This window comes from Desertibaculum subflavum, from assembly GCA_003576705.1.
In the GTDB taxonomy this organism is placed as follows: Bacteria; Pseudomonadota; Alphaproteobacteria; order Ferrovibrionales; family Ferrovibrionaceae; genus Desertibaculum; species Desertibaculum subflavum.
Genome location: QOZS01000015.1, coordinates 57,672 through 108,839 on the forward strand (window position 1 = coordinate 57,672; position 51,168 = coordinate 108,839).

The 51,168-nt window shown below is 65.5% G+C and carries 60 protein-coding genes and 1 pseudogene (1 of these 61 cut by a window edge); 24 read left to right on the plus strand and 37 right to left on the minus strand.

The window, feature by feature from the left end:
- From DT074_RS10020 to DT074_RS28005, 7 genes are all read left to right on the plus strand, one after another.
- On the plus strand, positions 1–402 hold the 3' end of the coding sequence (locus DT074_RS10020) for a nitrous oxide reductase family maturation protein NosD (protein WP_119419703.1). Its footprint begins 981 nt before the window's first position; only the last 402 of its 1,383 coding nucleotides appear in the window; its start codon lies off the left edge, out of view; the stop codon is at positions 400–402.
- On the plus strand, positions 399–1,313 hold the full coding sequence (locus DT074_RS10025) for an ABC transporter ATP-binding protein (RefSeq protein ID WP_119419704.1): 915 nt from the start codon (positions 399–401) through the stop codon (positions 1,311–1,313). The genes DT074_RS10020 and DT074_RS10025 overlap by 4 nt, the downstream gene beginning before the upstream one ends.
- The gene (locus DT074_RS10030) at positions 1,310–2,140 is read left to right on the plus strand and encodes an ABC transporter permease (protein WP_119419705.1); all 831 of its coding nucleotides are present in this window, start codon (positions 1,310–1,312) and stop codon (positions 2,138–2,140) included. Before DT074_RS10025 ends, DT074_RS10030 begins: the two co-directional genes overlap by 4 nt.
- Positions 2,140–2,697: a nitrous oxide reductase accessory protein NosL gene (locus DT074_RS10035; protein WP_119419706.1), complete on the plus strand. Its 558-nt coding sequence runs from the start codon at positions 2,140–2,142 to the stop codon at positions 2,695–2,697. The genes DT074_RS10030 and DT074_RS10035 overlap by 1 nt, the downstream gene beginning before the upstream one ends.
- Positions 2,698–2,706: 9 nt before the next feature.
- Positions 2,707–3,708 (plus strand): FAD:protein FMN transferase, encoded by a 1,002-nt coding sequence (locus tag DT074_RS10040; RefSeq protein ID WP_119419707.1) that lies wholly within the window; start codon positions 2,707–2,709, stop codon positions 3,706–3,708.
- A gap of 31 nt (positions 3,709–3,739) precedes the next feature.
- Positions 3,740–4,921, plus strand: coding sequence for an NnrS family protein (locus tag DT074_RS10045; protein ID WP_368744577.1), 1,182 nt, complete (start codon positions 3,740–3,742; stop codon positions 4,919–4,921).
- A gap of 368 nt (positions 4,922–5,289) precedes the next feature.
- Positions 5,290–5,622 (plus strand): DUF4286 family protein, encoded by a 333-nt coding sequence (locus tag DT074_RS28005; protein WP_162914786.1) that lies wholly within the window; start codon positions 5,290–5,292, stop codon positions 5,620–5,622.
- A 123-nt stretch (positions 5,623–5,745) separates the two neighbouring features.
- Here DT074_RS28005 and DT074_RS10050 read toward each other — a convergent pair whose 3' ends face one another.
- The 11 genes from DT074_RS10050 to DT074_RS10105 form a co-directional block, all read right to left on the minus strand.
- A complete protein-coding gene (locus tag DT074_RS10050; RefSeq protein WP_119419709.1) occupies positions 5,746–7,344 on the minus strand; it encodes a relaxase/mobilization nuclease domain-containing protein in 1,599 nt (532 codons plus the stop codon).
- 2 nt (positions 7,345–7,346) lie between these two features.
- Positions 7,347–7,667, minus strand: coding sequence for a hypothetical protein (locus tag DT074_RS10055; RefSeq protein WP_119419710.1), 321 nt, complete (start codon positions 7,665–7,667; stop codon positions 7,347–7,349).
- 668 nt (positions 7,668–8,335) lie between these two features.
- Positions 8,336–8,668 (minus strand): hypothetical protein, encoded by a 333-nt coding sequence (locus DT074_RS10060; RefSeq protein ID WP_162914787.1) that lies wholly within the window; start codon positions 8,666–8,668, stop codon positions 8,336–8,338.
- 445 nt (positions 8,669–9,113) lie between these two features.
- Positions 9,114–10,301, minus strand: coding sequence for a DUF932 domain-containing protein (locus DT074_RS10065; RefSeq protein ID WP_119419712.1), 1,188 nt, complete (start codon positions 10,299–10,301; stop codon positions 9,114–9,116).
- A gap of 404 nt (positions 10,302–10,705) precedes the next feature.
- Entirely contained in the window at positions 10,706–11,017 is a 312-nt protein-coding gene (locus DT074_RS10070; RefSeq protein ID WP_119419713.1) for a DUF736 domain-containing protein, read from the minus strand.
- 695 nt (positions 11,018–11,712) lie between these two features.
- Positions 11,713–13,668, minus strand: a complete 1,956-nt coding sequence (locus DT074_RS10075) for a ParB/RepB/Spo0J family partition protein (protein ID WP_119419714.1) — start codon at positions 13,666–13,668, stop codon at positions 11,713–11,715.
- 762 nt (positions 13,669–14,430) lie between these two features.
- Positions 14,431–14,913 (minus strand): RcnB family protein, encoded by a 483-nt coding sequence (locus tag DT074_RS10080; RefSeq protein WP_119419715.1) that lies wholly within the window; start codon positions 14,911–14,913, stop codon positions 14,431–14,433.
- Positions 14,914–14,989: 76 nt separating this feature from the next.
- Positions 14,990–15,460 carry a peptidoglycan-binding domain-containing protein gene (locus tag DT074_RS10085; protein ID WP_368744579.1) on the minus strand — a complete coding sequence of 157 codons (471 nt, stop codon included), beginning with the start codon at positions 15,458–15,460 and terminating at the stop codon, positions 14,990–14,992.
- A 778-nt stretch (positions 15,461–16,238) separates the two neighbouring features.
- Entirely contained in the window at positions 16,239–16,904 is a 666-nt protein-coding gene (locus DT074_RS10095; RefSeq protein ID WP_119419717.1) for a transmembrane anchor protein, read from the minus strand.
- A gap of 50 nt (positions 16,905–16,954) precedes the next feature.
- Positions 16,955–17,503, minus strand: a complete 549-nt coding sequence (locus DT074_RS10100) for a hypothetical protein (protein WP_119419718.1) — start codon at positions 17,501–17,503, stop codon at positions 16,955–16,957.
- A 13-nt stretch (positions 17,504–17,516) separates the two neighbouring features.
- A complete protein-coding gene (locus tag DT074_RS10105; protein WP_368744580.1) occupies positions 17,517–18,170 on the minus strand; it encodes a HupE/UreJ family protein in 654 nt (217 codons plus the stop codon).
- 221 nt (positions 18,171–18,391) lie between these two features.
- On the opposite strand from DT074_RS10105, the gene DT074_RS10110 reads away from it, so the two are divergent.
- The 4 genes and pseudogenes from DT074_RS10110 to DT074_RS10125 all read left to right on the plus strand — a co-directional run bounded on the left by DT074_RS10110 (position 18,392) and on the right by DT074_RS10125 (position 19,863).
- On the plus strand, positions 18,392–18,670 hold the full coding sequence (locus DT074_RS10110) for a metal-sensing transcriptional repressor (RefSeq protein WP_119419720.1): 279 nt from the start codon (positions 18,392–18,394) through the stop codon (positions 18,668–18,670).
- 7 nt (positions 18,671–18,677) lie between these two features.
- Positions 18,678–18,773, plus strand: a pseudogene (locus DT074_RS28690) (nickel/cobalt efflux protein RcnA); the annotation flags it as partial.
- A gap of 224 nt (positions 18,774–18,997) precedes the next feature.
- On the plus strand, positions 18,998–19,411 hold the full coding sequence (locus DT074_RS10120) for a four-helix bundle copper-binding protein (RefSeq protein WP_119419721.1): 414 nt from the start codon (positions 18,998–19,000) through the stop codon (positions 19,409–19,411).
- A gap of 140 nt (positions 19,412–19,551) precedes the next feature.
- Positions 19,552–19,863, plus strand: coding sequence for a DUF1330 domain-containing protein (locus DT074_RS10125; protein ID WP_119419722.1), 312 nt, complete (start codon positions 19,552–19,554; stop codon positions 19,861–19,863).
- 105 nt (positions 19,864–19,968) lie between these two features.
- On the opposite strand, the gene DT074_RS10130 is transcribed toward DT074_RS10125, so the two are convergent.
- From DT074_RS10130 to DT074_RS10220, 19 genes are all read right to left on the minus strand, one after another.
- Entirely contained in the window at positions 19,969–20,172 is a 204-nt protein-coding gene (locus DT074_RS10130; RefSeq protein WP_162914788.1) for a hypothetical protein, read from the minus strand.
- A gap of 162 nt (positions 20,173–20,334) precedes the next feature.
- Positions 20,335–20,571, minus strand: coding sequence for a GDCCVxC domain-containing (seleno)protein (locus tag DT074_RS28485; RefSeq protein WP_119419724.1), 237 nt, complete (start codon positions 20,569–20,571; stop codon positions 20,335–20,337).
- Between the two features lie 255 nt (positions 20,572–20,826).
- Entirely contained in the window at positions 20,827–21,255 is a 429-nt protein-coding gene (locus DT074_RS10140; RefSeq protein ID WP_119419725.1) for a hypothetical protein, read from the minus strand.
- Positions 21,252–21,686, minus strand: a complete 435-nt coding sequence (locus DT074_RS10145; RefSeq protein ID WP_119419726.1) for a heavy metal-responsive transcriptional regulator — start codon at positions 21,684–21,686, stop codon at positions 21,252–21,254. Before DT074_RS10145 ends, DT074_RS10140 begins: the two co-directional genes overlap by 4 nt.
- A 371-nt stretch (positions 21,687–22,057) precedes the next feature.
- Complete coding sequence (locus DT074_RS10150; protein WP_119419727.1) at positions 22,058–22,705, minus strand: carboxymuconolactone decarboxylase family protein; 648 nt, start codon at positions 22,703–22,705, stop codon at positions 22,058–22,060.
- 35 nt (positions 22,706–22,740) lie between these two features.
- A complete protein-coding gene (locus DT074_RS10155; RefSeq protein WP_368744581.1) occupies positions 22,741–23,157 on the minus strand; it encodes a c-type cytochrome in 417 nt (138 codons plus the stop codon).
- A 78-nt stretch (positions 23,158–23,235) separates the two neighbouring features.
- Positions 23,236–23,934: a CBS domain-containing protein gene (locus DT074_RS10160; RefSeq protein ID WP_119419729.1), complete on the minus strand. Its 699-nt coding sequence runs from the start codon at positions 23,932–23,934 to the stop codon at positions 23,236–23,238.
- Between the two features lie 71 nt (positions 23,935–24,005).
- Positions 24,006–24,539, minus strand: coding sequence for a ubiquinol-cytochrome c reductase iron-sulfur subunit (gene petA / locus DT074_RS10165; protein WP_119419730.1), 534 nt, complete (start codon positions 24,537–24,539; stop codon positions 24,006–24,008).
- Between the two features lie 157 nt (positions 24,540–24,696).
- On the minus strand, positions 24,697–25,353 hold the full coding sequence (locus tag DT074_RS10170; protein ID WP_119419731.1) for a methyltransferase family protein: 657 nt from the start codon (positions 25,351–25,353) through the stop codon (positions 24,697–24,699).
- Complete coding sequence (locus DT074_RS10175; RefSeq protein WP_119419732.1) at positions 25,350–25,604, minus strand: DUF2933 domain-containing protein; 255 nt, start codon at positions 25,602–25,604, stop codon at positions 25,350–25,352. The genes DT074_RS10170 and DT074_RS10175 overlap by 4 nt, the downstream gene beginning before the upstream one ends.
- A gap of 91 nt (positions 25,605–25,695) precedes the next feature.
- Positions 25,696–26,073 carry a cupredoxin domain-containing protein gene (locus tag DT074_RS10180; RefSeq protein WP_119419733.1) on the minus strand — a complete coding sequence of 126 codons (378 nt, stop codon included), beginning with the start codon at positions 26,071–26,073 and terminating at the stop codon, positions 25,696–25,698.
- A complete protein-coding gene (locus DT074_RS10185) occupies positions 26,070–28,631 on the minus strand; it encodes a heavy metal translocating P-type ATPase (protein WP_368744582.1) in 2,562 nt (853 codons plus the stop codon). The genes DT074_RS10180 and DT074_RS10185 overlap by 4 nt, the downstream gene beginning before the upstream one ends.
- A 118-nt stretch (positions 28,632–28,749) precedes the next feature.
- Positions 28,750–30,507 carry a PHA/PHB synthase family protein gene (locus tag DT074_RS10190; RefSeq protein WP_368744588.1) on the minus strand — a complete coding sequence of 586 codons (1,758 nt, stop codon included), beginning with the start codon at positions 30,505–30,507 and terminating at the stop codon, positions 28,750–28,752.
- 192 nt (positions 30,508–30,699) lie between these two features.
- On the minus strand, positions 30,700–31,020 hold the full coding sequence (locus DT074_RS10195; RefSeq protein WP_368744583.1) for a DUF5676 family membrane protein: 321 nt from the start codon (positions 31,018–31,020) through the stop codon (positions 30,700–30,702).
- Positions 31,013–31,360 carry a YHS domain-containing protein gene (locus tag DT074_RS10200; RefSeq protein ID WP_119419735.1) on the minus strand — a complete coding sequence of 116 codons (348 nt, stop codon included), beginning with the start codon at positions 31,358–31,360 and terminating at the stop codon, positions 31,013–31,015. Before DT074_RS10200 ends, DT074_RS10195 begins: the two co-directional genes overlap by 8 nt.
- An 18-nt stretch (positions 31,361–31,378) precedes the next feature.
- Positions 31,379–31,855, minus strand: coding sequence for a phasin family protein (locus DT074_RS10205; protein WP_119419736.1), 477 nt, complete (start codon positions 31,853–31,855; stop codon positions 31,379–31,381).
- Positions 31,856–32,048: 193 nt separating this feature from the next.
- A complete protein-coding gene (locus DT074_RS10210; protein WP_119419737.1) occupies positions 32,049–32,699 on the minus strand; it encodes a Spy/CpxP family protein refolding chaperone in 651 nt (216 codons plus the stop codon).
- A 313-nt stretch (positions 32,700–33,012) separates the two neighbouring features.
- Positions 33,013–33,369, minus strand: coding sequence for a hypothetical protein (locus DT074_RS10215; protein ID WP_119419738.1), 357 nt, complete (start codon positions 33,367–33,369; stop codon positions 33,013–33,015).
- 309 nt (positions 33,370–33,678) lie between these two features.
- Positions 33,679–34,293, minus strand: a complete 615-nt coding sequence (locus DT074_RS10220; RefSeq protein ID WP_162914789.1) for an RNA polymerase sigma factor — start codon at positions 34,291–34,293, stop codon at positions 33,679–33,681.
- Positions 34,294–34,724: 431 nt separating this feature from the next.
- On the opposite strand from DT074_RS10220, the gene DT074_RS10225 reads away from it, so the two are divergent.
- From DT074_RS10225 to hypE, 11 genes are read left to right on the plus strand one after another with little or no spacing between them, the layout of a single operon-like run.
- Entirely contained in the window at positions 34,725–35,870 is a 1,146-nt protein-coding gene (locus DT074_RS10225; protein ID WP_368744584.1) for a 4Fe-4S dicluster domain-containing protein, read from the plus strand.
- Positions 35,871–35,881: 11 nt separating this feature from the next.
- On the plus strand, positions 35,882–36,349 hold the full coding sequence (locus DT074_RS10230) for a Crp/Fnr family transcriptional regulator (protein ID WP_119419740.1): 468 nt from the start codon (positions 35,882–35,884) through the stop codon (positions 36,347–36,349).
- Positions 36,350–36,380: 31 nt separating this feature from the next.
- The gene (locus DT074_RS10235; protein ID WP_368744585.1) at positions 36,381–37,193 is read left to right on the plus strand and encodes an FAD/NAD(P)-binding protein; all 813 of its coding nucleotides are present in this window, start codon (positions 36,381–36,383) and stop codon (positions 37,191–37,193) included.
- Position 37,194: 1 nt separating this feature from the next.
- Positions 37,195–37,971 (plus strand): NADH-quinone oxidoreductase subunit B family protein, encoded by a 777-nt coding sequence (locus DT074_RS10240; protein ID WP_119419742.1) that lies wholly within the window; start codon positions 37,195–37,197, stop codon positions 37,969–37,971.
- On the plus strand, positions 37,961–39,250 hold the full coding sequence (locus tag DT074_RS10245) for a Ni/Fe hydrogenase subunit alpha (protein ID WP_119419743.1): 1,290 nt from the start codon (positions 37,961–37,963) through the stop codon (positions 39,248–39,250). The genes DT074_RS10240 and DT074_RS10245 overlap by 11 nt, the downstream gene beginning before the upstream one ends.
- A gap of 4 nt (positions 39,251–39,254) precedes the next feature.
- The gene (locus tag DT074_RS10250) at positions 39,255–39,728 is read left to right on the plus strand and encodes a hydrogenase maturation protease (protein ID WP_368744586.1); all 474 of its coding nucleotides are present in this window, start codon (positions 39,255–39,257) and stop codon (positions 39,726–39,728) included.
- Between the two features lie 7 nt (positions 39,729–39,735).
- Positions 39,736–39,999: a hydrogenase/urease maturation nickel metallochaperone HypA gene (locus DT074_RS10255; RefSeq protein WP_119419745.1), complete on the plus strand. Its 264-nt coding sequence runs from the start codon at positions 39,736–39,738 to the stop codon at positions 39,997–39,999.
- Between the two features lie 4 nt (positions 40,000–40,003).
- The gene (hypF, locus tag DT074_RS10260; RefSeq protein WP_119419746.1) at positions 40,004–42,289 is read left to right on the plus strand and encodes a carbamoyltransferase HypF; all 2,286 of its coding nucleotides are present in this window, start codon (positions 40,004–40,006) and stop codon (positions 42,287–42,289) included.
- A gap of 4 nt (positions 42,290–42,293) precedes the next feature.
- On the plus strand, positions 42,294–42,548 hold the full coding sequence (locus tag DT074_RS10265; RefSeq protein ID WP_119419747.1) for a HypC/HybG/HupF family hydrogenase formation chaperone: 255 nt from the start codon (positions 42,294–42,296) through the stop codon (positions 42,546–42,548).
- Positions 42,545–43,651 (plus strand): hydrogenase formation protein HypD, encoded by a 1,107-nt coding sequence (hypD, locus tag DT074_RS10270; RefSeq protein ID WP_119419748.1) that lies wholly within the window; start codon positions 42,545–42,547, stop codon positions 43,649–43,651. Before DT074_RS10265 ends, hypD begins: the two co-directional genes overlap by 4 nt.
- Complete coding sequence (gene hypE, locus DT074_RS10275; protein WP_119419749.1) at positions 43,648–44,700, plus strand: hydrogenase expression/formation protein HypE; 1,053 nt, start codon at positions 43,648–43,650, stop codon at positions 44,698–44,700. Before hypD ends, hypE begins: the two co-directional genes overlap by 4 nt.
- A gap of 145 nt (positions 44,701–44,845) precedes the next feature.
- Here the strand turns inward: hypE and DT074_RS10280 are convergent, their stop codons facing one another.
- Positions 44,846–45,208, minus strand: coding sequence for a hypothetical protein (locus DT074_RS10280; RefSeq protein ID WP_119419750.1), 363 nt, complete (start codon positions 45,206–45,208; stop codon positions 44,846–44,848).
- An 888-nt stretch (positions 45,209–46,096) separates the two neighbouring features.
- Here DT074_RS10280 and DT074_RS28010 point away from each other — a divergent pair.
- On the plus strand, positions 46,097–46,258 hold the full coding sequence (locus tag DT074_RS28010) for a hypothetical protein (RefSeq protein WP_162914791.1): 162 nt from the start codon (positions 46,097–46,099) through the stop codon (positions 46,256–46,258).
- Positions 46,259–46,656: 398 nt separating this feature from the next.
- On the plus strand, positions 46,657–46,938 hold the full coding sequence (locus DT074_RS28015; protein WP_368744589.1) for a Rieske 2Fe-2S domain-containing protein: 282 nt from the start codon (positions 46,657–46,659) through the stop codon (positions 46,936–46,938).
- Here the strand turns inward: DT074_RS28015 and DT074_RS28020 are convergent.
- From DT074_RS28020 to DT074_RS10315, 6 genes are all read right to left on the minus strand, one after another.
- Positions 46,906–47,118 (minus strand): hypothetical protein, encoded by a 213-nt coding sequence (locus DT074_RS28020; RefSeq protein WP_162914768.1) that lies wholly within the window; start codon positions 47,116–47,118, stop codon positions 46,906–46,908. The genes DT074_RS28015 and DT074_RS28020 overlap by 33 nt on opposite strands.
- Positions 47,119–47,147: 29 nt before the next feature.
- A complete protein-coding gene (locus DT074_RS10295) occupies positions 47,148–48,584 on the minus strand; it encodes a multicopper oxidase domain-containing protein (protein ID WP_119419753.1) in 1,437 nt (478 codons plus the stop codon).
- Between the two features lie 106 nt (positions 48,585–48,690).
- A complete protein-coding gene (locus tag DT074_RS10300) occupies positions 48,691–49,008 on the minus strand; it encodes a DUF411 domain-containing protein (RefSeq protein ID WP_119419754.1) in 318 nt (105 codons plus the stop codon).
- 156 nt (positions 49,009–49,164) lie between these two features.
- Positions 49,165–49,458, minus strand: coding sequence for a copper-binding protein (locus tag DT074_RS10305; protein ID WP_119419765.1), 294 nt, complete (start codon positions 49,456–49,458; stop codon positions 49,165–49,167).
- A 28-nt stretch (positions 49,459–49,486) separates the two neighbouring features.
- Positions 49,487–49,981, minus strand: a complete 495-nt coding sequence (locus DT074_RS10310; RefSeq protein WP_368744587.1) for a cupredoxin domain-containing protein — start codon at positions 49,979–49,981, stop codon at positions 49,487–49,489.
- A gap of 69 nt (positions 49,982–50,050) precedes the next feature.
- On the minus strand, positions 50,051–51,168 hold a 1,118-nt coding region (locus DT074_RS10315), incomplete at its 5' end, for a multicopper oxidase family protein (protein WP_119419767.1).

The window sequence follows — 51,168 nt, forward strand, 5'->3', positions numbered from 1 at the left end:
TGGTTCGAGAATTGCGAGATCGGCATCCACTTCACTGCCGGTTCGGAGCGGAACGAGATCACGGGCAACGCCTTCCTGAGCAACCGCAACCAAGTGAAGTATGTCGGTACCCGGCACCTCGACTGGTCCGCATCTGGGCGCGGAAACTATTGGAGCGACAACCCGGCCTTCGACCTCAACGGCGACGGCATCGCCGACACGGCCTATCGGCCGAACGACCTGATCGATCGCGTCCTGTGGACGGCGCCTCAGGCGAAGATCCTTGTCAACAGCCCCGCTGTGCAGGTCATCCGGTGGGCACAGGCGCAGTTCCCGGCGCTGCTGCCCGGCGGTGTCGTCGACAGCCGCCCCCTGATCTCACCTCCGCCGCGACCTGATCGAGCGAAGGCGGGGCCCGAATGACCGCCACGGTCACGCTCGAGGGCGTCGTGAAGCGCTACGGCCCGGTGGAGGCGGTGCGCGGCGTCACCTTCACCCTTCCCGCGGGCGAGATCGTCGCGCTGGTCGGGCACAACGGCGCGGGCAAGACCACGCTGCTCAAGCTGATGCTCGGCCTGATCAGGCCGACATCCGGTGACGTTCGCGTGCTGGATGAGAACCCGTCGGCAGGCGAGTTCGCCGCGCGGAAGCGGCTCGGCTACCTGCCGGAGAATGTGGCCTTCAACGCCAGCCTCACCGGTCGAGAAGTGCTCGCCTTCTATGCCCGCCTAAAGCGGCAGCCCGTCAGCGGTATCGCGTCGCTGCTCGACCGCGTAGGCCTCAGCGGCGCCTCCGGCCGCCGTATCGGCACCTACTCCAAAGGCATGCGCCAGCGCCTCGGACTCGCACAAGCACTCCTCGGCGCACCGCGCATCCTGCTGCTCGACGAGCCGACCACCGGCCTCGACCCCGCCCTCCGGCTGACCTTTTACGAGATCGTGCGCGAGCTGCGCGACCAGGGTGCGACGGTGGTGCTCTGCTCGCACGCCCTGACCGAGCTCGAGGAGCGTGCTGAGCGCGTCATCATCATGAACCGCGGCCTGATGGTGGCGAACGGGACCCTAGACGAGCTTCGGCATCTGACGCAGCTGCCGACGCGGATACGTCTGCACCTGGCCGCGAAACCGACGGCCCTGCCGGATTGGCTCCGGTCGATGAACTACCGCCGCTTCAACGGCCACGTCGTCGAATTGGACGCTTCGCCGGGGAAAAAAATGGAACTGCTGCGATGGGCCGCGGCAAGCGCCGACACGGTCGACGACATAGATGTTGTCCCGCCGACGCTCGACGAGCTCTACGTGCACTTCCTGCGCAGCCAGGAGGCCGCGCCGTGACCAATGCGCTCGTCATTGCGGGAAAGGAAATCCAGGAAGGCGTGCGGAATCGCTGGGTCCTGGCAACGACGCTCCTGCTTGCCGCCTTGGCGCTGACGCTCACCTTCCTCGGCAGCGCACCGACGGGGAGCGTCGGCGTCCGCGCTTTGGACGTTGTGATCGTCAGCCTGTCGAGCCTGACGATATTCCTGCTGCCCCTGATTGGGCTGCTGATCGCGCATGACGCGATTGTGGGCGAGATGGAGCGCGGCACCATGCTGCTGCTCCTGAGCTATCCCGTCGGCCGCTGGCAGGTGCTCATCGGCAAGTTCGTCGGCCACCTGGCGATCCTCGCCTTCGCGACCGTGATCGGCTATGGCGCGGCGGCGGCGGCCCTGGCGGCGACCGGCGTCAGTATCGACGCCGAAAGCTGGGTTGCCTTCGCCTCGATGATCGGATCTTCCGTCCTGCTCGGTGCCGCTTTTGTGTCTGTCGGCTATCTGATCAGCGCGCTGGTTCGCGATCGTGGCACGGCGGCGGGCATTGCCATCGGGATCTGGCTGCTGCTCGTGCTGATCTTCGATATGGCGCTGCTTGGCCTGCTCGCGGTCGATCAGGGTCGCGTCATCACCGCACCCGTCGTCGAGGCGCTGCTGCTGCTGAACCCGGCCGACATCTACCGGCTGCTGAACCTCACCGCCTCGGACAATGTCAGCATGTTTGCTGGCATGGCGGGGCTCGCCGACAACCTGTCGCTCGGCCGGAATGTACTTTTGCTCGCCCTCGGCACTTGGGTCGCTGTCCCGCTCGGCCTTGCCGCGGTTGCTTTCTCTCGGAGGGAACTCTGATGCGTATCCTCTTGGCCGCCGTTATCGTGTCGCTCGCCACCTTGCTGTCGGCCTGCGGTGAAGAGAAGAAAGCAGAGATCCCGCCGCCGCAGGCGCTCCCGGCGACTGCGGTTGGCCACTATTGCGGCATGCTCGTAGCTGAGCACTCAGGGCCGAAAGGCCAGATCATCCTGAAGAGCCGGGAGGCGCCGATCTGGTTCTCGTCCGCGCGCGACGCCTTCGCCTTCACCATGCTGCCGGAGGAGGCCAAAGACGTCCGTGCCATCTATGTCTCCGACATGGCCAAAGCTACGAGCTGGGACGAGCCCGGCGCGACGAACTGGGTCGAGGCGCGCAACGCCTACTACGTGATCGGCAGCAGCATGAAAGGCGGCATGGGCGCCGAGGAGACAGTGCCGTTCTCCGATCCGGAAGCGGCGGCGCGGTTTGCCCGCGAGCATGGTGGAAGGGTGGCCCGCTTTCAGGAAGTCCCGATCGATTATGTCCTCGGCGGCGGGGAAGCCGATGCGCCGTCCGAGGGCGGTCCGCCGCACCAATCCGGCCAACAGCAGGGTTAGGAGATCGGAATGGACTCGGCTACTTCGCATCCCAGCCGTCGACGCGCCATCGGCATCCTGGCCGCGGCGGCCGGTCTGCCGCTGTTGCCGCTCGGTGCCGCGGCCGAACGCGGCGCCACGCTCGTCGAGTGGCGTGGCACCGCGATGGGCGCAGTGGCGAGCCTCCTGATCCATCATCACGATCGTGCCGAAGCGCAGCGGTTCATCGGCCGAGCCGTCGCCGAGGTCGCGCGGCTGGAAGCCATATTCAGCTTGTACCGGCGTGATTCCGCCTTGGTGCGACTGAACGAGCGCGGTGTTCTGGAGGCACCGCCGCCCGAGCTTGTGGCGCTTCTCCAGGCATGCGGCGCGTGGCACCAGATCACGGGTGGCGCTTTCGATCCCACCGTGCAACCGCTTTGGCGGCTCTACGCGGAACACTTCTCCAGGGGAGCGGGTGGCGTGCCGGGCCAGCAGCAAATCGATCGCATGCTTGGGCGCATCGGCTTCCAGCATGTTCTGGCGAATCGCGACCGCATCGTCTTTGCCCGCCGCGGCATGGCACTGACGCTGAACGGGATTGCCCAAGGCTACATCACCGACCGCGTCGTCGAGCTGCTGCGTGTTGGGGGGATCACACAGAGCTTCGTCGATATAGGGGAAGGACGCGCCATCGGCGCAAGGCCCGACGGCGCGCCCTGGCAGGTCGCCATCGCTGACCCGGTCGCACCGGGACAGACAATCGGCCGGTTGCCCATCGTCAACCGCGCTGTTGCCACTTCCTCGGCCAGCGGCTTTCGGTTCGACATGGAGGGCCGCTTCAACCACCTGCTCGACCCGCGCTCCGGCGCGTGCGCCACTCGCTACCGAAGCGTCACGGTTGTCGCGTCAACCGCCACGGACGCCGATGCTTTTTCCACCGGTTGCAGTCTGATCAGTCGGGCGGAGATCGAAGCGGTGGTCAGGGAGCGACCGGAACTGGAGGTCCGGCTTGTGACCGGTGAAGGCCACATGCTGACCATCACCGCATAGGCCTGCGCACGCCTTGCCTCCGATTCCCCGCATGCCTGGCGGATACCAGGGCCCCGCCCTGTTCAGCTACGGATTCCGTCCGTTTTTCCTATTCGGGGCCGTCTGGGCCGCTCTCGCGGTCGCCCTCTGGCTGCCACTGTACTTTGGCGTGTTCATCCTGCCGACCGGGCTGGCACCGCTCGACTGGCACGTACACGAGTTGCTCTACGGCTACGTGCCAGCCATCGTCGCGGGCTTCCTGCTGACATCGATCCCGAACTGGACGGGGCGCTTTCCTCTGGCCGGATGGCCACTCATTGCACTCGCATTGCTTTGGCTCGCAGGACGCCTGGCCACGGCCGCTTCTGGAATTCTTGGGCTCGTTGCGGCGGCTGTCGTGGACTCCGCCTTCCTGCTCGTCTTCACTGGCGTCTGTCTGCGCGAGATCATGGCTGGTCGAAATTGGCGCAACCTGCGCGTCCTGCTGGGGCTGAGCACCCTGACGCTGGGAAATCTCGTGTTCCACGTCGAGGCTGCCCTGGATACCGCCACAGGTTACGGTCAGCGTATCGGTATCGCAGCCGCTATCGCGATGATCATGCTTGTCGGCGGCCGAATCGTCCCGAGCTTCACGCGCAACTGGTTGCATCGCGAGAACCCCGGTCGGCTGCCAGCGCCGCTCGACGGGTTCGACGCTGTCGCCATGGCGGCAGCGATCGCCGCGCTCGCAGCGTGGGTCTTCTGGCCCCTTGCCGCGCTTTCCGGCGTCCTCCTCGGTGGGGCAGGAGTGCTACAGGCCATTCGTCTCGCTCGATGGGCCGGTGACCGGACGACGCGGGAACCGATGGTCCTGATCCTGCATGTGGGATACGCCTTCGTGCCGCTCGGGTTCGTCCTGGTAGCGCTCGCGCTCCTTTCAGAGCACGTGCCTGTCACGGCGGGCATTCATGCATGGACGGCTGGAGCCGTCGGCGTCATGACTCTGGCAGTAATGACCCGTGCGACCCTCGGCCATACCGGTGGTCAGCTGATGACGAACCGGGCCACAACCACGATCTATGCTCTCATTTGTTTGGCGGCATTGGCGCGAATCGGTGCGGGTCTCGGAGCGCCGGTGGCTTGGCTGCAGGTTGCCGCAGCGGCTTGGGTTGCCGCGTTCCTTGGTTTCGCCATGACCTATGGCCCAATGGTCATCAAGCCATCAAGGAATCCGCAGCAGCGCCGAGCCGTTTGAGTTTCAGCAGCTCTTGAGCGCAGGCAGCTGTTCGCCGACATATGCGATGTTCACGGCGGCGGTCTCTCCCGAACCGGATCGGCTGTCGGGCCGGCGATGATCTGGCATGGCGACACTTCGCGGGCTGCAATCAGCTTGTGACCGCCAGGCTTTGCTCCTGCCCCGCCAATTCGAGTATCGCGCCGGATGTTGCGTTCCATTGCCGCAGTATATCCACGAGATGGCTTCCGCTCGGAGCACTTGGAGCCAGGCTCGCTCATGAAGGCGCGTTCGGGGCGGATTGATGTGGGGGAGCGTCACCCCGGCGGCTGCCGGACCTCGTTATATTGCATACAGGCGGGGAGGTGGTGCCGATGGATGGGAACTGCTTGCTGATCGTCACAGCGGAAGTCGACCCGGAGGTCGAGGCTGACTGGAACCGCTGGTACGACGACGTGCATCTGCCGGATGCGCTTCTCTGTCCCGGCGTGTTGAGCCGCCGGCGATTTGTCTCGAAGGGACCCATCAGCGAATCCGACCGCGGAGCGCGCTGCGCGCTCGGCAAGACGCTCTGTACGACGATCTATCAGTTGGCATCGCCTGCGGCTGTTTCGACACCGGAGTTCACTGCGATGCGAGGCTGGGGTCGCTTCACCCCGAACGTGCGATCGCAGACCCGAGTGATCGTGGCTTTGGCTCAAGATGGGTCAGGTGGGGGTTGAATGAACCCCGTTGGTAAGTGCCTTGCTTTCAGCTGCCGCGCGCGCGCCCTCGAGCTGACCTGAGCCCCAGGGCTCATCGACCGACGGTCCAGGCTCCGTTAGCACAGAATCGAGCCGCGCCACCTAACGCTCGAAGGCGCCGTCACGGTCTCTCCCGCGCCTGTTCTGCCGAATGCGTGCATCCAGCGCCCGATACTGCCCGGCTTTCGCCATCTGCTCGGGATCCTGCGTCGCGGCGGCGAGCTTACGGAGCTCCGCTACGTGCTCGTGGGGACGCTCCTGTCCTTCCAGCCGATCCGCCACCCGCATCAGAGCGTGCGGAACCGCGGCAATGTCCCGTCGCGCGCCCTCCTGCTGAAGCGCATGGTCCGCCTCGCGCCGTACCCTCATTGTGTCGTAGGCAATGATCGCCGCCTGGCGAGGATCCGGCGTGGCTGCGGGCTGCTGCTGGTCCAGCACCTCCCTCAGGCCACGGCCGGTAACCCGTCCCGTCGGGCTGACGCCGGTCGGATTCCCGAAAGCCTGAGGATGGTTGTTCGCCGCCCACACGGCGAGCCGCGGCGACTCTCTATACATCTGCAGGAACGACTCCCGTGCCGCCTCGGGGCTTCGATGCGTCTCGGCGAAATGGCGGTCGAGCCGCTGGAGACCTGGGGACGAGGGTTGCTCGACTGGTTTGGCTGGGTTTGGCGTCTTCGGGCGTCGCAAGATACCCCTGACGGCGGTTGCGAGCCGCTGGAACAACCCTGGTGGACCCGCCGCCCCTGTCGCCGCCTTTGGCTCACCTTCATGCTCCTGTAGCCGCCGCTGCTCATAGCCGAGCCCATGCTGCAGGTACCAGGTCGGCGCCTTGGCTTCGAAGATGGATCCCTGCCGGCTCTGCCGATGCAGCTTCCCCGGCCGCGTGTTCAGCCTTAACGGCTCCTTGCCGGCGAGAATCCGGCCGCGCGTCTCGGCCCGATCCACCCGCCGCGTGCAGGTGACATCGAAGCCTCGCTCACGGGCATGCTCGGTGAACCGCGCCCGGATTACCCCGAGCTCACGGGGCCCGAGCCTCAGTTGCCGGCTGCGGCCGCCGGCAATCGGCTCACTGGTCGCCTTGACGATGATGTGCGCATGCGGCCGCCGGGGCTCGTCGGTATGGATAGCGAAGAGATAGCGGTAACCAGTCTCGCCGAAGCTCTCCCGCATCGCTTCCCGGACGGCATCGCGCAGTGCTTCCGCCTGCGAGGGAGCCCCGCGGGGGACGGAGAACATCAGATGGACGGCTTGGCGCCTCGCGAGTGCATCGGCCTGGGTCATCTCCGCCCGCTCCGTCGGAGCTGCCTTGCGCCATTCGGCCGACCGGTTCTGCGCATCGGGCAGCAGATCCCATGATGCAATCCCCGCTTGGATCGCGGCCTTACCTTGCACCAGTTCACCGCGCTCGTTCTCCAAGGCAACCTGGCGCCGCGGGTCATCCTTGTCGCGGGCACGGCCGACATAGAAGGCCTGGCGCGGCGCCGCATACTTGCCCTTGGTCCAGGCGATCACTTTGAGCACGCTCTCCGTGCTGGTGGCGGCGGTCCCCGTCGGACCGCCGCCGCGCAGGCGGGCGCCGGCCGAGGGGCCGAGCGAGAGTATCTCGCGGGCTCGGCGCTTGATCGCGGCGCGATATTCATCATCGCCGACAATGCGGCCCCGCTTCTCAGAGGCCAGGTCGTCCCGACTCAGGCCAGCCATCGTCAGGCCTTGGTCTGCAGCACGGCCAGGGTCCGCGCGAGGGCTTCCTTGAGGTCCTTCTGAACCTCCTCGAACTGCTCGCGATCGGGAGGCCGGCGTCCCCTGCCCTGCTCGAAGGCATGCTCGCATCGCAGCAGCACGTTGAGGTTCACGCCGGCGCGGCGGAGCTGCTCGCGCAATCCGTCGAAGACGGCGATGTCTTCCGGCGTGAGATAGGGCCTAGCCGCCTGGGCGGTGTCGCCGGCCCGCGTCAGCCACGCGCTCAAGGTGCGGCCCTCACGCGCCGCCGCCGCTTCCCAGATCCGCTTCTTCACCGGATCCATGCGCAGCCGATACCCAACACTTTTGACCACAATCGCTTACTCAAAACAGCACCGGCGCAGACTGCGCCGGTAAGTTGCTTGGCCCAATCGGGGCAGGCCTCAGGCGTTTTGGATATCCAAAACGCGTATCCTGCTCTCCACCTTCCCTTTTGCGCACTTCCTCTTATCAACAGGTTACGTGCGCCTTCGGTCGGCGGAGCCGGGCCAAGGCACCGTTTTGCGATTGGGCGTGCTGGGCCACGCCCGGAATCGGCTGGGCCATGTCGCCGGACGGCTGGGCCAGCCTGGCGACCCGGCCGGGCCAGCGCGATTCTGGCCCGGGCCACGCTATTCGCTGGGATAGAGGTGTGTGAGTCTGGTTCGGGGCCGCCGCAGCGCGGCGGCAACGAGGCAGGGCGCTGATGGCGCTGCACCAGCGCGCGCCCATGCCACGCTTTCAGAAGTTGATCGTTGGCGGTCGGGCGCCGGGTCCATCGGACCACGGCGATAAACCCGACCTCATCTGGAGATGGTCAACAAAGAATGAGCGAGCCGGGCGTCAGCCCGGCGAGCGCAGGCCGCCCTTCGGCCTTCGCCGTTCGGCTCTACCGGGCGGCCTCAATTCTTGGACCGAGTGCCGTGCGGCCGCGACCCGGCCGCACGGTTCGACCATCGGGGCGTCTGGCTCGCTATCCGCAGCAGATTGTCTCTTCTTCGTCGCCGGGCAGAGTCAGATAGGCCACCAGCTCATCGGGCAGAAGGTCGTAGCCCGCTTGGGCCACGAATCGGATGGCCTCGTCGAAGTCCCGCTCCGGCCGGTCCAGCTCGCGCAGCAGCTCGATGACGTCGCTGTCGCCGTCCAGCAGTGCGGACCAGAGCGCGCCGAAGGCCTCGGCGCTTTCGAACGGCGTTTCTTCGCCGATGGCCCGGGTAAGCTCGCTCTCAGCCCATGAGCGGCCAAGCTCGAACAGTGCCTGCAGTGCTTCCGGGTGGTCCTGCAATCGGTCTTGCCTCTGTGTCATCTGCTACTCCTGACTGCCGCGGTTTGTAGTTCCGTTCGCCTATCGAACTGCCAACGCCTGCGATGTTCCTTGAAGCAGGGTTGCAGGCCCGTCCTGCAACCCTGCCTGGCCGGCGAGGACCGGGGGTAGCGCGGGAAAGAGCCTTCGCGGGGACCCGGCTGCAGCGAGCGGAGCGAGTGAAGCTGGGCGGAAGGCTCTTGTACGCGTGAGGGGCGGAGCCCCTTCACCTCCGGCGCGACAGCGCCCACCAAAGGATGTCGGGCGAGCTCCGCGAGCCCGACGCGATGTCGAGAGGATGTCGAATGGCGGGGCGCGGCGCCGCGCCGGGAACCGGCGCCGATGCGGTCCGGCCGGAGAATGGTGAACGGAGATCAGTCGCGCCGGCTCGGCGCGCCTTCAAGGGCGGGGTGCCGTGCAGCCCATAAGGCTGCACGGCACCGGGTCGTCAGGCGGCCCGGTCCAGAAGGGTCTTTGCCCTGCCCTCGAGTTCCAATCGGGCATCCTGATGCGGCTTGGTCCGGGCGAGCGCGGTGATGCCCTGCACGAAGTCGAACAGGCTTTCCGGCGGCCTTCCCTCCTCCTGCAGCACGGTCTCGATGATCCGCGCCGTCTCGGGCTTGGTAAACCCGCGCTTGCGCAGGAAGTCCTGCCGATCCTCATCGTCCCGGGCAACGACCCGCTCCCGTGCCGCCTTGATCCCGGCAACGAACGGTCCCGGGCTCGAATTAGCGAAGTTCGCCAGTGCCGGCGCGGCCTCGTGGGCGAAGCGCTGGGCAGCGAACTTGGAGTGGCGGATGGTGATCTCCTCGAAGCCTTCCACGCCCCAGAGGTTCCGGTTCATACAGACGGCGCGAAGATAGAAGCTCGCAACGCCAAGCGCCTTCGATCCCACTTCCGAGTTCCAGGCATAGAAGCCGCGGAAGTAGAGGTCGGGCGATCCGTCGGCCAAGCGTCCCGCCTCGATCGGATGGGTATCGTCGACCAGGAACAGGAAGACGTCGCGGTCGCTGGCATAGAGGGTCGTGGAGTCCTTCGTGACATCCACGAAGGGATTGTGGGTCATGGTCGACCAGTCGAGCACGCCCGGCACCTTCCACCGCGTGTCGCCGGTGCCGTTGCCGGCGATCCGCTGCACCGCGGCGACCAGTTCATGGTCCCAGATGCGGCCATAGTCCGGACCGGTGACGGCGCGAAGCTCGACCCGGCCATCCTCGGCCTCCAGGGTCTTGACCAGCTCGGCGCGATGGGTGAGCAGCCCGTGCTGCAGGTTGATGCCGGCCAAAGGTGCCGGCAGCTGGCGCATATAGGCGGCCGGCGTACTGACCAGACTGCAAAGCTGGCCGAAGCTCCAATGGGTCGGCGCGACCGGCTGGTCGCGGCCGGGCACCACAAGGCAGAGTTTCTCGGCATCCTCGCGGCTTGCCTCCACCCTGACGGCGCGGCTCTCCACCGTTCGGGCGGTGGCATTCTCGGCCCGCCGACGGGTCGCGTCATGCAGTGCGGTCAGGCTCAGGTAGCGCTCGTCATCGGGGCGCGAGAACCACTCCGACGACACGCGGCCGATGCGCTCACCGCGCGAGATGTCGACGCGGAAGCCGCTCATAGAGGCCGGGTTCTGGATCACAACGTTCATCGGTCTATCTCCTCTGGGTCTGGGGTGTCAGCGCAGCGCTGCGCTGCACCCCTGCCCGTCGGCGAGACCGGGGTAGCAAGGGCAAGGGCGGCCGGGGCGGAGGGGGATCTCCCGACCTGCACGACCGGAGCGAAGCGGAGGGAGGAAGGCCGGGGAGACCGCCCCGGACGAGCGAAGCGATCCCTTGGCCCGCGCGAGGGCGGCGCCCTTAGGAACTCCGCCGGCGGACGCCTCGGCGATTGCCGGCCACATGACTGGGATCGGGGTGCGCAGGCTGCAGGCCGGCGGCGTGCGCATCCCGATCACTCCGTACCGAAAGCGCTCGTTCTTCCGACACTCGGAATACCGGCAGCGAACGCCAAAGACGCCCCGCCAGGAGGCGGGGCGTCGTTGAGGTCGCGAGGTCAGTCGCTGCTGCGGCGCGACCAGATCAGGACGTAGCCCTGCCCGTCCTCGGCCTCGATCAGGGTCGCGTAGATCGGCGCGGGGAAGCTCGGATCGTCGAGCTTGACCGAGATGTATTCGCGTCCCGTCTCGCGCGCGGTCTTCTTCCAGCCCGCGCCGAACTCGGTGGCGCCGGCGAAGATGCGGAAGTCGGGGCCGCGCTCGCTCTCACCCTCGGCGGGGATGAGCTTCGCCTTGACGTTGAGCGTCAGCGTCTTGACCGCGCCGGTGAAGCCGTTCTCGGTCTTGCTGAAGGTGCCGATGGTTGCCATGTGGTGAACTCCTGTCCGGTTGCTCGGGCCGCGACCACCGCGGCCTCGATGGCGACACTGGGACCGGGCAGCGATCGGCCCGCAGGCGAAGGCCCGAAGCGAAGCGGAGGATGGCGGCTGCCGGCTTTTTTGGTTTGGCGATGCAAAGCGCTCTAAAGCGCGGCGGAAAAAAGCCGGATGCCGCCATTGCGGAAGGCGATCGAGGCGAAGCCGTCGTCCGGTCGGGTCAAGCCATGAGAGGCAGCGGGGGGCGTGCCCCGCTCCGGCAGCAGAGGTCGCGCAGCGACCACACCGAAGCGAGGCCAGGAGGCAGTGCGCGGGCAAGAGGGACCGCAAGCGACGGCAAGGCAATGAACCCCGCTCACGGCGAGCGAAGTCTGCGCCCCGTTTGCGGAGAGGTCACGGTTCGGCCGCAGGCAGTCGAAGTCCCGTACGGTCGGACGCCGTTATCGGAATGAAGGCTACGATGCCTTGCCGCCGGCCCGCTCCGGCCCGAGTGAGGCCGTGGGGCACCGCCGAACTGTCGTCCGCATTGCCGAATGGTATCCGAACGACTGTCATGCTTCGTGGAGTCGTTGGCGGAGATGCCAGACCGCGTTCATGGCAACCGGCCGCGCACCCGAAGGTGCGCGGCCGAAAAATTCTTGTACCAGGGAGGTGGCCGGAACCGCCTGAACGGTCCCGGCCAGCCTGCTCTACTCGGCAGCGACGGACATCGGCTGCTCGGCCTCGTCGCTCGCCGCCGCCGGTGTCCGCAGCAGAACGGGGACCCAACCGGTTCCGGCCAGCAGTTGCTCGGCCGCCTCCGCCATCGGCAGCTTCTTCATGTCGGCAATCCTCTCCGCCGCCGCCTCCGACACACTCTCGCGCACCGCCTCGATGATCCGCGCCTTGGTCACCCGGCCGAGATAGCTCCGCACGGTGGGAACCCAATGCGCCGTCATGTCGAAGTCGAGGGCTTGCGCCAGCCTGTCCGCTGTCGCGAGCGCGCGGGGCCGGCGCTCCCAGGGCTGGCGGACAGCGAACACAGTCAGGCCTGCGCAATGCGCGAGCAGGCTCAGGCGATCACCCTGGCCGAGCGCGGCCACAAAGTCCCAGAGCCCCGCCACATCCTGCGGCAGTCGTGCCGCCCAGCCCTGGTGGCGCTCCGCCAGAACGCTTGCCGTCACACTGTCCTCGATCCCCTCCGCGTGACCGCCAAGCGGTGTCGAGGTCGGCCGGAGCTCAAGGCAGGTGCCCGAATCGGTGCTCGGATAGAAGGTCTGCGCCGCCAGCGCATGGGTGACGGCGATCAGCGCCACCTCCGGCTGCTCGCCCAAAGCGAGGCGAAGACCGAGCGTGCGGTGCGCGGTCAGATCGCGGATCAGGGAATCCGGGAGTGGCTTGCCGTCGTCGGTTTCGTCCTCTGCCTCGGAAGCCGGAATGCCGTCGCCCGGGCCGTGACCCTGATCGTCGGCGTCGTCCCGATCATCGCCATCGCCGCTTCGGGCTTCCCGCTGCGGCTCATCTTCCGGGTGGACGAAGCCGCGTTCGATGCGGAGCGTCCCGTCATGGCCCAGCACCACGAACGCACCGCCGCGCGCGATCACGTCCGGCGCATAGACATGTTGCCGTTCGGACAACCGTTCGATTTCGACTTCCAACTCGCCGAACTTCGCATCCGCTTCGTCCGACAGCTCCTCCACCCCGTCATACTGCTCGTTCAGGGCGGCAAGCTCCGCCTGAAGTGCGGCGAGCCGCTCTCCCTCCTCCGGTGAAGGCTCGCGCGGTTGCGGGTAGTGACGGGCGAGGCCGTGGGCGTGCGGGTAGTCGATCGATGACTTCACCCATTTCCAGCCCTCTGCCGCCTGCAACTCGGCGGCCACCTCGGCAAGCCTCTCCCCTGCCAGACGGTCGAGCAGGCCGGCATCCGCGAAGTAACCGCTGCCATCCTCGGCGAACAGATCGCGGATGATCTCGCCGCCCGCCGCCTGATAGGCATCAGTGCCGACGAACACGGCGCGGCGGTCGCTGCCACGGACGTAACCTTCCATGAGGGTGCGGCGGATGATGGAAGGCTCCCGGTTCCACGGCAGGCTGTCATAGACCTGCTCCTGGCGCGCATGGTCCTCGGTGATGGCGAAGGCCATCAGCTGATCCATCGTCAGACCACCGTCGCGATAGATCTGCATCAGCTTCGGGCTGACGGCCCCGAGGCGAAGCCGCTGGCGCACCACATGCGCCGTGAGGCCAAACCGGGCGGCGATCTCTTCCGCGCCGAGGCCCTGCTCCTCGGCCAGCCGCTTGAAGGCCTCGAACTGGTCGGCCGGATGCAGGTTCACCCGCATGACGTTCTCCGCGAGGCTGACTTCCTCCTCGTCGCCATCGCTGACGATGCAGGGAACGGGGTAGTTCTTGGCGATCTCCTTGCGCTTGGCGAGCAGCTTCAAGGCTGCGAGGCGGCGCCCGCCGCCGCAGACGGCGTACTTGCCGGTTTCGGCGCCTTGCTTGTCCAGGACCGGGCGGACGCTCAGGCTCTGCAGCAGGCCATGCGCGGCAATGCTCGCTGCCAAACCTTCAATGGCGATCTCGCGGTGGGTCCGGCGGACGTTCCGTTCCGATGGCACCAGCTTCGATAGCGGCACGTCGCGGATGATGGTGGCACTCGTCATTTCCAAGTCTCCTTATGGCTGGGGTGCAGCGCAGCGCTGCGCTGCACCCCTGCCCGTCGGCGAGACCGGGGTAGCAAGGGCAAGGGCGGCCGGGGCGGAGGGGGATCGCCCGGCCTGCACAAGCGAACTGGGGTCCATCTGACAGTCGGCCTCAGGCGTCGCGCGGAAGGTCGGGGAAGCCGCCGCGGCCGGTCCCGGCGCAGCCGGGACTTTACCCTTGCCCGCGCGAGGGCGGAGCCCTTAGGCGCGGCACGCAGCGGACGCTTCAGAACGCCGGGCACAAAACCGCGGTTGCAATTGCGCGAGTGCAAGCTTGGATCAGTTTACCTACTGGTTGGGCGAACTCGGCGGCCGTCAATGGTACCGCGATTTCGTAGCTCAGAATGCTGGTGGACGCAGTCTTGAGCGAACCACGCTCCCGCGCCATTTCCCTGCTTGCAGGGAAAATAACAGGGAATTCTCCGAAATCTGGCCGTTCGGGCGCGGTATAGCGGCCCTCAAATGGCTGAAATCCCGGGCCTTGCCGGCGCAATTCCCTGCGAAGAGAACAGGGATTGTTTTTACGGTTTCAGGGAGTCGATTCCCAATTCTGCGGCCAAGCAGGGAATCGTGGTGGTTGCAGGGATTCGGCCTGTCAGGCCGTTCGCGTTTTGGCGGCGCGCCTAACGTCCACCGCAGCCCGACATCATCCCCCGGCTCGCAGATCTCACCGGGACGCGAGATCATGTCCGGACTCGTCCGGAACCAAGGATCGATCGGCGTTCACAACCGGCCCAAGTCCTCGATCGCGTCGATCACGAGACCGGTGCCGACGGCGATCATCAAGAGGTCCGCGGCGACCCGGACATAGCGATAGCCGGCGGGCGGCGGGCGCAGCTTGATCACCAGCTCGTGCGGCAGATCGTAGGAGATGACGTCGCGCGGCAGCGGGTGACCGACTGCCCACTTCTTTGCCTGGCCGGGCGGCAGGCAACCGTTGCTTTTCTTGGCGAGGCCGGGCGGGCAGCCGCGGGCGTTGAAATAGTCACGCACGGCAAGGCGATCACCGCCACCGAAGCGGATATCGACGTCGATGTTGATGTCACCGCCCTTGGGCCCGCCACCTTTGTTGCCAGCGCCGCCTTTGCCCCTGCCGCCGCCCGCCCAATCGGGCTTGTCGGCGAAGGCCGGATTGGCGGCCGGCATCAGGCCGGCCAGCGCCAGGGCGCCGGCGCAGGCCCGTCGGGCGGAAAGTCGTACTCGCATGTCGCCTCCGGGGGTGGGGTCGCGATGGCGCAGATCAACGCGCATATCCGTGCCGGTTCGTTGTGGCGCTCCGACGTCAGCTGCGCCCCTCAATGTGACGAAGAAGCGCTTCGCCCGGCTTCCCGTCCACCACAAGGGAATTTTGTCTCTGGTACAGCTCGATGGCGTTGCGAGTTCGCGGGCCAAGAATCCCATCGGCTGTTCCGACGTCGTAGCCGCGTGCAGCCAGCGCAGTCTGGGTCCGGTAGACGAGATCGTTGCCACGTGCAGTTTGCGATGGCTGAGTCGACGCGCTGTCCCTCCTCCAGGCCGGCTTGCCGAGGTTGACATCACTGGAATCAGTCACGGCGCCCGTGACGCCGCCCACGGCAGCACCCAGTGCCGCACCCTCCAGCAGGGAGAGACCCGTCACTGCACCCAGAGCCAAGCCGGCAGCCGCACCAATTCCGGCACCCGATATGGCGCGGTCGTCGGCGCGGTCGCCGCAGGCGACAACGCCTAGGATCGGGACCGCAAACAGAAGCTGACGGAACAACTCCGCACGCATGCCCTGACCTCCTCGTGCCACGCAAAGCGCTCGCCTCCGGAGCGCCTGCATCCGACGTCATGCTCGCGCAGCGAGCCGCACCCCATCGCGCCAAGTCTGGCGGTGCGGCGTTGAGCAGCCGTTAAGTTTTCTTACGTTTTTATCTAATTTCGATTTTTAGGACGGCGACAGATCCTGTACGGCACCTGAGCGGTCGGCTCCTTTGTACGGCACAGCAGTTCTGGCAGATGATCGCACTTGTCGTCGCGCCCCCAACATATGGATGGGCCGGAATACAAGAACTGCGGCACCGCATGCCTTATGCCAAGCCTCACAGCGAGTGGTGACGCGGCGGGTATCGATGTGACCTGGCGCCGAGCGCGACCCAGCGATACCGCCCATCCCTAGGACAGCCGTCTATTCTTGACTTACCGGGCCCGTCTCCGCATTCCCGCGAAATGCGGGAACCACGACGGCTCGGCGTCAAGTCACGTGGCCCAGCGGCAGCTATTCCCGCTTCGGCACCGTATACACAACGCGGTTTGCAACACCGTCCTGCTGGACCTCGCAGGTAATGAAGTACGTCGAGGCGCTCTCCTCGATCTCCACGACGGTACCGCAGGGGCTGCCGATCTCACGAAGCATCTGTGCTAGGTGATCCTTCATGTCGTCTTCGTCGTCCTCGTGGTGGGGATGAGCGTTGACGCTCGCTGATAAGCAGAGTCCCGCGGTGAAAAGCGCTACCCGAGCTGCCCTCGACACGAACGAGACCGAGCGAATATCTCCGGCTGAGGACAAACTACAGCACTCGCTTCATAGCGACGAAATCGCCTTCGGCGCGGACCGTCACCGTCACCTCCTTGCCGGAACGATTGCGCCAGAACCAGCCGTGATTTCCATCGAATTTGGCCTCAAGCACGCCCTTGTCGGCCTCCGTGAAGCGCCCCTTCTTGTAGCTGTGCGTGGAGTTGGGCGCGTTGTGCGGCTCGCCATGCATGTCGTAGTTCACGTTGCCGCCACCGGAAACGCTCCAGGCGTAACTCGCCTTGGCTCCCTTCTTCATATCCAGCTTGATCTCGGCGCCTTCATTCGGCTTCAGCGTCACCGACATCTCCTGAGCGCGTGCCGCAGGGGCTGTCTTCGCCATGGCGGGACGGATCAACAGTTCTGCGAGAACACTGCCCAGCAGGCCGGAGCGCTTGTCCGAGCCCGCGGGAGTCGGTGCCCGCCCCTGTTCCCGGTCGAGTGCACGATCGGCCGCCGCCTCCTTGGCCAGCTGGACTTTGATCTCCCCCATTTCGGTGAGGCCAACGAGACGGCCGACACCGGTCGGGTCGACGCCGTATTCCGCCGGTAGAACGACGCCGATCCCGAGGAGCACGGCGACGCCGACCGCGATGACGCTGGAGCGGAACAGCTGTGCCGGCGTGGGCAGATCGGACAGGTCGACCTTGACGTTGAACATGGACTGGTCTCCGGAGGGATTGGGGTTGGCGCCGGCTGGTGCCGCAGCCCTCACAGCATCCGCTTGAGCTCGCGATACTCGCCTTCGGTTTGGAGGGTTACGGTGACGCTGCGGTCGGTCCGGTTCTTCCAGTACCAGCCGTGCAGCCCGTCGAATGCGGCTTCAATGGTTCCGGCATCGCGCTCGGCCTGCTGGCCGCTGCCATAGCGATGCGATCCCCCCTGCGCCGGAGGCTCGGGGTCACCATGGGCGTTGAAGTTCACGCCGCCGCCTTCGGCGGACCAGGTGAAGGCGACCTTGGCGCCGGCGCGCATCGCGAGTTTCACCTCGGCGCTCTGATCGGGCGCGAGCCGGATGGTGAACTCGTCCCGGCGGCGGCCGGCGCCGAGATCGACCGACATCGTGGCTACGGTCTCCGCGCTCTTGGGCTGCCCGATGCCGTACAGCTGAGGCACCTCCGTCGGCCGAATGCCGTATTCGCTCGGCAGCACGATCACTACGAGGATGAGTGCGGCCGCTACCATGGCGAACAAGGTAGAACGCAGCAGCCGAGCGCCGCTCGGCAGCTCGATTTCCGAGGTCGATCGCGGGTCGGACATGGCCCTCACTCGATCAAGCGGAGACGACATAACCGGTGAGCTGATAGCCGATCAGCACGAAGCCTGCCGTCATCATGGCGACGTTTGCGGCGTAAGCGTGGCGCAGGAAGCTTGGCGTCCGCCGCCAATAGCCCATGGCGATCAGGATGGCGGCGAGCGCCACCAGCTGGCCGATCTCGACGCCGACATTGAAAGCGAGCAGGTTCGGCAGGAGGCCGTCGGGCGAGATCTCGTAGTCGAGAATTTTGGTGGCAAGCCCGAGGCCGTGGACGAGCCCGAACGCGACGGTGGCGAGTTTGGTATCGGGCTGCACGCCGAGCCACCGCTGGAACGCGCCGAGATTGTCGAGCGCCTTGTAGACCACCGAGAAACCGATGACGGCATCGACCAGATACGCGTTGACGTTCCAGCCGAAGAAAACGCCGAGCAGCATCGTGGTGGAGTGGCCGACGGCGAACAGGCTGACATAGACCGCGACGTGCTGCAGCCGGTACAGGAAGAAGATCACGCCGGCCAGGAACAGCAGGTGGTCGTAGCCGGTGACCATGTGCTTGGCGCCGAGATAGACGAAGGGCAGGAGATGAACGCCGGTGATCTCCTGGATGTAGCCTTTGTCACCCTCGGCGACGGCATGCGCGAAAGCGGCGCCCGCCCAGGCGGGGATCATTGCCAGTGTCAGAACGAGCGGCGCCGAGGCGGCGCGAAGCCAAAAGGCACAGCTGCGAGGGGCGAAGGTTCGCATCGGAAGATCCGGTCCCGTGGCGCAATTCAGACAGGACGAGGGAGTTGTCTACCGCCCAGGCATGGCTTGCGGGCGATCGCGGGCGGGAACTGGTGGGTCATTGCGATTGACTATATCCCCTCCAGGAGGATAGGAAAAGAGTGAGAATGTCAGAGCCGCACCTGCACGAGACTCACCCGGATATCGCCAAGCGCCTGAAGCGGGCGGAGGGGCACCTGCGCAGCATCATCGAGATGATCGCCGCCGGGCGGCCTTGCCTCGATCTGGCGCAGCAGCTGCGCGCTGTCGAGAAGGCGATTGGCCAGGCGAAGAAGACGCTGATCCAGGACCACCTGGACCATTGCCTCGAGCAGGCAGCCGGCCAGGCGCCGCGCGAGCAGCGCCGGTCCCTCGACGAGTTCAAGGAAATCACCAAGTACCTGTGACGGCCCGATGTCGTCCTTCGCCAGCCTGATCCAGCAGGGCCCTGCCCAGGGTTGGCTGTTCCTGCCGAGCGCGGTGCTGCTCGGCGCGCTGCACGGGCTCGAGCGGCCTCGCCGCCATCGGCCCGCACCTAGACCCGGAGGCATAGCGACTAGGGCGAGGGTCTCCCCGGCAAGCCGCGCATTTACCACTCGACCCAGCCTGCAGGCCTCGGGCCGCTCATGATCGTGCCACGGCTGCCGGCGCGTGGCGGATTAGCTTTCTCGGCAATGGAACCTTGCCGCTTGCACGCGCTTCCTTGATCGAATCCCACCGACGAGGAGACGCACATGCACGCCCAGGAAATGATCGCCAGCCATCCGCATGTCCGCGGCAGCACCAATGATGCGCTGATCCGCTGTATCGAGGAATGCTACGACTGCGCCCAGATCTGCACGTCCTGTGCCGACGCTTGCCTCGGTGAAAAGGAGGTGCAGCGGCTTACCCAATGCGTGCGGATGAACCTCGATTGCGCCGACGTGTGCCTCGCCACCGGCGCGCTAGCTACACGTCGCACTGGGTCTAACGAGCAGCTGATCGCCCGAATGCTGGATTCTTGTGCCGAGGCCTGCCGTCTCTGCGCCGAGGAATGCGAGAAGCACGCCTCGCAGCATAAGCATTGCCGCATCTGCGCCGATGCTTGCCGGCGCTGCGAGGCAGCCTGCCAAGGGGCTCGGAGCAGCATCCAAGCGACCCGGCATTGAAGGTGCGAGCGGCGACATATCGGGACCTCCAAAGGATCCGAAAACGCGGCTTAGCGAAAGCGATAGCGCGGAGCGCTCCGAAGGCGATGGCCACCGGGTCGCACCCGCTCTAGGCTCACAGATGACGTGGGAGGTCGAAGATGGCCAGAGGTTACTGGGTCGCGTTCGCGGACATAAGCGACCCGGAAGGGTATAAGGCCTATATCGCAGAGAACGCGAAGGCATTCCGAAAATATGGCGGACGCTTCCTAACTCGGGGCGGCAAGTATGAAGCCCCGGAGGGAAAGCCTCGGTCGCGGACGGTCGTTATCGAGTTTCCGACCTATACAGCAGCGTTGGAATGCTACCGGTCCCCAGAGTACGCGAAGGCGTTGGCGCTGCGGGAGGGCAAGTCTGTAATGGATCTCTCCATCGTAGAGGGCTACGAGGGCCCGCAGCCTACCAATCAGTGACAATCTCGAGGTTGGCGCTCCCTGGGCGTCATCCCCCCGCGAAGTCGAGTTCCCTCGTCTTTAAATCTGATCCATCGTGCACGCCTCCGGCCGCTTGTCGTCGCGCTAGCGCACCAGCCGGGCGCCGTGCCGGAAGAACTTAGACGTGATGTGGTCGGCGCTGACTTCGGCGACCAGCTTCGGCTTGAGCGGTACTGCCTTGCGCTTCTTGCCTGACCAGCGGTTCACCACGCCGGGGGCACGGCCGGTGACGCCATGTCGCCCCCGAAGAATCGCCACCGGCAAATTCCCCTCGCTCAGATCGGTCACCACCCCGAACTCGCTGCGCTGCTTAAGATCTGGCGCGCCAGCGTGGCAGGAGGCGGCCCTCCCTAACGCATCGACCCCATTTCAGTGCCGCGTCGGCTGCTGCCCTAACCAGTGGCAAGTTAAGAGGTGGAGCTCGAACAGCTGAGGACGGTTATATTTGACTTATCCGCAACAGGCTGATCGCCCCTCGCCGCCCGCGGCCTGGACAGGCGGGCATGGAATGTTGGCATAGGAGCAATAGACACAGCAATCGCCTTGCTTGGGCCGCAGCAGCGCGCCGCATCCCGGGCAATCCCAAAAGAACTGGCAGGCATCGGTCGGCATGGTCGAGGCGGCGGACTGCCCACATTGCGGGCACGTGATCGTCGCGGCGAGAGTAACTTCCGCGGCGCCGCTCATGACTGGTCGAGTCCCGCTGCGCGCCTGTTGCTTTCGACGGGCGCGCCGCTCGTGCAACAGGCGGCATGAGCGCCGTCGATCAATGCGGCAGGCAGTCGGGCCACGCCGTGCTTCCTGACGGGCGCAGACGCGCCAGGTTGGCACACGTCATGCGCCGTCATGTCGCAGGACAGACAGGACAGTCGCCGTACCGTGCAACAGTGTCTTCGCACAGTGAGCGGCCGGCGGCGAACATCTCGACCTTCCGCTTCGTTTTCATGTCCTGATCTCCTCTCGGCTCGCCGGGACACAACTTGCGCAGACGGCCTCGCTTCGGCGGCGGAACGGCAGGAACGGGGCAAGCATGAAGAGCGCAACCGCCGCATAGGTTGCCGGATCGCTCTCCAACGAAAATCTGCCGATCATCAACGCGGCGCCAGCGAGCGCTCCGACAGCGAGCGGCTGTACACTGCCCCGGACCCGCGCCGTCCAGGCAAGCGCCAAGATCGAGACGGCGACGAACGCTGCCGTTAGTGGCAGCAGATAAGGCGTGTAGTCGACGAATCCGATGCCGAGCGCACCGAGTGCGGCGGAGTAGGCCGGCCAACAGACCGGGCAGGTCAGCTTGGGCAGAAGACCGAGCGCTGCTGCTGAAACAGTTCCAAGAATGCCGACCGGGCGGCCAACTACGATCTCCTCCATCATGTCGAATTTCCTTTCGCTCCCACGTCGAGTGCCACGAGGATGGGGCATTCGCCCATCGTCGCGACACCGGTCACGCAATCCGCCGCGATCGTGGCGAGCGTTCGCTTCATCGCCCGCAAGGCGGCAATGCGCGCCTCGATATCGACGATTTTCGCCTCGGCTTGCGCCTTGACAGCGGCGCACGCATTGCCTGGCGTTGCCCGCAAGGCAAGCAGCGCTGCGACTTCCTCCAGGGTGAAGCCGAGCGCCTGCGCCCTTTTTATGAACCGGATGCGGCGGGCGTCGTCACGCGAGTAGAGGCGATAGCCGGCGGCGCTCCGTGGCGGGGGCGGCAACAGGCCGCGCTGCTCGTAGAAGCGGACGGTTTCCCGCTTGACCCCGCTTGTACGCGCGAGCCTCGTAATGGTCAGGTCACCGGTGTCGATCGGCATGTTACGCAGGCTAGACCCGGTAGTTCACCACCGGGTCAACACAAGAAAAGTTGACCGCTCAAGGTGGCCGATGGCCGCCCTTGGAACTCCGTACCAGCCAAGCCGCTGCAGAAACCCAGTTACAGCAGGCTAGACAGCCGTCTTGCCAGCTGTCCCTGCCGTCACGCCAGTCCTCGGCGGCCTGAATCATCGGTGTCAGCGGACGGCGCAATCGGCAGGGACAGGCGCCGCAAAGGGCGCTGACCGGTCGGGGCCCCGTTCAGGATCTGAACACTGCGCGGGAGAAGCGCGGCTGCACGAAGAAGTAGGCACTCGGGGCAGCAGCGTCCGGGCGCCTGACGCGAGCGGTTATCACTGACGCCGGAATTGCATCAAGATCGAGCCGATGTCGGGAACTCGCTGGCCCTGTTTTCTGATGCCATTCTTGTTGCGTCCTTGTCGGCCTCACGTCCGGCCGCGGGCAATTCGTCGATGGGAATAGGAATCCGGCAGAAACCCTGTGGCGGTACATCCAGCGCGCTGTTGAACTTGCTGGACATGTTCTGGAATGCAATGAGGCCGGTCAGTTCGACAATCGCGTCATCGTCCAAATGCCGGCGGAGCGCCGCGACGTGCCGGTCCTCGACGCGCTGGTCGGAACGGGTTACCGCTTCCGCATAGTCTAGCGTGGCGCGTTCGCGCGCCGTGAACAGCTCGCTCCGGCGCCATTCGGCCAGCCGTTCGATCTTGCCTTCGTCAACCCCGCGTTTGGCCAGCGTGGCGGCGTTCAAATCAACGCAGAACGCGCACCCGTTGATCTGCGATACGCGCACGGTTATGAGCGACCTCAGAGCCGGCTCGATCGGCGATTGCCGACGGTCGATCATGCCGTAGAGCACAGCGACGCCGAGAAACAGCCTCGGAGACCGGGCCCAGAGCAGCGCCGCGTCGAGCACCTGGCCGTATTTGCGGCGCTGGTTCCAGAAGAAGGGACGCAGATACCAGGGATATGAGGCGATCGGCTGTGCGCCTATCCGCATGGTGCATCCTCCGAAACCGTGAGCCACCTCTACCGTCACATCCGGTGCGGCCTATAGACGATTCCGTTCGCCTCCTGCAGCGCACGGACATAGCTGACGATCTCGGCCAGCTGCTTATCGGTTACCTGCGGCTGCGCCGGCATGTCTCCGAATTTCCAGTGATGCTGGCGCGATCCCATCCGCACTGCGCGCAGGAACGCATCATTCGAATGATGGCCCGGATTGTAAATGTCATGAATGAGTGGCGGACCCTGTGTTGTGCCACCGCCATTCCTCCCGTGACACGCCGCACAATTGGCATCGAAGACCGCCTTGCCCGCGGCCGCCGAGGCCGCAAGGGGCGGGACCTTGATGTTTCCCGCCGCACCACCGCCGGGATCGAGCAGCTTCCAGGCGAGCACGCCGGCGCCGCCAAGGAAGAAGATCAGAACGAAGGTCTTCGGCAGGTTCATAGAAAGCTTCATCCGGATGGATCCATTGAAAGGGAGGCATGCATCGCTGGCGCGAGTTTCCGAGCATCTGTCGCCGCTTCAATCCGCCCACAAAACCGCGCGAACGCTTGGTGGCAGAACGCCGATCTCGTCGCGCACACTCTTGACGCCTGCGACGCTCTCGGCGGCGATCCGCGCCGCCTTCTTCTCGGCGTCGGACTCGACGGCCCCCCACAGGTGCACGGCGCCGCCCAACACCACAATGCTGATAAAAGCCGTGTTCACCCCCGCCTCGGAAATCGCCGCGGTCGCGTTCTCCTTGATCACATGATCATCGGCCGTGCCCTCGGACGGGGCCTGGCGTGCGACCAGTCCGTGCAGCAAATCGGCCCGGCTCACGATCCCCACCAGCTTTCCGTCCCGGAGCACGGGAACCCGCTTAATGCGGTGTTTCTCCAGGAGCCCCGCGATCTCCTCGAGCGAGGTCTCTTCCGTGACAAACACGATGCTCCGCGTCATCACGTCGCCCGCGCACCCGCCATGCGACTTGACGTAGGCCATGGCTCTTTCCTCGGGGCTTGCCAGCAGGCTAAGCCACCATGACGGATGGCGCTCGGTGCCGCTCTCGGGCCTGCGCATCAAATCGCTCTCGCTCACCATTCCGAGCACACGGCCAGCCTCGTCCATCACCGGAACCCCGCTGACCCGACGTTCGAGCATCACCCTTGCCACTTCCCGCACTGCCGTATCCGGCCGAACGACGGCGACCGCCGTGGTCATGACGTGCTTGGCCTGCATCGCACTCTCCTTTGCTCGCTGTCTTCGCCGGACGACATGCTGCATTCATCCGATCCGGATGCGCGTGTCAGTCAGGAACGCGTACTCGGTATCTCGAGATTGCGAGGTGCCGGGCCGCGACGGACTCTTCCGGCGCCGTCGTAAACGGATCCGTGGCAGGGGCAGAACCAGCCCCCGTACCGGCCGCGCGGATCGGTGACGCTCTGTCCCAGAGGCACGCAGCCGAGGTGGGTGCAAACGCCGAGCACGATCAGCCACTCCTTGCGCTTGACCCGCGAGGCGTCCGTGGCGGGATCGATCAGCTCAGGGCTACGATCGTCGGCCTCGGAACGCGCAACCTCCTCCGCGCTGCGATGGCAGACGAAGACGGGGCGGCCGGACCACATGACGGTGACGCGCTGCCCCTCCTGTATCGGGGGAAGATCGACCTGGACCAGCGACAGAGCGAGTATGTCGGCAGAGGGATTCATGCTGTCGATGAATGGCCATGGGGTCGCAGCGGCCCCTACCGCACTGAGCCCGCCCGCGGCTATGTAGAGAAAGTCACGGTGGGTGCCGGTCGGACCCGTGCTGCCTGGACCAGCCTCGACTACTGCTGCGCTCATCGGTCACTCTCGTTCCCGCCAAGCGACGCCCTATCGCCAGACTCAACCGGTATGTCTCCGTGTTGGTTCACCTTCGCCTCGCCATCACCGCCCGGCATTGCGACCTCCGCCCAGAAATTCTCTCGCGGCACGGACGCTTCCCGGAACCAAGGGCCCCTCATCGCGCCGGCTCTCCGGACCAATTCGCCGGCCAGGGGACGAAGCCGGGCACGCGCCGCGCGTAGGCGGCGTAAGCCGCACCGAACTGGACCTGCGCCTCCCGCTCTTCCTGCCGCGCCAGGCGCACGTACATCCACACCAGCACCGGAAACATCGCGAGCGTCAGCAGCGTCGGCCACTGGAACAGGAAACCAAGCATGATGAGCATGAACCCCACATACTGCGGATGGCGCACGCGCGCGTAGGGCCCGGAAACCGCCAGCGCGCCGCGCTGCTGGGCGGCGTGCAGCACCCGCCAAGCTGCGGCGATCAGCCAGAACCCGCTACCGATCAGAATGAAACTGAGGAGGTGGAACGGCCCGAAATGCGGGTTTGCTTTCCAGCCGAGCATCATCTCCACCAGATGTCCCGCATCGTGCGAGAACCAGTCGACTTCTGGGTACCGGCTCTGCAGCCATCCCGAGAGGAAATAGATGGTGAGCGGAAAGCCGTACATCTCCGAGAACAGCGCGACGAGAAAGGCGCTGAACGCCCCGAACGACCGCCAGTCGCGCGTCGTCTTCGGCTTGAAGAAGCTGAGCGCAAAGATAATGAAGATCGCCGAGTTGATCACGACCAGAAACCACAGGCCGTATTCGGGTGCTGCGTCGTTCATTGCCGCCCTCCTCCGCCCGCGCCGCCGCTGCCATGGCCGCCGTGACCACCATGCATAAAGAGATGCATGCCAATGCAGGCGGCGAGCAGGACAACCAACAACCCGTTTCCGGTGAACAGGTGCACACGGTGCTCGTAGGTCAGGAGAGTTCCGGCGATGACAAGAAACGCGATCAGGACGATGCCTGCGCGTGACCTGAGAATGCCGCCGTCTCGCGCCCCGTCACGAAGATCGCGCTTGTGTTCATCCATTCGATGGCCCTCTCTCTTGGCTCTCGTGCGGAATCGCCGCTCCTGCACAATGCGTCGGTGCCAGACGGCGCTGTCACATATACTCCCCCAGCTATTCGACGATCAGTCGGCCGCGGAACATACCCATCGGACATGCGAAGCCGAATTCACCCGCCTGCCTCGGCATGAGTTCCACCGCGACCTGTTCGCCTGTGGGAAGATGGGCGCTCTTTCCGAAGGCCTCGAAAATCACCCTTTCGGAGCAGGACGCCGTCTCCTCGCGACGGAAGTTGAGGCGTACCGGCTTGCCGCGGCTGACGATGATCGTGTCCGGCGTGTAGCCGCCCTTCACAAGAATCATGGCCTCCTGGTAGCCGCCGCTCGTCTCCCCGGCGCGCACGCCTTTGGTACGCTTGAGCCAGAAGAACCAGACGATGAAAGCGACGGCCAGCAGACCGACAATCAGGACGGCCCAGCGATCGATCGTCATGACACAACCCTCCTCGGCTGAAACAGGCGGAGTCGGTTCGCGTTCGTGACCACGGTGACGGAACTGAAGGCCATGGCGGCGGCGGCGATCAGGGGCGACAGCAAGAGACCGAGGAAGGGGTAAAGCACGCCCATGGCCACCGGAATGCCGAGCGCATTGTAGCCGAAGGCGCCGAGCAGGTTCTGGCGCACGTTCCGCATGGTGGCGCGGCTTATCTCGATCGCGGTGACCACACCCATGAGACTGCCTTTGATCAGTGTCACGTCGCTTGCCTCGATGGCAACGTCCGTGCCCGTCCCGATGGCGAAGCCCACATCGGCCTGCGCCAGGGCCGGTGCATCGTTGATACCGTCGCCGACCATCCCGACCGACTTGCCCTCGAGTTGCAGCTTCTGGACCTCATGCGCTTTTTCGTCGGGCAGGACTTCCGCGAGGACGCGACTTATCCCGACCTGGCGGGCAATAGCGTTCGCCGTCCTCGCGTTGTCGCCGGTCAGCATCACGACCTCGATGCCAAGGGAATGCAGGACGTCAATTGCGGCCTTGGAATCCGGCTTCACGGTATCGGCGACGGCCACCAGGCCCGCGGCTGCCGACCCGATGGCCAAATACATCGGCGTCTTGCCCTCGTTGGCGAGCCGCTCCCATTCTCCGGTCAGGGCGTCGATCGGTATCCCGCGATCACGCATCAGCTTGGCATTGCCGAGCAGCACCTCGTCATCGCCGACTCGGCCGCTCACGCCATGGCCCGGTATTGCCGAGAAGTCTTGTGCGTCGGTGAGGGCTATGCTGCGCTGCTCTGCCCCTTTGACGATCGCTTCACCCAGAGGATGCTCGGAGCCGCGCTCGAGCGAGGCAGCGAGACCCAGCACTGTCTCCTCATCCCGACCCTCCGCCACCACCACGTCCGTCAGCGCCGGCTTGCCGCGCGTGATGGTGCCGGTTTTGTCGAGAATGATGGCATCGAGTTGTTGTGAGGTCTGAAGGGCGTCGCCCGAACGGATCAGGATACCATTCTCAGCCCCCTTGCCGATGCCGACGGTCAGCGAGGTCGGCGTGGCGAGGCCGAGCGCACAGGGACAGGCGATGATAAGTGTCGTCACGAGCACGATCGTCGCGTAGACGAAGCGCGGCTCCGGGCCGACGAGATACCAAACAACGAAAGACAGGATTCCGAGGATCATCACGGCCGGCACGAAGTAGCCGGAGACGAGATCGACGACACGCTGGATCGGCGCCTTGGAGCCCTGCGCATCCTTCACCATGCGGATGATGCTGGCCAGAGCCGTGTCCTTGCCGACCTTGGTCGCCTTGAACCTGAAGCTGCCGGTCTTGTTGAGCGTCGCTCCGATCACCTCGTCGCCGACCCGCTTCTCGACGGGAATCGACTCGCCGGTAACCATCGACTCGTCGACGGCGCTCGAACCTTCGACCACCTCCCCGTCGACCGGGATCTTGTCGCCGGGCCGCACGACCACAACATCACCGGCTACCACCTCTTCCACGGGCAGGTCGATTTCCTTGCCGTCGCGAACGACGCGCGCGGTCTTGGCCTGAAGGCCGATCAGCTTCTTGATCGCCTCGGAGGTGCGGCCCTTCGCCCGGATCTCGAGCGCAAGCCCGAGGACCACAAGCGCGACGACCACGTCCGTGACATCCCAGAAGACCTCGGCGAGCGCCGGGTCGGGGAAGATTCTGGGATAAGCGACTGCGATCACGGAGTATAGGAAGGCGGCGGTGATGCCGATCGCAATCAGCGTGTGCATGTTGGCCGAGCGGTGCTTCAGAGCATGCCACATGCCGACAAAGAACTGCGAGCCGGCCCACAGCAGGACGGGAAGGGAGAGGACGCCAAGCAATACCCAGACGATGCGTCGGGTGTCGCTGCCCATCGGCATCCAGTCACGAAGGCCTGGGATCAGGTCGGGGTAACTGAGGGCCATAACCGGGATCGAGATCGCGGTGGCGACCCAGAACTTGCGCATCAGCGCCCGGTACTCGGCCTCACGCGCAACCTGCTCCGGGTCAGAGTCCTCTTCGATCGCCGCCTTGACCGCGGCCGGCTTGGACTCTGCGACCTTGTGACCTGCGGATTCGATGGCGCGCCGGATGCCCTCGAAATCGACCGTGCCCGGGTCGTACTCGATATCGACGGCGTTGGGCCCGAGATTGGCGCGCGCGGAAAAAATGCCCGGCGTCATCCGCAATGCGATCTCAATGCGGGTAACACACGAGGAACAGTGCATTCGCGCGATGGGGATGCGAAGGGACGCCGCACCGGGCGAATAGCCCGCGGAACGAATGGCCTTCGTTAGATCCTGCGGCTTCGCAATGTTGCCGTCGTAGTCGATCGACGCAACGCGATTGGCGAGATTGACATGGGCGGACGCGACGCCAGGTAGTCCGCCGAGTGCTTTTTCGATGGTGGATCTGCAATGTCCGCAGGTCATGCCGCCGACAGCGAGGTCCAGATGTTGAGTTGCCGTCGCATCCGGCCTCTTCTCTTCCGGTTCGCTTCGACGAGCGGCCTTCGTCGTCATCGGTTCGGCTCGATCCATGACGTACCTCTCCGTATCCAGTGCGGGTTGGATCGGCGATCGCCCGGTGCCAACAATGGCGATCGGGCTCGCGATCCCGAGGTCAATGTTTCTTCATGCAGTTTTTGCATTGCCCGCCTCACCGCTCGAGCACGTAGGTGCCAGGCGCATCTTCCAGCACGGGGTTTCCTTTTGCGGCGCCGCCGATGGCGGGTGGCGGCACCCGATCGGACGAGTGCCTGACGAGCCACCCTTCCCAGCACGGCCACCATGAGCCTTCGTGGTGCTCCGCCAATGCCTGCCACGAATCGGGATCGACGTAGTTCTCGCTCTCCTTGTGGGTGGCGATCTGGTGATGTCGATGGGGGTGACCGGGCGGGCTGACGATGCCGGCATTGTGCCCGCCGTTAGACAGAACGAAGGTCACATCGGCATCCGTCAGTGCCTGGATCTTGTAGACGGAACGCCAAGGCGCGACATGGTCGGCGATCGTGCTGACCGCAAAGATCAGCGCGCGGATATCACGGAGCGAAACCGGCTTGCCCTCGACCTCGAATCGGCTTTCGGCCAGGTCATTCGCAAGGAAGAGGCGTCTTAGATACTCCGAATGCATTCGGAACGGCATGCGGGTGGTGTCCGCGTTCCACGCCATCAGATCGATCATCGGCCGGCGTTCGCCGAGCAGATAGGTCTGCACCATGGCCGACCAGATCAGATCGTTGGAGCGCAGGAGCTGAAAGGCACCCGTCATCTGTCGTGTATCGAGGTATCCCTGCTCCGCCATCATGTTCTCGAGGAAGCTCACCTGAGCTTCGTCGATGAAGAGCATCAGCTCGCCCGCTTCGGTGAAGTCCGTTTGCGCTGCGAGCAGGGTAAGGCTCTTGAGGCGATCGTCTCCGCCGCGCGCCATCGCGGCCGCGGCGATAGTCATCAGGGTGCCGCCGAGGCAGTAGCCGACAGCGTGAATCTGCCGGGGGGGTAAAATGGACGCGATGGCGTCCAACGCCGCCATGGCGCCAAGCCGACGATAATCGTCCAAGCCCAGGTCGCGGTCGTCGCCAGTCGGGTTTCTCCACGAGACGATGAAGACTGTGTGGCCCAGCTCGACGAGGTGCTTTACGAGCGAGTTCTCCGGCGAGAGGTCCAGGATGTAATACTTCATGATCCAAGCAGGGACGATCAGGATCGGCTCTGCATAGACGTCCTTCGTCGTTGGCGCGTACTGAATCAGCTCGATCAGTTGGTTCCGGAACACGATTTTGCCGGGCGTGATCGCGACATCCCGTGCAACCTGATACGCGCCCGTCCCGGCCGGTGGCTCGCCGTGGAGCCCACGACGCCAGTCCTCCAGGAAATTTGCTGCGCCGCGCACGAAGTTCAGCCCGCCTTGCCGCATCGTCGCCTCAAGGATCTCTGGATTGGTGGCGGTCCAGTTGGCCGGCGAAGTGATGTCGAGCAGCTGGCGCGCGACGAACGAAACGACGTCCTCGTGATGCTTGGAGACGCCGGCGATGCCGGTCGTAGCGTTGTGCCACCATTGCTGCGACAGCAGGAATCCCTGATAGATCGCGGCGAAAGGTTGCTTCCTCCAGGCCGGCCCGACGAAGCGTTGATCGTGCGTGAGGGGCTCAATGCACGCGTCGCAAGCCGGATCGGTGCAGGCATGAAGACAGTAGTCCAGGAAACGAACCCACTTCCGCGCTGCCTTCTCAACCAGCTCCCCTTGCTTGTCGGGGGAGAACAGCAGGTGCTGTGCCCAATCTGTGTAGGCCTGCGTCAACGCCGCCGGCGAGATTCCGGCGGTCGCCTGTCCGATCAGCGCGTGCAATGGCCGATCGAACGAGAATGGGCGCCGGTTCCGTTGCGGCTCCGCACGCTTCGACAAGGCAGGCGACATCTTCTGCATGGCCGCACTTTCAGCGAAGGGCGGATGTCGCGAGAGCGCGATGCCCGCTGCCGCGGCGGATCGCAAGCTGCCGATCGGACGCGGGATCAAGGGCTCGGCTGCGTACCGCCAGGGCGGGGCGCCGGCACTGCCGAGTGCCGCTGCTCGGAGCGGAGCTTGGGGGCCTTGATGTCGGCATGTCGCTCACCTCCATCGCCGCGCAAAGAAATTGAACAAAGGGGCAAAGATCAGAGCCACGTACCAGCCGTAGGCGAATGCCTCGATCGCGCCGAGGGCAAAGCTTTGCCAGCTGAGCCATGTGAAACCCGGCAAGAGACGGAGCCAGGTCTGATACATCGCCTGACCGGGAAACAGCAGATCGAAGCCCACGCAGAGCGCGTAGGTAATGACGAGAAATGCGCCGAAGCTCATGCCGAAGGCCAGCACCGGAATTCGCGGCGCTTGCGGTGCCGCCAGTGGCGTACCGAAATGCCGGCTGCTGGCCGAGCGCGCCATATCAACCATGGACATGATCCTTATGCTCAGGTGAGGAAGCAGCTTTGGGCCGGAGGTAGATCTCGGGCGCCGCTTCGAACAGCCCACGGCATTCGCCAGAGCAGAAGTAGTAGACTATGCCGTCATGGACCGAGGGCTTGGCGGCTTCCGGCCGCACCGTCTTGCCGCAGACGGGATCGACATCCGTGTCCGGTGGCACCCAGTGAAGCGTTTCTGCGTCGCGCGCGCCGCCGGATTCGTGGGAGCCATGACGGCCGCGGCCGTGACCCATCACATGCGCGCCGCATCCGAAACGCATCATCAGGAAGATCAGTCCTGCCCAGAGGGCGAAATAGAGCAAGGCCTCCATATGCGACGCCCCCGATGTTCAATGACGGCCGGGACGCCTCGCGTCCCTGCCACCTGACGGTTTCTCTTCTCCGGAGCGGCTGCCGGCTTCATCCGCTGCGCGCTCACCGGGACCGCCGGAGGCGGTGCCGGTAATCGAGATGCAGCATTCGTGGAGCTTCTGCGTCACCTCCGCCCAGGCCTTGGCTTGAGCCGCCAAGGTCTCCATAAGGTCGGTCATCAGGCGCGACTGCGCCGCAATGAAATCCGCCGGCTGGCGTGCGCCGAGAAGCTCTCGCAGTGCACGGGCAAAGCGCTCGTTGGTCGCAGTGGCCGTTTCGGCTTGGTTTGCCGATGCCTCGCTCACCACCTGGCTCAGGGCACTGACGAGGCCCTGGAAGCGCTTGGCGCGCCCCTCGGCGGCGCCGACATCGAGCGCATCGGGGACGCCCCACCATGCCAGCAAACCGTTGATGCGATCCGCGCCTGTCTGGATCGACGATGCCGTGGACTTCATTGCTGCCACTCCCTTCGTTTCCGTTGCCGGATCAAAGCGGGCAAACCACCCATCTAGTCGTTAGACGCCCAGCCCCTGCTTTCATTACAGTCCCCGGCGTCGATGAGGATTTCGCCCCGGCCGGCGGCCGACGAATGCGGCGGCGAGATGCCGTCGTCATTCGTCGAGCCATGCTTGATGTCCGCGGACCGGTTCAGCGCCTCCCGCCGCGCATCGGCATCGCCATCGGCATTTCCGCCCGCATTCCGGCCATCGACATCATGCCCATCGGCACTAACCCGAGATGCGGGCCGAGCAGCTCATCTGCCGCCTCCTTCTGGGTGTCCGAGAGACTGCCGTAGAGACGCTCCAGCGGCGCCTTCATGGCGCGGATGCCCTCGAGCCGGAGGGTGTACCAGCGCTCCTGACGCTCGAGCAGCGCGACCGGCGTGGAAGCAGTGTCCGGGGCGGTGGCCTTGCGTGCATCGTCAAGCTTCCGAGCATTTGTCCGCAGCGTGGCCGCCAGCTCGTTCCATGCGCCCACCTGAGCCTCGGTGATCTTGAGCTCCGTCTTCAGGAAGGCGAGACGGCCTTCGATGCGATCCGCCATATGCATGCCGGGCATCGCCATGTCGGACATGCCGCCCATGCGGGAGCCCATCATGGGCATCATCTGCATCATCATGCCCATCATCGGCATGTGCCCGCCCGGCATCATGCCTTCGCCCATCGGTGCCGCCGCTTGCGGCGCGGTGGGCTTGCCCGGGGGATGGTGGGGATCCTGCTGCGACTGTGCCAGAGCGGGCGCCCCGATCATCAGGGTCATCGCTACGGCCATGGCAGTGTGGCTTAAGAACGATTTCATCTGTCTTCTCCGTTGCTGAGATCACATCAATTGGGCCGCCATGTGAGTGCCTGCCCGCAGCATCGACCTTGCGCGCAAACATCGACCTGGGAGATGAGCGGCCCGGACCCTTGTCAGACCTGCGGATGGCGCGCCTGACGCTCGCTCGAGCAGCGGGTCGCTTGAACACCGTTGATTCGTGGTGCGGTACGCCACTTTGGGGGCGAGCGCGGACTCCGAGGCACTACGATCATCGAGAACTCCACCGACGCAGGTCTGCGGGCGCGGTCGTAGGACCGCGAGGGGCCGGCGACGCTCTCAGCGCCGCGCGGACTCAGACAGCGGTACGCTTCGGTGGATGAAAGGGTGGCGCGACCTCAAGGCCGTTGGGGATCATGTCCCCGGCCACCTGATAGGCGGTATGCCCCTGCTGGATCAACTCGCTTGCACCGCCACTGGCAAGAAGTGCCGGGCTCGACGAGCTGACGTGACACTTGCTGAAGCTCGCATGCCTGCTAGGGCACGGAACGTCCGTATCGTCGTCGTGGTGCCCTGCTGCCGGGAAGGCCTCCGTCGCGGCGGCCACGGATGCGCCCGATGATCCCGGGGCGACCGACCAGTGCGCATTGGCCGGCCCCAGCCCGAGGGCCAGGAACACCATTGCGACACTGATGAGCCGTATCAGCCACATCGGGAGATATCCGAACTCCAGGTTGGACGTTAACCTGGACCCTTTTATCGGGCAAGGTGCCCAACGCCCGCATTGATCGACATCAACATTTCTTGGCGCGGGAACGGATGGATGGTGGGTGACCTCAGCGGTCGGCCTGAATCGTTCAAAATATCGTGCTGGATGAAGATTCTGTCGAGTCCGATCTCGAAGTGTCGAATTGTCTGCCTGCGACGATAGATGCGACTTCGCAACGCGACACCGGCGATCCAACCATGACATTGGCTGAGGGGTAGAGGAAACTGGAGAAGTTCGGCTGCAATCCGCGGATCACATTGCCGCAGAGGTCGCCAGCTTGCGAATTGGCAGATCGCAGCCGCATTGCAGGAACCCGTGCACCGGGCAAGTTTTGCACGACTGCATCAAGGCGGCCCTGAGCGCCTGCCGTGCCCTGTGCAAACGTACCGTCAGGTTGTTCATCGTGAGGCCCAGCGACGCCCCGATCTCGCCCCGATCTTCGCCGGCAAGGTCGATTCGGCGAAGGATTTCCGCGTAATCGGTGCGCAGGGTCGGCAGCAGGCCGTGCAGACATTCGCAAGCGAAGCTGTTCACTTCCTTCTCAGTAGGGTTGACGAAGCGCGCCGCCTCTCGTGCAAAGTGGCCCTCGTGCCGCATACGCCGCTCGCGGGCGCGGTAGTGATCGGCAAGCGTCGTCCTCAGCAGTCGGGCTAGCCATGCGACAATGCTTTCGCTCCCGCGGATCTGCCCAGCCTTGCTGAGTGCCTTTGCATAAAATTCTTGCAGCACGTCCTCCGCTGCGTCGACGGATGCAAGGCGCCGTGTCAGAAACCGCAGGAACGCGCGTCGGTTCTCCACAAGTGCTGCCTCCACCAGCGGTCTTGGCGCGCCGAATGGATCGCCTCCTCCAGTTTCGCCGACCATCATTGCGTCTCTTTCTCCGACGTGGCCGCACAAACGATGTGAGACGGACGCCCACTCGGGGCGATAGCGCTGAGAACAACGGCGGTCCAAAGCCATGTCCTGTGCATGCCGTCACCGATTGGAATGAGGCTGAACTCGACTGGTCCAGAGGAGGCTCCGATGGCACGGGGCTTCCCTTGTGCGGTAGCCGTGCAGGCGATTTGCTTGTAGACTGACTTCCAGATCAGATTGGCGCGATTTGCACGGCAGCCGACGGTGCCGCGAGGGCGATACTCGCAATTCGATCGCCCGGACAAGCGATCGCGATCCGATCGAGAACTTTTGAACGGCGTCGCGATCGCCAGCGCAAGCGCTTCCAGGGCGGCTTCGGCACTACCTTTGAAGCCGTGAGTTGTCGCGTCGCTCATCGGCGGCAATATCGGACGAGGATCAGCGTGAGCGGGATTGGAACCAGCTCTGCACGCCCGGATAGGTCAGCCATTTTCCCGATCGAAGCATTGGGAACTCTGTTCGATGCGCTCAGGGGCCGGGGGTATCGATTGATTGGTCCGACGCTACGCGACGGCGCCATAGTCTACGATGACATAGCCTCGGTCGATGAGCTGCCGCGGGGCTGGTCGGACGAGCAATCGGGCGGGCGCTATCGCCTCATCCGTCGCGGCGACGACGCCGTGTTCGGCTATGCAGTCGGGCCGCATTCGTGGAAACGATTCCTGCACCCGCCAAGACAGCGGCTCTGGCGTGCGAAGAGGCACGGCGGCGAAGTTCAAGTGACGGCGGAAGCTGTGCCGGAAGAGAGGCTCGCCCTGATCGGCATCCGAGCTTGCGACCTCAAGGCAATCGCGATCCAGGATCGCGTTCTCACGGGCGGCAGCTACCTCGACCCTTACTACAAGGCACGCCGCGAACGCATCTTCGTCGTCGCCGTAAATTGTAGTGTCGCTGGCGGGACCTGTTTCTGCGCGTCCATGCAATCCGGCCCCAAAGTGACCGAAACTTTCGACTTGGCGCTCACCGAGCTTTGCGATGACGGGATGCACGCATTTGTCGCCGAGGCGGCGACGGACGAGGGGCGCGTGGTCCTCGCAGGCTTGCCACACCGTCCTGCCACCGGGGACGAGGTGGACGCGGCAGCGGCCGTCGTGGCCCGCACGGCGGCATCGATGGGCCGCGAGATGCCGTCTGAAGGTGTTCGTGAATTGCTGCTGCGCAATCTGGAGCATCCACGCTGGGACGAAGTGGCGGCGCGCTGCCTTACCTGCGGCAACTGCACCATGGTCTGCCCGACCTGCTTTTGCACCACCGTCGAGGATGCGAGCGACGTCACCGGCGTCGAAAGCTCGCGCAGCCAGCGCTGGGATTCCTGCTTTACGATGGACTTCTCCTACATCCACGGCGGCAGCGTGCGAGCCAGCCCGCAGTCGCGCTATCGCCAATGGATGACACACAAGCTCGCGACCTGGTTCGACCAATTCGGCAGTTCCGGCTGCGTCGGCTGCGGACGCTGCATCACCTGGTGCCCGGTCGGCATCGACATAACCGAAGAGGTGGCGGCAATCCGCGCAAGCGAAGCGCATTGAGGAAGGCAGCAATGGAGACGCACGGCCTCGACCGCATCCTACGGGAGCACCCCTTTTTCGCTGGCCTGGAGGAGGATTTCTGTCAGCTCGTCTGCGGTTGCGCCCGGAATGTCCGCTTCGACGCCGGCCAGCACTTGTTTCGCGAGGGCGAGCCGGCCAGCGAGTTCTTTTTGATCCGCCAGGGGCGAGTGGCGCTGGAGATCAGGGCCCCCGGTCGCGGCGCCATCACCTTCCAGACCGTGGGGGAGGGCGAGATCGTTGGCGTTTCCTGGCTGATCCCGCCTTATCGCTGGACCTACGACGCCAAGGCGCTCGAGGTCGTGCGCGCCATCGGCATCAATGCGACCTGCCTGCGGGACAAGAGCGAGTCCGACCATGACCTCGGCTACGAGCTGATGAAGCGCTTTGTCCCGGTTCTCGTGCAGCGGCTGCAGGCGACTCGCCTGCAGATACTGGATGTCTATGGCAGCCCCGCCTGAGCCGGTACTGGCGGCGCCCCTGGTCGATCCGATGCTGCCGCGGGTCGGTCGGGTGCGGGCGCGCCGGCGTGATGCGCCGCTGGTCTTCACCCTGGAAATCGAGCCGGCGGAGGGCAGCCTACCGCCTTTCGCGCCAGGCCAGTTCAACATGCTGACGGTGTTCGGCGTCGGCGAAGTACCGATCAGCCTGAGCGGCGATCCGGCCCGGCCCGGCCGGCTGATCCATACCGTCCGCGCCGTGGGCCCGGTCTCGACGGCGTTGAGCCGGCTCGACCGCGGTGATCCTGTCGGCCTGCGCGGGCCGTTCGGCACAGGCTGGCCGGTCGAGCAGGCTGCTGGAAGCGATGTCGTGGTGGTCGCCGGCGGGCTCGGACTGGCGCCGTTGCGTCCCGCACTCTATCAGCTGTTGGCCCCACGCCGCCGCTACGGGCGGATTGCGCTGCTCTATGGCACGCGCAGCCCAGCCGATATCCTGTTTGCACGCGAGATCGACGCTTGGCGCCGCCGAAAAGACATTGAGGTGCATGTTACGGTCGACCATGCCACCGGTGACTGGCCGCACCAGGTCGGTGTCGTCACCAGCCTCATTTCCCGCGCCCGGTTCGACCCCGCCCGAACCACCGCTTTGGTCTGCGGGCCCGAGGTGATGATGCGCTTCGCCATCGGGACGCTGCAGGGGGCGGGCGTCGCCTCCACGCAGATCTATCTGTCGCTGGAGCGCAACATGAAGTGCGCGATCGGCCTTTGCGGTCATTGCCAGATGGGTGCTGCTTTCATCTGTCGCGACGGGCCGGTCTTCCGTCACGATCGGGTACGCGACATGCTGGCGCTACGGGAGATCTGACATGGCCACAAAGAAGCCACGGCTCGGTGTCTGGAAGTTCGCATCCTGCGACGGATGCCAGCTGAGCTTGCTCGATTGCGAGGACGAGTTGCTCGCCGTCGCCGGCGCCGTCGACATCGCCTATTTCCCTGAAGCGACGCGCAGCACCGTGAGCGGCCGCTACGACCTCTCGCTGGTCGAGGGGTCGATCGCCACGCCGCACGATGCAGCGCGCATCCATGAGGTACGGCGACGCTCCCGCACCCTGGTCACCATCGGCGCCTGCGCCACGGCCGGCGGCATTCAGGCGCTGCGCAACTTTGCCGACGTGAGGGAGTATGCCGCCATCGTGTATGCGCGGCCCGATTACATCGCGACGCTCGCCACTTCCACGGCGATCGCCGAGCATGTGCGGGTGGATTTTGAGCTGCGCGGCTGTCCGATCTCCAAGCACCAGCTGGTGGAGGTCATCAGCGCATTCTTGGCCGGCCGGCGCCCGGTGACGCCGCCGCACAGCACCTGCGTCGAATGCAAGCTTAAGGGAAATGTCTGCGTGATGGTGGCGCACGGGACGCCCTGCCTCGGACCCGCCACCCATGCCGGCTGCGGCGCCCTATGCCCATCCTATAATCGCGGCTGCTACGGCTGCTACGGGCCAATGGAAAGTCCGAATACGCCGGCCCTGACGAAGCAGCTCGAGGCCCTCGGCGTGGATCAGTCAACCCTGCGACGCGTCTGGCGCTCGTTCAACGCGAATGCACCCGCCTTCCGCCGGGAGAGCGAGCGCCATGGCCCGTAGAACCATCAAGGTCGACTACCTCGCGCGCGTCGAGGGCGAAGGCGGCCTCAAAGTCGTGGTGCGCGACGGCATGGTGCAATCGGCTGAGCTCAGTATCTTCGAGCCGCCGCGTTTCTTCGAAGCTTTCCTGCGCGGACGCTCATTCGCCGAGGCCCCAGACATCACCGCCCGCATCTGCGGCATCTGCCCGGTCGCCTATCAGATGAGCTGCGTATACGCGATGGAGGACGCGCTCGGCATCCGCGTGGGCGGCGCATTGCGCGACCTGCGCCGGCTGCTCTATTGCGGCGAGTGGATCGAGAGCCATTGCCTGCATGTCTACATGCTGCATGCGCCGGACTTCCTCGGCTATGACGGCGCCATCGACATGGCGCGCGAGCACGGCGATGCCGTTCGCCGCGGCCTCGAACTCAAGAAGATCGGCAACGAAATCCTGGCCCTGCTCGGCGGGCGGGAGATTCACCCGATCAATGTCCGCGTCGGCGGCTTCTACCGCGTGCCACACCGGCGCGAGCTGGCGCCCCTCGCCGAGCGACTGAAATGGGCGCGCCAGGCAGCGCTCGACACCGTGCGATGGGTCGCAGGTTTCGAATTTCCCGACCGCACGCGCGACTACAATTTCGTCGCCCTGCGCCATCCGGATGAGTACCCGTTCAACGAGGGGCATATCGTGTCCAGTCAGGGCCTCGATATCGCGGCACGCGACTATGACGACCATTTCGAGGAGCATCATGTCGCCCGCTCCACCGCCCTGCATTCACGGCTGCGCGGCGCAGGTAACTATCTGGTCGGACCGCTGGCCCGCTACAACCTGAACTTCGAACGCCTGTCGCCGCTGGCACAGCAGGCGGCGCGTGAGGCAGGCCTTGCGCCGAGTTGCCGAAATCCTTATCGCAGCATCATCGTGCGCGCGGTCGAGATGGTTTACGCCTGCGACGAGGCGCTGCGCATCATCGATGCCTATCAGGAGCCGGAGAGCCCGGCGGTTCCGTTGACGCCGCGAGCGGGCTTCGGCTTCGGCGCCACCGAGGCGCCGCGCGGACTGCTCTATCACCGCTATCGCCTGAACGCGGACGGCATCATCGCTGAGGCCCGGATCGTGCCGCCGACATCGCAGAACCAGGGAAGCATCGAAGAGGACCTCGCCAGCTATATCGGGGATTTTCTCGACCTGCCGGATGAGGCGTTGCAGCATCGCTGTGAGCAGACCGTGCGGAACTATGATCCTTGCATTTCGTGCGCCGCGCATTTCCTCCGGCTCGACATGGACCGGGGCTGACGCCATGCCGACCGTGCGACGCATCATTATCGGCCTGGGCAATCCCGATCGCGGGGACGACGCGGTCGGCCGGGTGGTCGCACAGCAGCTGCGCGGGACGCTGCCCGCCGATATCGAGGTCGCGGAAGAGCGCGGCGACGCGACGGCATTGATGGCGCGGTTCGCCGATGCAAACGCGGTCTTCCTCATCGATGCCTCGGCCTCCGGCGCGCCAGCCGGCACGATACGGCGCTTCGACGTCACACTGGCGGCGTTGCCGCAGGGATTGTTCGGCCTCTCGACGCACGGCTTCGGCCTCGCGGCCGCCATCGAGCTCGCCCGCGCTCTCGGCCAGCTCCCGCCGCAATGCGTCGTCTACGCGGTCGAGGGCGCGTCCTTCGAGACCGGCGCGCCACTCAGCCCCGCGGTTGCCGCCGCAGTGACCGAGGCGGCCGATCGGCTGCGCGCGGAGATCGCACCGATATTCGTGGAGCCGTAGTAGCGCCATGCATGAAGCATCATTAATGACCAGCCTGATGCGCCAGATCGAAACACTGGCGGCGGCCGAAGGCGCCCGCCAGGTCACCAGCATTGCGGTTCGCCTCGGCGCGCATAGCCATATGTCGCCGTCGCACTTCGCGGAGCACTTCAAGGAGGCATCGGCCAGTGGGGTGGCGGCCGGCGCGCGTCTCGACATCACCGTGAGCGACGAGACCGACGACCCTTACGCGGCGGACATCCTGCTGCAGAGCGTCGAGATCGAGGCCTGAAACCATGCCGGATCGGCAACGGATGCACATCGAGGTCCGCGGCACGGTGCAGGGTGTCGGCTTCCGCCCGTTCGTCTATCGGCATGCAACGGCGCTCGACCTCGCCGGTTGGGTCGGCAACTCGCCCCAAGGCCTGACCGTCGAGGCCGAAGGTCCGCCGGATCGGCTGGCGGCGTTGATCAGCGCGATCCGCAAAGCGCCGGCCCATGCGGCCGTCGCATCGCTTCACCAGATAGAATTGCCGCCGCAGCGGGAGCGGGGCTTCGCCATTCGCGACAGCCTTGTCGCGGGCCCGCCGAGCGCCGAGGTGCTGCCCGATCTTGCGACCTGCGCGGACTGCCTCGCCGAAATGCGGGACCCGGCGAATCGGCGCTATCGCTATCCCTTTATCAACTGCACGGAATGCGGTCCGCGTTACAGCATCCTTGAGGCGCTTCCCTATGACCGGGTGCGTACCTCGATGCGAGCCTTCCCCATGTGCGTGGCTTGCTCAGCAGAATACGGCGACCCGCGCGACCGCCGCTTCCACGCAGAACCCAATGCATGCCCCGCTTGCGGCCCGAAGGTCGCCCTGTGGGATGCCGAGGGCCGGGTTCTGGAAAGCGGGGACATGGCCTTGCGCGCCGCCGCGGTTGCAATACGCACGGGTCGGGTCGTGGCGGTCAAGGGCATCGGCGGCTTTCATCTCGTGGTCGACGCACGGAACCAGGATGCGGTGGCCCGGCTGCGCGCCGCCAAGCGCCGGCCGGAGAAGCCCTTTGCCGTGATGTTCCCGCATATGCCGGCGCTGCGCGCTGCCTGCCGCGTCGGCGCGGCGGAAGAGGCGCTGCTGATCGGGCCTGCGCGGCCGATCGTTCTGCTTCGGCGGAACGCCTCGCCGGGGGAAGACAGTATCGCGCCCGCCGTCGCCCCGGGGAGCGCGCGGCTCGGCGCCTTCCTGCCCTACGCCCCACCGCACCATCTGCTGCTGGACGAGGTCGGCTTTCCCGTCGTGGCGACCAGCGGGAACTCGGCGGACGAGCCGATCGTCACCGACGAACAGGAGGCACTCGCACGACTCTGCGGGATCGCCGACCTGCTGCTGGTGCATGACCGGGGCATCGTCCGCCCGATCGACGACTCGATAGCGCAGGTCGTGTGCGGCGAGGCGCAGCTACTGCGCCGGGCCCGCGGCTACGCGCCGGCGCCGGTGCGCGTTGCAGACGTCGGCGCGGGCGTGATGGCAGTTGGCGCACATTTGAAGGCGACGGTCGCGCTGACGCGCGGCAACGATGTGATTCTGAGCCAGCATATCGGCGACCTGGATACCCTGGCGGCGAGGGAGGCGCATGCGCGGTGCGTCGACGATCTCGCGCGCCTGCACGACGCAGTGCCGCGTCTCGCCGCCAGCGACCTGCATCCCGACTATGCGTCGACCAGTGAAGCGACGGATACCGATCTGCCGGTGGTGGCCGTTCAGCATCACGTGGCGCATGTGGCCGCCTGCCTGGCCGAGAATGGCGTGCGGCCGCCGGCCCTCGGCATCGCTTTCGACGGCAGCGGCTATGGCCTCGACCGCACGATCTGGGGCGGCGAATTCCTGCGGGTCGATCGAGGACGGTGGCACCGTGCCGCGCATCTGCGCCAATTCAGCCTGCCTGGCGGCGAGGCGGCCGTGCGGGAACCGCGCCGCGCCGCGCTGGGGCTGCTCTTCGCCGCCTTCGGGGAAGCGGCTTTCGACATGACCGAGCTGGCGCCGGTCGCGGCATTTTCCGAGGCGGGGCGGCGGGTGCTGCGGCGGATGCTGATACAAGGCGTCAACGCGCCCGTGTGCAGCAGCGTCGGCCGCCTGTTCGACGCCTTCGCCTCGCTCTGCGGGCTCTGCCAGCGCGCCAGCTATGAGGGCCAGGCGGCGGCGGCCTTCGAGTGGGTGGCCGAGACGGATCGCGGCGCGCGGATCTACGCGCTGCCGGTCCGGGAGGCCGCCGGAAGGCCCCTGATCGTCGATTGGGAGCCGGCGCTGCGCATGGCGATCAGCGATCTGCACACGGGCGTTCCGGCCGGGGCGATCTCGGCCGCGCTGCATCGCGGCCTTGCCGCGGCAATCGCTGCAGTGGCGATGCGTCTCGACGCCGATCACGTGGCCTTGACCGGCGGCTGCTTCCAGAACGTGCGGCTGACCGAGGCGGCGGTTGCCGCTTTGCGTGCCGCCGGCCGTGAGCCGTTGTGGCACCGCCGGGTGCCGCCGAATGACGGCGGCATCGCGCTCGGCCAGGCGGTATGGGCGGCATGGCAGGAAGGGCGGAGCTGAGCCGATGTGCCTCGCGGTGCCCGCACGGATCCTGAGCGTCGTCGGCGACGACCCGCTGACGCGCTCGGGGCGCGTCGATTTCGGCGGCATTGTGAAGGAGGTCAATCTCGCATACGTGCCTGAGGCCGTGATCGGCGATTACGTGCTGGTGCATGTCGGTTTTGCCATCACGCGGATCGACGAAGCCGAGGCGACCCGCGTCTTCGCGCTGCTGCGCGATCTCGGAGAGCTGCCGGACGAAGAGGTCGACGCGACATGAGGTTCCGCGACGAGTATCGCGACGGCTCTGCGGCGCGCCGCTTGGCCGCGGCGATCCGGTGCGGGGTGACGCGGCCCTGGACCTTGATGGAAGTCTGCGGCGGGCAGACTCACAGCATCGTCCGCTTCGGCATCGACGCCCTGCTGCCGAAGGAGATCACCCTGGTGCACGGGCCCGGCTGTCCAGTTTGCGTCACGCCAATCGAATACGTCGACAAGGCGATCGAGATTGCCGGCCGGCCCGACACCATCCTCTGCTCGTTCGGCGACATGCTGCGGGTGCCCGGCAGCCAGGGCGACCTTTTAGCGGCGAAATCGCGCGGCGGCGATGTACGCGTTGTCTATTCACCGCTCGATGCGCTAGCAATCGCCCGGCGCGAGCCGGATCGCGAGGTGGTGTTCTTCGCCGTCGGCTTCGAGACCACGGCGCCGCCCAACGCGATGGCGGCGCTGCAGGCGCGGCGGGAGGGCATCAGCAATCTCTCCCTGTTGGTTTCTCAGGTGCTGGTGCCGCCGGCGATGCAGGCAATTCTCGCCGCGCCGGACAACCGCATTCAGGGCTTCTTGGCCGCCGGCCATGTCTGCACCGTGACGGGCGTTGAAGAGTACCGTCCGATCGCCGCGCGCTGGCATGTACCGATCGTTGTCACCGGCTTCGAGCCGCTCGACATTCTGGAAGGCGTCTATCGCTGCGTCCTGCAGCTGGAGCAGGGCCGTACGGAAGTGGAGAACCAATACAGCCGCTCTGTGCGGCCAACCGGCAACGTTGCCGCCCTGGCGGCGATGCGCGAGGTGTTCCGCGTAATTCCACGACGCTGGCGCGGGGTGGGCGAAATTGCCGAGAGCGGTCTCGGGTTGGCAGAATCCTATGCCGACCTGGATGCTGAGCAGCGCTTCGGCCCGGTACAGGCCGGCGAAGAGGCAGCTTGTGAATGCATCAGCGGGCGGATCCTGCGGGGCGAATGCAAGCCGCCGCAATGCCCCGCCTTCGGCACACGCTGCACGCCGGAGCGGCCACTAGGCGTCACCATGGTCTCCTCCGAAGGTGCCTGCGCCGCCTATTACCGCTATCGCGGCGTGCTGCCGACGGAGGCAGGGACATGAAGGAGGACCGCCAATTCGCACCCGCCTGTCCGCTTCCGAGCGAAAGCGGCGATACGATTCAGCTCGCCCATGGCGGCGGCGGGCGCATGATGACGCGCTTGCTGGACGAGGTGATCCGGCCCGCTTTCGGCGATGCGGAGCTGGACCGCCGCCACGACGGCGCTCTGCTCGCGCTTGACGGTCCCACCGCGTTCACAACCGATTCCTATGTTGTGCAGCCGCTCTTCTTTCCGGGCGGAGATATCGGGTCGCTGGCCGTCAATGGCACAGTGAACGACCTTGCTATGTGCGGGGCGCGGCCGATCTGCCTCAGCGTCGGCTTGATTCTTGAAGAAGGGTTGCCACTCGCCACCTTGCGCCGAATCCTCGCCTCGATGCGCTCGGCAGCGGATGCCTGCCGACTGCGGCTCGTCACCGGCGATACCAAGGTGGTTGATCGAGGGAAAGGTGACGGCGTCTTCATCAATACAGCCGGCATCGGCCGTGTCGTGGCGCGCGCGCCGATTGGACCGCAGAGCGTCCATCCGGGCGACGCCATCATCCTGAGCGGCGATATCGGACGCCATGGCATCGCCGTGATGGCAGCACGGGAAGGTCTCGGTTTCGAGACCCCGATCGAGAGCGATTGCGCACCGCTGGTCGAGCCGGCGCTGGCACTGGTCGAGGGTGGCATCCCGGTCCACTGCCTCCGCGACCTGACGCGCGGCGGGCTCGCCAGCGCCATGGTGGAAATCGCTGAATCCTCTGGTTTGGCGATCGAACTCGATGAGAAAAAGATTCCGGTGCGCGCGGATATCGCCGCCGCGTGTGAACTTCTCGGCCTCGACCCGCTGCATGTTGCCAACGAGGGCCGCTTCGCGGCCTTCGTCCCGGCCGACGATGCCGGCCTTGCTCTGTCATTGCTGCGCCGTCACCCTGTGACCCAGGAGGCAGCGGTCATCGGCCAGGTCAAAGCGGACAACGCAGGTAGAGTATCTTGCAGTGGGCCGCTTGGCGTGGCCCGTGCCGTGGATATGCTCAGCGGAGAGCAACTTCCACGGATCTGCTGATGCAGTTCGCCGTACTCTGACTGCACTTCACGTCAGCCGAGGGTTCAGTCGCGTCGAAATCGATGCCCGATCCTCGCCTCCGCCTCGCATTTCCGCAATCGAGCCCTTTTCGGGCGCCAGCCAGGGCGACGCTTGACGAGAATCGTCATCGCGAAGCCGTGGCGGTCGGCCCGCAGACAACTGCGGTGTTCTCCATGTACAGAACATCGCCTCGACGCGAGATGGAGTAGGACCTTTCCAGACCGCTATTGAACGAGACAGTGACCGCGCCGCGCGAGATCGAGTAGTGCCCGCCGTTCTTCCAAAGCCCGTCGTAGGCGTAGTGCCCGTCCCCGGTGAAGGCGAATCGAGCGCCGGCATGGCTGGTGCAGACCATCCCCTTCAGCGCGCCGGTGATCTCCTCGGAGGCCATCGGGCCGCCGGGCGAGTGGGCCCGGGCCTGCGTCATTGCAATTGCCAGTGTCGCAATGCCGACGGCCGCCGACTGGGCGAAGCGGGCATGTCTCATTGGTGCCCCTCCTCTATCGCTCACGCGCACCGCGGATTGCTGGCGGGTAGGGCGCCGCCTAGTTCGGCGGCTCTCCGCTCGCGACGGGGCTAGACGCAGTCCTGTCGATGACCTCGAAAATGGTCCTTCCCAGCGCGATCAAGGCCCGAGACGGTGATACGAGATCGGCCATCTCGCGGTCGGCAGCCCCCCCGCGGCAGCGCCTGATCGATGGGCTGTCAGCCAATGACGTGGGACTGGCAATTCCTTTTTCAAGTGGGGATTTGCACGAGATCGAATGATCGGACGATCAACGGAGTCGGGGGAGCCTCGTCATCGACCGGATCGCGACAGGATGGTCTCCATGTGCATTGCTCGCCGACTTCGACGCCCATAGCCTCACTTCCAATGAGCCCTCGCGTTGTCAGTCGCTGGTTGAGCCTCTGCGCCGTTGTCAGCCTGATCATCGGCGTTGCGATACATGTCTCACCCGCTGCCAATGCGAACGCCATCGAGGCTACATCGAGCATCCGCAGTGTTGCGCGGATTGCGACGGAACCGTGCGATGCCTGCCCGACAGACGTCGCTGGAGTGAGTTCGAGCTGCTATGGTTTCTGCGACGGCACCGCGATGGTGTTGCCGACCGTCGCGGAGATCGAGTGGTTCACGGCTGCCCTGGTAACCGACACTCTCATGATTCACTCGCTCGGGCGCGACAGACGCCCGGACCCTCATCCGCCGCGACCATCCGACGTGAGCTGAGACGCAAGCTCGCGTCCTGCAAGCATCGTTCGCGCGCCCGGGCACACCCGAACTTGCATCGTTAAGTCGAGCCTTTTCACGTTCCATCGTGCGTGCGAGCGACCGAGGACAAGAGCATCCGCGATCCACGTATATGAGGAGGTCCGGATGTTTGAACGCGCATCGAGTTGCGAAATCATTGGTTGGATCGGCGCCACCTTGTGGTCAGGTGCGGCCTTCCTGGTGATGCTTCTGGCGCTCGTCGCCATCGCGTCATTAGTTGACCGGATGCTGAAAATGCGGGGACCTCAGCCGCCATTCTCGTCGTAGTGCGGCGAGGAGATCCGCCCCTCCGATGTTCCTACCTGCAAGCGCCGCTCGCCGACGTTCGCACGGCTTTGCGGAGGCGTCAGAGTCCCGCGGCAGCGCGCTTGCCATCCAATGAGGTACCGCCGTGGCCTCAGCTGACACGGCATCGGGGCCGCTGCAAGCATCCGACCCTTCGTCGACGCGCTCAATCTCAGCGCCGACGTGCTCGACCCTTCCGCAGTCGAGCTCGATTTGGGCCCGGTCGATCCTGGGCAGCGTATCACCGTTATGTGGGGGGCCGCCCAGATTTCGTCGATCACCGCACGTCGGCCGGGATCGACCGTGCTCGCTCTGATGACAAGGCCGACTCGAAGGATTCCGAGCACGATGCGAAGCGCGTGCAGGGCGCCGAATGGCTAGTGCTGATCGGCATCCGCACTCATTTGCGCTGTGTACCTCTCGGGCAGCGCCTTGGTGATCCGCACGGAGACTTCGGCGGGTGGTTCTGTCCGTACCACGGCTCGCACTACAACACATCAGGTCGTGTCCGTCGTGGTCCCGCTCCCAAGAACGTTGTGCTTCCGGCCCACCGATTCATAGCGAATGCGAGCATCAAGGTCGATTGGGCGGCGAACCATTCCAACTGCTGGCAAGCTGACGAGCGGCCGTCAAAAGTGCGCTTGGTGGCGATAGCGGGGTGACCGGTCGAGCGACAGGTGCAGGAGGCAGGACGAAAACGCATCCGTTCCCTCGCTGAATCCGAATTTCGCGCACCGCTCGCGATCGGCGGCAAGCCGCTCCTCCGGCGTGGCGCAGGAAGCAATCCATCCCACCAGAACCACCACGGCAGCCGCCCGTATCATCGACATTCTTGCCATCATGGTCTTCCTCCCAGCCTTCGCGAGTTCACCTAGCCGTGGGTGGCGAAGCGCAAATGGCGCACCATGCCCACCGCCCGGTGATACAGGTTGTGGCAAGCGAGCAGACGGTCGCCTGGCGCACGCGCCTCGATAAGAACGGCTACGCGACCGCCACGGCCGGGCACGATGACCGTGTCGCGGACGGCCCCGTTGATGCGCCGAGACCCGAGAGCAACGACATGTGCGTCGAGCCCTTCGAAGCTCATCGGATGCATACGGATGCCATCATTGATCAGCACCGCCTCTACCATCGTGCCGACCGGCAGTGGCACGGGGTCGCCCTCGCCTGGATGCGCGTTGTCGATTCCCCAGTCGTAGACGTGATCATCGCCCGTCAGCGCAAAGACCCTGGATCTGCTTGGCGGTGCACCGTGCGGACCAATGCCGCGCAGGCGCACATCGAGTGACAAGTCCACCGGGAGTGCTTGAAACTCCGCCATGTCCGTCAAGCGAGGGATGGGTGCGCCCGAAGGGGCAAGCACCAGGCCGGCGCGGACCCGATCACCTTCGCGCTGCGCAAAGACGGGAACCATCGCGCCGTCGCGGGGAAGATCAAGCGCGATGTCGAGGCGCTGCCCCGGGGCGATGGGAAAGCGGTGATCCGTGACGGGCACAACGGCACGGCCGTCGGTCGCGATAACCGCGCCGCGACGACCGCCAAAGTCGATCCAGAATGCCGTGCTAGTGGCGCCATTGATCACGCGCAGGCGAAGTCGACCGCCGCGCTCGACGCGCACCACTTCCGGATCATCGAGGGTCCGATGGTTGGCCAGATACGCATCGTGATCGATGTCGTGCAGATGAGGGTCGAGGATCGATCCCTCGCCAGGATGCCGCCCGCCGCGGGCGCGGGGTGGCCAATCGCCAATATCGAACTCGTCGGCCAGGCCCCCTCCATGCCTGTGGCCGGGCGCGCTGCGTTCCATCAGCTCATGCAGGTGCTCGTCGGCGGGGCGGAACGAGAAGTCCTGCAGCAGAAGTACGATATCCTGCCGGTCCTCGCGCCCGGGTTCCAGGAAGACTACCGGCGCCGACAACAGCTCCTGAGCCTGCCGAACGTCGCCGGCATGCACGAGATGCGTGCCGGGCCGCGCGCGAAACTCGACCGACCCATGCGCATTGGACTTGATAGGTTCGGCTGCTTCAGCCGGTGCCGGCCCGACGTCCTGACCGGTCCAACTCAATGCGACCGGCTCGGGCAAGGTGTTGTGGATCTCCGCCCGGAACTCGAAGGGCGTGGGGATCTGGATGCCGGGGTGCCCCGAACGATCGACCAAGCTCAGCGCACGAACGGGCCGCCGCTTGACCTCGATCGTTCTCGTTGTGAGGGTGAGGGGAAAGGATGGCGCTGCGAGCGGCGACCTCTGGGGGAGGAACGCCGCCGCAGAGCCGACGAGAAAGCTACGGCGCGCTAACGAGATCGTCATGACGCGACTGACCCTCAACGGTGGCGATTTACGCTCAGCTTGGTGACGCGGCACGATAAGACACTCGGCCGCACCGCGAGCGGGGTGCTCGCCGCGCTACGCTGCTTCAGTACCGCCGATAGATGCTCTGCTTCTCACGGTCGTCGAACAGGATGACGTCATAGGACGCGCGTGCGCCGCCCTGCTCCATGCCGGGGGAGCCGGCCGGCATGCCGGCGACGGCAAGGCCGCGCGCCTTCGGCTTCTCGGTCAGCAGGCGCTTCACCTCGGCCGCCGGCACATGTCCCTCGATAGTGTAGCCGGCGACCTCGGCTGTATGGCAGGACTGCAGAATGTCCGGCACGCCGTGGCGCTGCTTGATCGGCATCAACTTGTCGCTGTCGTGCCCCACCACGCGGAGGCCGCTGGCGCGCAGGTACTCCATCCATTTTTGACGCAGCAGCCGCAGGCAGGCGACTTCCAGACCGTCACCTCGCCCGCAACCGCCCTTCCGCCGAACTGGTAGAGCGTGACGGCGGCGACTCCGGCCACCAACAGAGCGGCCGCGGCGAACCTGACTAGTGTGGTTCGGGTCATGGCCTTACTCCCTCTTCTCGATCTTTGTTACCGTGATCGCCCCATTTACCCGATCGGCTTCGAAACTGACGCTGTCGCCGACCTTGACCGCCTTGAGCATGGCGGGATCGGCGACACGGAACACCATGGTCATGGCGCCCATGTCGAGATTCTTGATCGGCGCATGTTTGAGCGTGATCTTTCCCGCCGACTCATCGATTTTCCTGACTTCGCCATCGGTCGGCACGGTTTGGGCAATGGCGGCGGACGCCGCGCCGAACGCAACCGCGACGGCGAGAGCTGAGAAGAATGTGCGCATGCTGACCTCCATGCAGAAGGGGCTGTGGCTATTTCACCATCACTTTGCCGAACATGCCGGCTTCGCGATGACCGGGGATAAGGCAGGAAAAGTCGAATTCGCCCGCCTTGGTGAACCGCCAGACGATCTCGCCGGTCTTTCTCGGCGCCAGACGTTTGGCATTCGGGTCGTCGTGCTCCATGTCGGGGTTCTTCCTCATCTCCTCGGCATGCTTCAGGTTCTCCTCGAGCGTGGCCAGCACGATCTCGTGGTCGACCCCACCGTTGTTGCGCAGCATAAATCGGATCTGCTCGCCTTTGCGGACCTCGATCTTGTCCGGGACGAACTGCATCTTGCCGTCTTCCGATTCGCGCATGACGATCTGAACGACTCGCGCCGGCTTCTTGGGGTCGCCGGGCACGCCATAGGCCAACTCTTCGGCGTGACTGTGGCTCTCGCCGGGCTTGTGGCCGGGACCGGCGAGCACCATGCCCGGGATCGCCAGACCGCCGATGACGGGCACAGCAATGACGGCCGTACGCATCGAGTGGACTACGCAAAGCATTGGCAAGTGCATGAGTGTCTCCTGGGGTTGTTTGAATTGTCGATTGGGTCAGACGTTCTTGGCTTCGTAGGCGACGGTGCCGGGCGGGTGCTGGTACCAGCCCGGATCGCGGTAATCGCCGCGCGCCAGCCCTTCTCGCACCTTCACCACGCTGAACATGCCGCCCATCTCGATGGCGCCGAACGGGCCCGCACCGGTCATCATCGGCAGCGTGTTGTCGGGCAGCGGCATCTCCATCTCGCCCATATCGGCCATGCCGCGCTCGCCCATCAGCATGTAGTCGGGCACCAGCCTGGTGATGCGCTCGGTGACGCCCTTGTGGTCGACGCCGATCATGGTCGGCACGTTGTGGCCCATGGCATTCATCGTGTGGTGCGACTTGTGGCAGTGGAAGGCCCAGTCGCCCGGCTCGTCGGCGGTGAACTCGATCGCCCGCATGGCGCCGACGCCGATATCCGTCGTCACTTCCGGCCAGCGCGCCGAAGGCGGCACCCAGCCGCCATCGGTGCCCGTCACCACGAAGTCGTAGCCATGCAGATGGATCGGGTGGTTGGTCATGGTGAGGTTGCCGATGCGGATGCGCACTCGGTCGCCCTTGCGCACCGCCAGGTGGTCGATGCCCGGAAAGACCCGGCTGTTCCAGGACCAGAGATTGAACTCGGTCATGGTGGCGACCTTCGGCGTCATGGCGCCCGGCTCGATGTCGTAGGCGTTGATCAGGAAGATGAAGTCGCGGTCGACGCGGTGCTGGCCCGGATCGCGCGGATGCACGATGAAGCTGCCCATCATGCCCATCGCCATCTGCACCATCTCGTCGGCATGCGGGTGGTACATGAAGGTGCCGGACTTCTTGAGCGGGAACTCGTAGACGAAGGTCTTGCCGGGCGGGATCTGCGGCTGGGTCAGGCCGCCGACGCCGTCCATGCCGCAGGGCAGCAGCATGCCGTGCCAGTGCACGGTGGTGTGCTCCGGCAGCCGGTTGGTGACGAAAATGCGGACCTTGTCGCCCTCCACCGCCTCGATGGTGGGCCCAGGCGACTGGCCGTTATAGCCCCAGAGATGCGCCGTCATGCCCGGCGCCACTTCGCGCTCCACCGGCTCGGCGACGAGGTGGAATTCCTTCCAGCCGTCGTTCATGCGCCAGGGCGCCGACCAGCCGTTCAGGG

Excerpts from the sequence above, each read along its gene's own strand:
- DT074_RS10025 (WP_119419704.1), top strand. The coding sequence starts at position 399 with ATGACCGCCACGGTCACGCTCGAGGGCGTCGTGAAGCGCTACGGCCCG.
- DT074_RS10035 (WP_119419706.1), top strand. The coding sequence starts at position 2,140 with ATGCGTATCCTCTTGGCCGCCGTTATCGTGTCGCTCGCCACCTTGCTG.
- DT074_RS10040 (WP_119419707.1), top strand. The coding sequence starts at position 2,707 with ATGGACTCGGCTACTTCGCATCCCAGCCGTCGACGCGCCATCGGCATC.
- DT074_RS10045 (WP_368744577.1), top strand. The coding sequence starts at position 3,740 with ATGCCTGGCGGATACCAGGGCCCCGCCCTGTTCAGCTACGGATTCCGT.
- DT074_RS10050 (WP_119419709.1), bottom strand. The coding sequence starts at position 7,344 with ATGGCTGGCCTGAGTCGGGACGACCTGGCCTCTGAGAAGCGGGGCCGC.
- DT074_RS10055 (WP_119419710.1), bottom strand. The coding sequence starts at position 7,667 with ATGGATCCGGTGAAGAAGCGGATCTGGGAAGCGGCGGCGGCGCGTGAG.
- DT074_RS10060 (WP_162914787.1), bottom strand. The coding sequence starts at position 8,668 with ATGACACAGAGGCAAGACCGATTGCAGGACCACCCGGAAGCACTGCAG.
- DT074_RS10065 (WP_119419712.1), bottom strand. The coding sequence starts at position 10,301 with ATGAACGTTGTGATCCAGAACCCGGCCTCTATGAGCGGCTTCCGCGTC.
- DT074_RS10070 (WP_119419713.1), bottom strand. The coding sequence starts at position 11,017 with ATGGCAACCATCGGCACCTTCAGCAAGACCGAGAACGGCTTCACCGGC.
- DT074_RS10075 (WP_119419714.1), bottom strand. The coding sequence starts at position 13,668 with ATGACGAGTGCCACCATCATCCGCGACGTGCCGCTATCGAAGCTGGTG.
- DT074_RS10080 (WP_119419715.1), bottom strand. The coding sequence starts at position 14,913 with ATGCGAGTACGACTTTCCGCCCGACGGGCCTGCGCCGGCGCCCTGGCG.
- DT074_RS10085 (WP_368744579.1), bottom strand. The coding sequence starts at position 15,460 with ATGCGTGCGGAGTTGTTCCGTCAGCTTCTGTTTGCGGTCCCGATCCTA.
- DT074_RS10095 (WP_119419717.1), bottom strand. The coding sequence starts at position 16,904 with ATGTTCAACGTCAAGGTCGACCTGTCCGATCTGCCCACGCCGGCACAG.
- DT074_RS10100 (WP_119419718.1), bottom strand. The coding sequence starts at position 17,503 with ATGTCCGACCCGCGATCGACCTCGGAAATCGAGCTGCCGAGCGGCGCT.
- DT074_RS10105 (WP_368744580.1), bottom strand. The coding sequence starts at position 18,170 with ATGATCCCCGCCTGGGCGGGCGCCGCTTTCGCGCATGCCGTCGCCGAG.
- DT074_RS10110 (WP_119419720.1), top strand. The coding sequence starts at position 18,392 with ATGTCAGAGCCGCACCTGCACGAGACTCACCCGGATATCGCCAAGCGC.
- DT074_RS10120 (WP_119419721.1), top strand. The coding sequence starts at position 18,998 with ATGCACGCCCAGGAAATGATCGCCAGCCATCCGCATGTCCGCGGCAGC.
- DT074_RS10125 (WP_119419722.1), top strand. The coding sequence starts at position 19,552 with ATGGCCAGAGGTTACTGGGTCGCGTTCGCGGACATAAGCGACCCGGAA.
- DT074_RS28485 (WP_119419724.1), bottom strand. The coding sequence starts at position 20,571 with ATGAGCGGCGCCGCGGAAGTTACTCTCGCCGCGACGATCACGTGCCCG.
- DT074_RS10140 (WP_119419725.1), bottom strand. The coding sequence starts at position 21,255 with ATGATGGAGGAGATCGTAGTTGGCCGCCCGGTCGGCATTCTTGGAACT.
- DT074_RS10145 (WP_119419726.1), bottom strand. The coding sequence starts at position 21,686 with ATGCCGATCGACACCGGTGACCTGACCATTACGAGGCTCGCGCGTACA.
- DT074_RS10150 (WP_119419727.1), bottom strand. The coding sequence starts at position 22,705 with ATGCGGATAGGCGCACAGCCGATCGCCTCATATCCCTGGTATCTGCGT.
- DT074_RS10155 (WP_368744581.1), bottom strand. The coding sequence starts at position 23,157 with ATGAACCTGCCGAAGACCTTCGTTCTGATCTTCTTCCTTGGCGGCGCC.
- DT074_RS10160 (WP_119419729.1), bottom strand. The coding sequence starts at position 23,934 with ATGCAGGCCAAGCACGTCATGACCACGGCGGTCGCCGTCGTTCGGCCG.
- petA (WP_119419730.1), bottom strand. The coding sequence starts at position 24,539 with ATGAGCGCAGCAGTAGTCGAGGCTGGTCCAGGCAGCACGGGTCCGACC.
- DT074_RS10170 (WP_119419731.1), bottom strand. The coding sequence starts at position 25,353 with ATGAACGACGCAGCACCCGAATACGGCCTGTGGTTTCTGGTCGTGATC.
- DT074_RS10175 (WP_119419732.1), bottom strand. The coding sequence starts at position 25,604 with ATGGATGAACACAAGCGCGATCTTCGTGACGGGGCGCGAGACGGCGGC.
- DT074_RS10180 (WP_119419733.1), bottom strand. The coding sequence starts at position 26,073 with ATGACGATCGATCGCTGGGCCGTCCTGATTGTCGGTCTGCTGGCCGTC.
- DT074_RS10185 (WP_368744582.1), bottom strand. The coding sequence starts at position 28,631 with ATGGATCGAGCCGAACCGATGACGACGAAGGCCGCTCGTCGAAGCGAA.
- DT074_RS10190 (WP_368744588.1), bottom strand. The coding sequence starts at position 30,507 with ATGTCGCCTGCCTTGTCGAAGCGTGCGGAGCCGCAACGGAACCGGCGC.
- DT074_RS10195 (WP_368744583.1), bottom strand. The coding sequence starts at position 31,020 with ATGGTTGATATGGCGCGCTCGGCCAGCAGCCGGCATTTCGGTACGCCA.
- DT074_RS10200 (WP_119419735.1), bottom strand. The coding sequence starts at position 31,360 with ATGGAGGCCTTGCTCTATTTCGCCCTCTGGGCAGGACTGATCTTCCTG.
- DT074_RS10205 (WP_119419736.1), bottom strand. The coding sequence starts at position 31,855 with ATGAAGTCCACGGCATCGTCGATCCAGACAGGCGCGGATCGCATCAAC.
- DT074_RS10210 (WP_119419737.1), bottom strand. The coding sequence starts at position 32,699 with ATGAAATCGTTCTTAAGCCACACTGCCATGGCCGTAGCGATGACCCTG.
- DT074_RS10215 (WP_119419738.1), bottom strand. The coding sequence starts at position 33,369 with ATGTGGCTGATACGGCTCATCAGTGTCGCAATGGTGTTCCTGGCCCTC.
- DT074_RS10220 (WP_162914789.1), bottom strand. The coding sequence starts at position 34,293 with ATGATGGTCGGCGAAACTGGAGGAGGCGATCCATTCGGCGCGCCAAGA.
- DT074_RS10230 (WP_119419740.1), top strand. The coding sequence starts at position 35,882 with ATGGAGACGCACGGCCTCGACCGCATCCTACGGGAGCACCCCTTTTTC.
- DT074_RS10235 (WP_368744585.1), top strand. The coding sequence starts at position 36,381 with ATGCTGCCGCGGGTCGGTCGGGTGCGGGCGCGCCGGCGTGATGCGCCG.
- DT074_RS10240 (WP_119419742.1), top strand. The coding sequence starts at position 37,195 with ATGGCCACAAAGAAGCCACGGCTCGGTGTCTGGAAGTTCGCATCCTGC.
- DT074_RS10245 (WP_119419743.1), top strand. The coding sequence starts at position 37,961 with ATGGCCCGTAGAACCATCAAGGTCGACTACCTCGCGCGCGTCGAGGGC.
- DT074_RS10250 (WP_368744586.1), top strand. The coding sequence starts at position 39,255 with ATGCCGACCGTGCGACGCATCATTATCGGCCTGGGCAATCCCGATCGC.
- DT074_RS10255 (WP_119419745.1), top strand. The coding sequence starts at position 39,736 with ATGCATGAAGCATCATTAATGACCAGCCTGATGCGCCAGATCGAAACA.
- hypF (WP_119419746.1), top strand. The coding sequence starts at position 40,004 with ATGCCGGATCGGCAACGGATGCACATCGAGGTCCGCGGCACGGTGCAG.
- DT074_RS10265 (WP_119419747.1), top strand. The coding sequence starts at position 42,294 with ATGTGCCTCGCGGTGCCCGCACGGATCCTGAGCGTCGTCGGCGACGAC.
- hypD (WP_119419748.1), top strand. The coding sequence starts at position 42,545 with ATGAGGTTCCGCGACGAGTATCGCGACGGCTCTGCGGCGCGCCGCTTG.
- hypE (WP_119419749.1), top strand. The coding sequence starts at position 43,648 with ATGAAGGAGGACCGCCAATTCGCACCCGCCTGTCCGCTTCCGAGCGAA.
- DT074_RS10280 (WP_119419750.1), bottom strand. The coding sequence starts at position 45,208 with ATGAGACATGCCCGCTTCGCCCAGTCGGCGGCCGTCGGCATTGCGACA.
- DT074_RS28010 (WP_162914791.1), top strand. The coding sequence starts at position 46,097 with ATGTTTGAACGCGCATCGAGTTGCGAAATCATTGGTTGGATCGGCGCC.
- DT074_RS28020 (WP_162914768.1), bottom strand. The coding sequence starts at position 47,118 with ATGATGGCAAGAATGTCGATGATACGGGCGGCTGCCGTGGTGGTTCTG.
- DT074_RS10295 (WP_119419753.1), bottom strand. The coding sequence starts at position 48,584 with ATGACGATCTCGTTAGCGCGCCGTAGCTTTCTCGTCGGCTCTGCGGCG.
- DT074_RS10300 (WP_119419754.1), bottom strand. The coding sequence starts at position 49,008 with ATGGAGTACCTGCGCGCCAGCGGCCTCCGCGTGGTGGGGCACGACAGC.
- DT074_RS10305 (WP_119419765.1), bottom strand. The coding sequence starts at position 49,458 with ATGCGCACATTCTTCTCAGCTCTCGCCGTCGCGGTTGCGTTCGGCGCG.
- DT074_RS10310 (WP_368744587.1), bottom strand. The coding sequence starts at position 49,981 with ATGCGTACGGCCGTCATTGCTGTGCCCGTCATCGGCGGTCTGGCGATC.